The organism is Amycolatopsis sp. NPDC114478 (assembly GCF_055633805.1).
The window spans coordinates 57672-108208 of the sequence record NZ_JBVKDO010000028.1; the positions used below are offsets into that span (position 1 = coordinate 57672).

The 50537-nt window shown below is 73.1% G+C and carries 52 protein-coding genes and 2 pseudogenes; 33 read left to right on the forward strand and 21 right to left on the reverse strand.

The window, feature by feature from the left end:
* Positions 1-47: 47 nt before the first annotated feature.
* Both ACZ7OH_RS45035 and ACZ7OH_RS45040 read left to right on the forward strand, forming a co-directional pair.
* Positions 48-1556: a CehA/McbA family metallohydrolase gene (locus tag ACZ7OH_RS45035; protein WP_470286530.1), complete on the forward strand. Its 1509-nt coding sequence runs from the start codon at positions 48-50 to the stop codon at positions 1554-1556.
* Positions 1557-1750: 194 nt separating this feature from the next.
* A complete protein-coding gene (locus ACZ7OH_RS45040; protein WP_470286531.1) occupies positions 1751-2539 on the forward strand; it encodes a hypothetical protein in 789 nt (262 codons plus the stop codon).
* Positions 2540-2543: 4 nt separating this feature from the next.
* On the opposite strand, the gene ACZ7OH_RS45045 is transcribed toward ACZ7OH_RS45040, so the two are convergent.
* Genes ACZ7OH_RS45045 through ACZ7OH_RS45055 form a run of 3 tightly spaced genes read right to left on the reverse strand, consistent with a single transcriptional unit; the run spans position 2544 to position 5255 of the window.
* On the reverse strand, positions 2544-3569 hold the full coding sequence (locus tag ACZ7OH_RS45045; RefSeq protein WP_470286532.1) for an NAD(P)-dependent alcohol dehydrogenase: 1026 nt from the start codon (positions 3567-3569) through the stop codon (positions 2544-2546).
* On the reverse strand, positions 3566-4240 hold the full coding sequence (locus ACZ7OH_RS45050; protein ID WP_470286533.1) for an iron-sulfur cluster assembly protein: 675 nt from the start codon (positions 4238-4240) through the stop codon (positions 3566-3568). The genes ACZ7OH_RS45045 and ACZ7OH_RS45050 overlap by 4 nt, the downstream gene beginning before the upstream one ends.
* A 1-nt stretch (position 4241) precedes the next feature.
* Complete coding sequence (locus tag ACZ7OH_RS45055) at positions 4242-5255, reverse strand: amidohydrolase family protein (RefSeq protein WP_470286534.1); 1014 nt, start codon at positions 5253-5255, stop codon at positions 4242-4244.
* A 164-nt stretch (positions 5256-5419) separates the two neighbouring features.
* On the opposite strand from ACZ7OH_RS45055, the gene ACZ7OH_RS45060 reads away from it, so the two are divergent.
* Positions 5420-6868 carry an AAA-type ATPase lid domain-containing protein gene (locus ACZ7OH_RS45060; RefSeq protein WP_470286535.1) on the forward strand — a complete coding sequence of 483 codons (1449 nt, stop codon included), beginning with the start codon at positions 5420-5422 and terminating at the stop codon, positions 6866-6868.
* Between the two features lie 287 nt (positions 6869-7155).
* Here ACZ7OH_RS45060 and ACZ7OH_RS45065 read toward each other — a convergent pair whose 3' ends face one another.
* Positions 7156-8376, reverse strand: a complete 1221-nt coding sequence (locus tag ACZ7OH_RS45065) for an MFS transporter (protein ID WP_470286536.1) — start codon at positions 8374-8376, stop codon at positions 7156-7158.
* A gap of 80 nt (positions 8377-8456) precedes the next feature.
* Here ACZ7OH_RS45065 and pdxR point away from each other — a divergent pair, with 80 nt between their 5' ends.
* Both pdxR and ACZ7OH_RS45075 read left to right on the forward strand, forming a co-directional pair.
* Entirely contained in the window at positions 8457-9860 is a 1404-nt protein-coding gene (pdxR, locus tag ACZ7OH_RS45070) for a MocR-like pyridoxine biosynthesis transcription factor PdxR (RefSeq protein WP_470286537.1), read from the forward strand.
* A gap of 236 nt (positions 9861-10096) precedes the next feature.
* Entirely contained in the window at positions 10097-10513 is a 417-nt protein-coding gene (locus tag ACZ7OH_RS45075; protein ID WP_470286538.1) for a hypothetical protein, read from the forward strand.
* Here the strand turns inward: ACZ7OH_RS45075 and ACZ7OH_RS45080 are convergent.
* Positions 10510-11922, reverse strand: a complete 1413-nt coding sequence (locus ACZ7OH_RS45080; protein ID WP_470286539.1) for an MFS transporter — start codon at positions 11920-11922, stop codon at positions 10510-10512. The two genes, ACZ7OH_RS45075 and ACZ7OH_RS45080, sit on opposite strands and share 4 nt — an antisense overlap.
* Before the next feature lie 63 nt (positions 11923-11985).
* A complete protein-coding gene (locus ACZ7OH_RS45085; RefSeq protein WP_470286540.1) occupies positions 11986-12456 on the reverse strand; it encodes an SRPBCC family protein in 471 nt (156 codons plus the stop codon).
* 162 nt (positions 12457-12618) lie between these two features.
* Between ACZ7OH_RS45085 and ACZ7OH_RS45090 the strand changes: the two genes are divergently transcribed.
* From ACZ7OH_RS45090 to ACZ7OH_RS45135, 10 genes and pseudogenes are all read left to right on the forward strand, one after another.
* Positions 12619-13134, forward strand: a complete 516-nt coding sequence (locus tag ACZ7OH_RS45090) for a bifunctional nuclease family protein (RefSeq protein WP_470286541.1) — start codon at positions 12619-12621, stop codon at positions 13132-13134.
* A gap of 35 nt (positions 13135-13169) precedes the next feature.
* Positions 13170-14114 (forward strand): annotated as a pseudogene (locus ACZ7OH_RS45095) (sigma-70 family RNA polymerase sigma factor); the annotation flags it as partial.
* 101 nt (positions 14115-14215) lie between these two features.
* Complete coding sequence (locus tag ACZ7OH_RS45100) at positions 14216-14653, forward strand: MarR family winged helix-turn-helix transcriptional regulator (protein ID WP_470286542.1); 438 nt, start codon at positions 14216-14218, stop codon at positions 14651-14653.
* A complete protein-coding gene (locus ACZ7OH_RS45105) occupies positions 14650-16041 on the forward strand; it encodes an MFS transporter (protein ID WP_470286543.1) in 1392 nt (463 codons plus the stop codon). Before ACZ7OH_RS45100 ends, ACZ7OH_RS45105 begins: the two co-directional genes overlap by 4 nt.
* Positions 16034-16618: a cysteine hydrolase family protein gene (locus ACZ7OH_RS45110; protein ID WP_470286544.1), complete on the forward strand. Its 585-nt coding sequence runs from the start codon at positions 16034-16036 to the stop codon at positions 16616-16618. Before ACZ7OH_RS45105 ends, ACZ7OH_RS45110 begins: the two co-directional genes overlap by 8 nt.
* Before the next feature lie 9 nt (positions 16619-16627).
* Positions 16628-18268, forward strand: a complete 1641-nt coding sequence (locus tag ACZ7OH_RS45115) for a fatty acyl-AMP ligase (RefSeq protein WP_470286545.1) — start codon at positions 16628-16630, stop codon at positions 18266-18268.
* Positions 18261-18524, forward strand: a complete 264-nt coding sequence (locus ACZ7OH_RS45120; protein ID WP_208608116.1) for an acyl carrier protein — start codon at positions 18261-18263, stop codon at positions 18522-18524. The genes ACZ7OH_RS45115 and ACZ7OH_RS45120 overlap by 8 nt, the downstream gene beginning before the upstream one ends.
* The gene (locus tag ACZ7OH_RS45125; protein ID WP_470286546.1) at positions 18521-18838 is read left to right on the forward strand and encodes a hypothetical protein; all 318 of its coding nucleotides are present in this window, start codon (positions 18521-18523) and stop codon (positions 18836-18838) included. Before ACZ7OH_RS45120 ends, ACZ7OH_RS45125 begins: the two co-directional genes overlap by 4 nt.
* On the forward strand, positions 18838-22170 hold the full coding sequence (locus ACZ7OH_RS45130) for a WXG100 family type VII secretion target (RefSeq protein ID WP_470286547.1): 3333 nt from the start codon (positions 18838-18840) through the stop codon (positions 22168-22170). The genes ACZ7OH_RS45125 and ACZ7OH_RS45130 overlap by 1 nt, the downstream gene beginning before the upstream one ends.
* An 8-nt stretch (positions 22171-22178) precedes the next feature.
* Positions 22179-22571 (forward strand): hypothetical protein, encoded by a 393-nt coding sequence (locus tag ACZ7OH_RS45135; protein ID WP_470286548.1) that lies wholly within the window; start codon positions 22179-22181, stop codon positions 22569-22571.
* Between the two features lie 14 nt (positions 22572-22585).
* Here the strand turns inward: ACZ7OH_RS45135 and ACZ7OH_RS45140 are convergent, their stop codons facing one another.
* Entirely contained in the window at positions 22586-23386 is an 801-nt protein-coding gene (locus tag ACZ7OH_RS45140; RefSeq protein WP_470286549.1) for a class I SAM-dependent methyltransferase, read from the reverse strand.
* 26 nt (positions 23387-23412) lie between these two features.
* On the opposite strand from ACZ7OH_RS45140, the gene ACZ7OH_RS45145 reads away from it, so the two are divergent.
* The 5 genes from ACZ7OH_RS45145 to ligD (ACZ7OH_RS45165) all read left to right on the forward strand — a co-directional run bounded on the left by ACZ7OH_RS45145 (position 23413) and on the right by ligD (ACZ7OH_RS45165) (position 27787).
* Complete coding sequence (locus ACZ7OH_RS45145; RefSeq protein WP_470286550.1) at positions 23413-25011, forward strand: glycoside hydrolase family 13 protein; 1599 nt, start codon at positions 23413-23415, stop codon at positions 25009-25011.
* 184 nt (positions 25012-25195) lie between these two features.
* On the forward strand, positions 25196-25384 hold the full coding sequence (locus ACZ7OH_RS45150) for a hypothetical protein (protein ID WP_470286551.1): 189 nt from the start codon (positions 25196-25198) through the stop codon (positions 25382-25384).
* The gene (locus ACZ7OH_RS45155; protein ID WP_400892962.1) at positions 25384-25569 is read left to right on the forward strand and encodes a hypothetical protein; all 186 of its coding nucleotides are present in this window, start codon (positions 25384-25386) and stop codon (positions 25567-25569) included. Before ACZ7OH_RS45150 ends, ACZ7OH_RS45155 begins: the two co-directional genes overlap by 1 nt.
* Positions 25570-25620: 51 nt before the next feature.
* Positions 25621-26175 (forward strand): hemerythrin domain-containing protein, encoded by a 555-nt coding sequence (locus ACZ7OH_RS45160; RefSeq protein WP_470286552.1) that lies wholly within the window; start codon positions 25621-25623, stop codon positions 26173-26175.
* 34 nt (positions 26176-26209) lie between these two features.
* On the forward strand, positions 26210-27787 hold the full coding sequence (gene ligD, locus ACZ7OH_RS45165; protein WP_470286553.1) for a non-homologous end-joining DNA ligase: 1578 nt from the start codon (positions 26210-26212) through the stop codon (positions 27785-27787).
* 3 nt (positions 27788-27790) lie between these two features.
* Here ligD (ACZ7OH_RS45165) and ACZ7OH_RS45170 read toward each other — a convergent pair whose 3' ends face one another.
* Entirely contained in the window at positions 27791-28723 is a 933-nt protein-coding gene (locus tag ACZ7OH_RS45170) for a PfkB family carbohydrate kinase (protein ID WP_470286554.1), read from the reverse strand.
* 232 nt (positions 28724-28955) lie between these two features.
* Between ACZ7OH_RS45170 and ACZ7OH_RS45175 the strand changes: the two genes are divergently transcribed.
* Together ACZ7OH_RS45175 and ACZ7OH_RS45180 are read left to right on the forward strand one after the other, a co-directional pair.
* Positions 28956-29717, forward strand: a complete 762-nt coding sequence (locus tag ACZ7OH_RS45175; RefSeq protein WP_470286555.1) for an ANTAR domain-containing protein — start codon at positions 28956-28958, stop codon at positions 29715-29717.
* Between the two features lie 99 nt (positions 29718-29816).
* The gene (locus ACZ7OH_RS45180) at positions 29817-30206 is read left to right on the forward strand and encodes an STAS domain-containing protein (RefSeq protein WP_470286556.1); all 390 of its coding nucleotides are present in this window, start codon (positions 29817-29819) and stop codon (positions 30204-30206) included.
* A 9-nt stretch (positions 30207-30215) separates the two neighbouring features.
* On the opposite strand, the gene ACZ7OH_RS45185 is transcribed toward ACZ7OH_RS45180, so the two are convergent.
* Together ACZ7OH_RS45185 and ACZ7OH_RS45190 are read right to left on the reverse strand one after the other, a co-directional pair.
* The gene (locus ACZ7OH_RS45185; RefSeq protein WP_470286557.1) at positions 30216-31610 is read right to left on the reverse strand and encodes a SpoIIE family protein phosphatase; all 1395 of its coding nucleotides are present in this window, start codon (positions 31608-31610) and stop codon (positions 30216-30218) included.
* Positions 31611-31617: 7 nt separating this feature from the next.
* On the reverse strand, positions 31618-32346 hold the full coding sequence (locus ACZ7OH_RS45190; protein ID WP_470286558.1) for a GAF domain-containing protein: 729 nt from the start codon (positions 32344-32346) through the stop codon (positions 31618-31620).
* A 97-nt stretch (positions 32347-32443) separates the two neighbouring features.
* Between ACZ7OH_RS45190 and ACZ7OH_RS45195 the strand changes: the two genes are divergently transcribed.
* Positions 32444-33184: an ANTAR domain-containing protein gene (locus ACZ7OH_RS45195; RefSeq protein ID WP_470286559.1), complete on the forward strand. Its 741-nt coding sequence runs from the start codon at positions 32444-32446 to the stop codon at positions 33182-33184.
* Here ACZ7OH_RS45195 and ACZ7OH_RS45200 read toward each other — a convergent pair.
* The 6 genes and pseudogenes from ACZ7OH_RS45200 to ACZ7OH_RS45225 form a co-directional block, all read right to left on the reverse strand.
* On the reverse strand, positions 33181-33915 hold the full coding sequence (locus ACZ7OH_RS45200; protein ID WP_470286560.1) for a thaumatin family protein: 735 nt from the start codon (positions 33913-33915) through the stop codon (positions 33181-33183). The genes ACZ7OH_RS45195 and ACZ7OH_RS45200 overlap by 4 nt on opposite strands.
* A 20-nt stretch (positions 33916-33935) precedes the next feature.
* Entirely contained in the window at positions 33936-34349 is a 414-nt protein-coding gene (locus tag ACZ7OH_RS45205; RefSeq protein ID WP_470286561.1) for a cysteine/serine endopeptidase inhibitor, read from the reverse strand.
* A gap of 288 nt (positions 34350-34637) precedes the next feature.
* Positions 34638-35367, reverse strand: a pseudogene (locus tag ACZ7OH_RS45210) (GAF and ANTAR domain-containing protein).
* A 44-nt stretch (positions 35368-35411) separates the two neighbouring features.
* Entirely contained in the window at positions 35412-35588 is a 177-nt protein-coding gene (locus tag ACZ7OH_RS45215; RefSeq protein ID WP_470286562.1) for an ANTAR domain-containing protein, read from the reverse strand.
* Positions 35549-36133, reverse strand: coding sequence for a GAF domain-containing protein (locus tag ACZ7OH_RS45220; protein WP_470286563.1), 585 nt, complete (start codon positions 36131-36133; stop codon positions 35549-35551). Before ACZ7OH_RS45220 ends, ACZ7OH_RS45215 begins: the two co-directional genes overlap by 40 nt.
* A 113-nt stretch (positions 36134-36246) precedes the next feature.
* Positions 36247-37314: a fatty acid desaturase family protein gene (locus tag ACZ7OH_RS45225; protein WP_470286564.1), complete on the reverse strand. Its 1068-nt coding sequence runs from the start codon at positions 37312-37314 to the stop codon at positions 36247-36249.
* Between the two features lie 256 nt (positions 37315-37570).
* Between ACZ7OH_RS45225 and ACZ7OH_RS45230 the strand changes: the two genes are divergently transcribed.
* Positions 37571-37765: a hypothetical protein gene (locus ACZ7OH_RS45230; protein ID WP_470286565.1), complete on the forward strand. Its 195-nt coding sequence runs from the start codon at positions 37571-37573 to the stop codon at positions 37763-37765.
* A 22-nt stretch (positions 37766-37787) separates the two neighbouring features.
* Here the strand turns inward: ACZ7OH_RS45230 and ACZ7OH_RS45235 are convergent, their stop codons facing one another.
* The gene (locus ACZ7OH_RS45235; RefSeq protein ID WP_470286566.1) at positions 37788-38723 is read right to left on the reverse strand and encodes an NADP-dependent oxidoreductase; all 936 of its coding nucleotides are present in this window, start codon (positions 38721-38723) and stop codon (positions 37788-37790) included.
* A gap of 86 nt (positions 38724-38809) precedes the next feature.
* Between ACZ7OH_RS45235 and ACZ7OH_RS45240 the strand changes: the two genes are divergently transcribed.
* A complete protein-coding gene (locus ACZ7OH_RS45240) occupies positions 38810-39391 on the forward strand; it encodes a TetR/AcrR family transcriptional regulator (RefSeq protein ID WP_470286567.1) in 582 nt (193 codons plus the stop codon).
* A gap of 175 nt (positions 39392-39566) precedes the next feature.
* On the opposite strand, the gene ACZ7OH_RS45245 is transcribed toward ACZ7OH_RS45240, so the two are convergent.
* Positions 39567-40358, reverse strand: coding sequence for a maleylpyruvate isomerase family mycothiol-dependent enzyme (locus tag ACZ7OH_RS45245; RefSeq protein WP_470286568.1), 792 nt, complete (start codon positions 40356-40358; stop codon positions 39567-39569).
* Between the two features lie 206 nt (positions 40359-40564).
* Between ACZ7OH_RS45245 and ACZ7OH_RS45250 the strand changes: the two genes are divergently transcribed.
* Positions 40565-43582, forward strand: coding sequence for a DEAD/DEAH box helicase (locus ACZ7OH_RS45250; protein WP_470286569.1), 3018 nt, complete (start codon positions 40565-40567; stop codon positions 43580-43582).
* The gene (locus tag ACZ7OH_RS45255; protein WP_470286570.1) at positions 43575-44306 is read left to right on the forward strand and encodes an SWIM zinc finger family protein; all 732 of its coding nucleotides are present in this window, start codon (positions 43575-43577) and stop codon (positions 44304-44306) included. The genes ACZ7OH_RS45250 and ACZ7OH_RS45255 overlap by 8 nt, the downstream gene beginning before the upstream one ends.
* Here ACZ7OH_RS45255 and ACZ7OH_RS45260 read toward each other — a convergent pair.
* Positions 44303-44530 (reverse strand): hypothetical protein, encoded by a 228-nt coding sequence (locus tag ACZ7OH_RS45260; RefSeq protein WP_470286571.1) that lies wholly within the window; start codon positions 44528-44530, stop codon positions 44303-44305. The two genes, ACZ7OH_RS45255 and ACZ7OH_RS45260, sit on opposite strands and share 4 nt — an antisense overlap.
* Before the next feature lie 63 nt (positions 44531-44593).
* On the opposite strand from ACZ7OH_RS45260, the gene ligD (ACZ7OH_RS45265) reads away from it, so the two are divergent.
* The 6 genes from ligD (ACZ7OH_RS45265) (at position 44594) to ACZ7OH_RS45290 (ending at position 48569) form a co-directional block, all read left to right on the forward strand.
* Positions 44594-45514 carry a non-homologous end-joining DNA ligase gene (ligD, locus tag ACZ7OH_RS45265; RefSeq protein ID WP_470286579.1) on the forward strand — a complete coding sequence of 307 codons (921 nt, stop codon included), beginning with the start codon at positions 44594-44596 and terminating at the stop codon, positions 45512-45514.
* A 248-nt stretch (positions 45515-45762) separates the two neighbouring features.
* On the forward strand, positions 45763-46170 hold the full coding sequence (locus tag ACZ7OH_RS45270) for an STAS domain-containing protein (protein ID WP_470286572.1): 408 nt from the start codon (positions 45763-45765) through the stop codon (positions 46168-46170).
* A 57-nt stretch (positions 46171-46227) separates the two neighbouring features.
* Positions 46228-46647: a DUF6292 family protein gene (locus ACZ7OH_RS45275; protein ID WP_470286573.1), complete on the forward strand. Its 420-nt coding sequence runs from the start codon at positions 46228-46230 to the stop codon at positions 46645-46647.
* A gap of 32 nt (positions 46648-46679) precedes the next feature.
* Complete coding sequence (gene ligD / locus ACZ7OH_RS45280) at positions 46680-47672, forward strand: non-homologous end-joining DNA ligase (protein ID WP_470286574.1); 993 nt, start codon at positions 46680-46682, stop codon at positions 47670-47672.
* Positions 47669-48133 carry a GNAT family N-acetyltransferase gene (locus ACZ7OH_RS45285; protein ID WP_470286575.1) on the forward strand — a complete coding sequence of 155 codons (465 nt, stop codon included), beginning with the start codon at positions 47669-47671 and terminating at the stop codon, positions 48131-48133. Before ligD (ACZ7OH_RS45280) ends, ACZ7OH_RS45285 begins: the two co-directional genes overlap by 4 nt.
* A gap of 94 nt (positions 48134-48227) precedes the next feature.
* Positions 48228-48569: a DoxX family protein gene (locus tag ACZ7OH_RS45290; protein ID WP_470286576.1), complete on the forward strand. Its 342-nt coding sequence runs from the start codon at positions 48228-48230 to the stop codon at positions 48567-48569.
* On the opposite strand, the gene ACZ7OH_RS45295 is transcribed toward ACZ7OH_RS45290, so the two are convergent.
* Both ACZ7OH_RS45295 and ACZ7OH_RS45300 read right to left on the reverse strand, forming a co-directional pair.
* The gene (locus ACZ7OH_RS45295) at positions 48527-49384 is read right to left on the reverse strand and encodes an alpha/beta fold hydrolase (RefSeq protein ID WP_470286577.1); all 858 of its coding nucleotides are present in this window, start codon (positions 49382-49384) and stop codon (positions 48527-48529) included. The genes ACZ7OH_RS45290 and ACZ7OH_RS45295 overlap by 43 nt on opposite strands.
* Positions 49381-50403 carry an alpha/beta hydrolase gene (locus ACZ7OH_RS45300; RefSeq protein ID WP_470286578.1) on the reverse strand — a complete coding sequence of 341 codons (1023 nt, stop codon included), beginning with the start codon at positions 50401-50403 and terminating at the stop codon, positions 49381-49383. Before ACZ7OH_RS45300 ends, ACZ7OH_RS45295 begins: the two co-directional genes overlap by 4 nt.
* Between the last annotated feature and the right edge of the window lie 134 nt (positions 50404-50537).

Here is a 50537-nt window from a genome sequence, read left to right on the forward strand (position 1 = left end):
CGCGTCGCTCACCTAGCGTCGGGGCGTCTTTCGATGCGGAGGTACGCATGAGCTCTGGGAACTTCAGCCGACGCGCGCTGCTGGCGGGCGGGGTGGCGACGGCGGCGGCGGGGCTGCTCCCGGGCGTCGCGTTCGCCGACCAACCGGGCGGCACCGGCAGCCAGACCCGGACCGTCACCGGCACGCTGAAGCCGGACGTCCCGGACTGGTACTACCTGCCCGTCGACGTCCCGCGCGGGGTGCGGCAGATCGACGTCGTCTACTCCTACGACAAGCCGCCGGTGCCCGCCGGAACGCGCGGGAACGCCTGCGACATCGGGATGTTCGGCCCGGAAGGCCACGAACTGGGCAACGCCCGCGGCTTCCGCGGCTGGTCCGGCGGCTTCCGCGACCGGTTCTCGATCAGCGCGTCCGAAGCCACGCCGGGCTACCTCGCCGGGCCGATCGAGCCGGGCCGCTGGCACGTCATCCTCGGCCCGTACACGGTCGCGCCGCAGGGGCTGAACTACAAAGTGGACATCACGCTCACCTTCGGGCCGGACGCGGCGCCGTTCGTGCCGAAGCCGGCTCCGGAGTCCGCGCCCGCCCGGGAGCGCGGCCGCGCCTGGTACCGCGGCGACAGCCACCTGCACACCGTCTACTCCGACGGCCGCCGCACGCCGGACCAGCTGGTCGCCGACGCGCGCGCCGCGGGCCTGGACTTCATCGTCTCCACCGACCACAACACGTCCAGCTCGCAGCTCGTCTGGGGCAACTACGCCACCGACGACCTGCTGATCCTCAACGGCGAAGAGGTGACGACGCGGTCCGGGCACTGGCCCGCGATCGGCCTGCCCGCCGGGACCTGGATCGACTGGCGCTACCGCGCGGCCGACCCGCGGGACTTCCGCCGCTTCACCGACCAGGTGCACCGCGCGGGCGGCCTGGTCACGGCCGCGCACCCGTTCGCCAACTGCTTCGGCTGCACCTACGAGTTCGCGTACGAGATCGCCGACCTGGTCGAGGTCTGGAACGGGCCGTGGACCCAGGACGACGAGGCGAGCGTCATCCACTGGGACGGCCTCCTGCGCGGCGGCCGGTTCATCCCGGCGATCGGCGACTCCGACGCGCACAACCCCGACCAGCGCGTGGCGCTGCCGCACACTGTCGTCTTCGCCGACCGGTTGCGCCGCAAGGAACTCCTCGAGGGGCTGAAGGCGGGCCGGTCGTGGCTGGCGGAGTCGTCGGCGGTCCAGCTGGACTTCACGGCGTCCGGCGGCGGCCGCACCGCGGGCATCGGCGAGCGGCTGCCGCTGGGCACCGGGACGCCGGTGACGGTGCGCGCGGTCGTCGGCGGCGTGCCGGGCACGACGGTGACGTTCCTCGACCAGCTCGGCCCGGAGCACACCGAGACGATCGGCGACGGCGGTGCGGCGACGGTCACGTGGACGACCTACCCGCGCTACTCGCGGTGGGTGCGCGTCGAGGTGCGCCGCCCGTCCGGGGGCCCGAACACGACCCAGCCGAACGCGATGGTCGCGATGTCCAATCCGATCTTCCTCGGCGCCGAGGACTGAGGCTTGTTCTGGTCAGCCCGCCGCGCCCGGGCGCAGACCGCCGGCCGGGCGCGGGAGCCTTGCGGTGGGCGACGGCTGAACAAGCCTCACTGAACAAGCCTCACTGAACCTCCGCCCGGTGCGCCGCGTCCTGCCTTTGGCAGACTGGTGCGAACGGGTGAGAGCGGGGCAGGGTGCGCGGGTGTGGGCTGAAGGTGGCGATCTTCCTGGGAGCGGTCGTCGTGCTGACCGCGGGGATCGTCGTGGTGGCGGTGCTGACGCGCAGCCCGGTGCGGACGCCGGGCTGCACCGTGGCGCTGCCCGGCCAGGAGTCCTACACGTTCACGCCCGAGCAGATGGACAGCGCCGCGACGATCGCCGGCGTCGGGACGAAGCTCGGCCTCCCGCCGCACGCGGCCACGGTCGCGCTGGCCACGGCGTTGCAGGAGTCGAAGCTGCGCAACCTCGAGGGCGGTGACCGCGATTCGGTCGGGCTGTTCCAGCAGCGGCCCAGCCAGGGCTGGGGCACGGTCGCGCAGCTGCGCGACCCCGTCTACGCGGCGACGGCGTTCTACCAGAAGCTCGAGAAGCTGCCGGGCTGGGAGACCATGCCGATCACCGAGGCGGCCCAGGAGATCCAGCGCTCGGGCGTCCCGGACGCGTACGCGCAGTGGGAACCGCAGGCGCGCGCGATGGCGGCGGCGTTCGCCGGCCAGTTCCCGGGGGCGTTGACGTGCCGGAACCTGACGCTGGCGGCCCCCGGCAACTTGGCGGCGGCCGCCACGGCGGAGCTGGGCACGGCCCGGTTGAGCGGCGCGCACCCGGCCGCGCAGGGGTGGGCGTACGCGTCCTGGCTGGTCGGCCGGGCGGAGGCGCTCGGGGTGGACAAGGTGAGCTTCGCGGGACAGACGTGGACGGCGGAGTCCGGGGCCTGGGGCCAGGACTCCGCCGCCGGTCAGGACCTCGCGCTGCACCAGGCCCCGGCGGCCCCGCCCAGCCAGTGACCGCTCACGGCACCAGGATCGCGCGGCCGCGGATGCGCCCGGCGTCGAGGTCGTCGAGCGCCGACTGGAACTCCTCCAGCCGGTAGCGCGCCGTGTGCAGCTTCACCCGGCCCCGCGCCGCCAGCACCATCAGCTCGCCCAGGTCGTTGTACGAACCCACCAGGTTGCCGATCAGGTTGATCTCGGTCGAGATGATGTCGATCGTCGGGACGTCGATGTTCTCTCCGTAGCCGACGACGTGGTAGTCCCCGGCCCGGCGCAGCACCGCGATCCCGTCGCGGGTCGCCCCGCCTTCCCCGACGAAGTCGATCACCGCCTCGGCGCCGTGGCCGCCGGTCAGGTCGAGCACCTCCGTGACGTGCGAGCCGCCCGCCACCACGCCGTGGTCGGCGCCGATCGACACCGCCAGCTTCACCGCGTCCGGGTTGCGGTCGACGACGATCAGCTCCGCCGCCGAGATCGCCTTGAGCACCTGGATCCCGATGTGCCCGAGCCCGCCCGCGCCGATCACGACGCACTTGTCGCCCGGACGCAGCCGCCGCGCCGCCTTCGCCGCCGCGTGGTACGCCGTCAGCCCGGCGTCGGCCAGCGCCGCGACGTCCGCCGGCTCCAGGGAGTCGTCGAGCTTGACGACGCTGCGCGCCGACGTCTTGAGGTACTCCGCGTACCCGCCCGCGGTGTCGATGCCGGGGAACCGCGACTGCTCGCAGTGGACGTCGTCGCCGAAGCGGCACGCCCGGCACAGCCCGCACGTGATCAGCGGGTGCACGATCACCTTGTCGCCCTCGGCGACGTTGGTGACCGCGCTGCCGACCGCGTGCACCCAGCCCGCGTTCTCGTGCCCGATCGTGTAGGGCAGCGTGACGCCCGACTTCTCCTTCCACTGTCCTTCGAGGATGTGGAGGTCGGTGCGGCAGACGCCGGCGCCACCGATCCGCACGATGATGTCGTAGGGGCCGGTGACCTCCGGCTCGGGGACTTCGGTCATCTTCAACGGCGAGCCGTACCCGACGACCTGGACCGCTTTCATGCTGAAACCTCCACAGTGGACTCGGGGTAACGGGTGCGGAGCAAGCCGCGGCAGAAGTGCGAGTTGCCCTCGATGGAGATCCGAACCGACCGGGCGAACCGCAGCCGCAGTGGGATTTCCTCGCGGGGGAACGGGGTTCCGTCGTGGTCGACGAGCACGGGTGCCGCCGGGTCGTCCGGCAGCCCGAGAGCCGCGCGGCGCCGGCGCAACGCCTGGGAGGACGCGGCGTCCGGCAGGTCCGCGAGGGTGACGCCGTGCAGGTCGACGTGCTCGTCGGCTCGCAGCAGCACGGTGAGCGCGCGTTCCATCGCCGCCTGGTGGGCCTTGCGGCGGAACGTCGAACGCAGCTCCTCCAGGTCCTGATCGGCTTCGTGGCCGAACGTGCCCCGGTAGCCGGCGTCGGCGGCGAGACCCGTGTTGATGATGTCCGAGTCGTGGTGGTCGTCCAGCTCCACCACGACCTCGGTTGTCCACGGCAGCGCGGTCAGCACGTCTTTGGCGTCCGACGCCATGAGATAGGCGAAGTTCGGCGCGCAGAACGACGTCGGCAGTCGCAAGTGGACGGTCACCCGGCCGCCGTCCACGGTGAGCGACTTGACGAAGCCGAGGTCGGTGATGGGCTCGTCCAGCTCCGGGTCGAGAACCGCGTCCAGCGCGGTGTAGGCGTCCATGTCAGGCAACCGAGACCGCCTGCGGCTCGATCGGAGCCAGCCGGAGTTCCGCCGGCACCGGGATGTCGTACATCGCCGCCGCGTTGAGGCCGAGGATCTTCTTCTTCTGGTCGACCGTAAGGGGCGCGTACTCCGGCATGTCCTCGGGGATCTGGAAGTCGACGAACCGCTCGATCAGCCAGCGGGGCGTCCAGAGCGCGTAGTCGCTGGAGAACTGGATGCGGTCCTCGTCCAGCCAGTACAGCAGCTCGCCGATGATCTGCGCGAAGTACCGCGGCCGCGTGTGGATGAACGGGATGGCGACCGCGAGTCCCGCGTGGACGTTCGGCTCCTGCGTCGCGATCCAGCAGAAGTCCTCCAGCCGCGGCAGGCCGCAGTGCTCGACGACGAAGTTGAGGTCGGTGAAGTCGGTCGCCGCGTGGTCGACGTCGGCGACGTCGAAGGCGTCGCGGTCGAGGGGCCGGATCGTCGGTCCTTTGTGGACGTGGATGTTCTTGATCCCGAGTTCCTGGCAGGCCTCGAAGTACTTGTACGTCCACTTGTCGTTGAGCTTGTAGCCGCGCGAATCGCCCTGCCACTCGGCGGTGTAGAGCTTGACGCCCTTGAGCTTGAACCGTTCGGCGTCGCGCCGCAGCCGGTCGATCCCGGCCTGCTCGAACCGCGGGTCGAAGAAGTGGTTGTAGGTCAGCTTGCCTTCGTGCTTCTGCGTCAGTGCGAAGGCTTCCTCGGTCTGCCCGAAGCCGTTGTTGTAGAACGCGCCGAGGTACGCGGGCTGGAAGATCGCGTGGTCGACGTACCCGTTCTCGAACAGGTCGCGCACCAGCCGCTCGCCGCCCTGGTAGAGGTAGTCCTCGTACGGCCACACCTCGGACTCCGGGCTGAGGTTGCGGTGGTAGTCGTAGAAGCAGTCGATGAACTGCTTGCCGTGGATGTTGCGCTGGTTCTCCGGGCGCGCGTCCCAGAGCGCCACGTGCGCGTCCACGATGAAGTACGTCTCGCCGTCCTTGCTGTACATGCGGTCCTCCACTGTCGGCACGGTGCAGGCGACGCTAGGGACGTCGGGGCTGGTCAGGGACCCGTCCGGTGTCTCGATATGAGACAGCTCGGGGCCGCCGTCACCCGGGCGGCGGACGTAGGCTGGACGGAGTCCGACGCAGCGGCGCGTTCCGGGAGGCCCGAGTGGAGAACCCGCAGGTGTACGTCACGCGGTCGTTCGACGCGGCCCGGCTGCGGGCGTCCTGGCAGCGCAGCGAGCGCTACGGCGTCCCCGAAGACGAGGTTCTGCCGGTGTTCTCCGGCGCGGTCGACACCGGGTCGCTGCTGTACGAGTGCGGCACCGAGGTGCTGCGCGGCCTGCAGGCGACGCTGGCCAACGAGCCGATCAGCCTGATGATCACCGACAGCGAAGGCCTGGTGCTGAGCCGGCTGTGCACGGACGCGTCGATCAACCGCTCGCTCGACAAGGTGCACCTGGCGCCCGGGTTCTACTTCGCCGAGAGCAACGCGGGCACCAACGGGCTCGGCCTGGCGCTCGCCGACCGGGCGCCGTCGCTGGTCCGGGCGAGCGAGCACTACTGCACCGACCTGCGCGGCTACACCTGCGCGGCGGTGCCGGTGCTCGACCCGCTCACCGGGTCGCTGGCCGGCAGCGTCAACCTGACGACCTGGTCGGAGCAGTCGTCGGAGCTGCTGCTGGCGCTCGCGCAGGCCGCCGCCGGGAACACCGCGGCGCTGATGCTGGCCCGCGCGTCCGGGCGGATCGCCCGCCCGACCCCGCGCGGCGAGGTCTTCCGCGTCTACGCCGACCGCGTCGACCCCGGCGACCGGCCGCGGCTGTCAGCCGCCTGGACCACCGCGGTCGCCGAAGCGCAGACGGCGTTCGGCGCCGGTCGCGTCGTCGCGGTCGTCGGCGAGCCGGGGGTGGGGAAGACGGCGCTGGCGTCGCTGGCGCGACGGGAGCTGCGCCCGCGTGAGCGAGTCCTGAACGCGCGCCCGCCCGCTCCCGACGACGTCGACACGTGGCTGACGCTGTGGACGCCCGAGCTGGCCAAGGACGGCACGTGCGTGATCGTGTCCGGCGTCGAGGCCCTGCCGGCGTGGGCGGCGGAGGAGCTGGCGCGGCGGTTCGCCGAAGTCCGCGGCGCCGGGCCGTCGCCGTTCGTGCTCACGGCCGAGGACGCGGGCTCGCTGCCCTCGCCGCTGCGGCCGCTGGTCGACCTGGTGGTCGAGGTGCCGGCGCTGCGGTTCCGGCCGGACGACGTCCTCCCGCTGGCCCACCACTTCGCCCGCCGCGACCGCGGGCGGGACGTCACGTTCACTTCGGCGGCTTCGCGGGCTTTGACGGCTTACGACTGGCCGGAGAACGCGAAGCAGCTTCGGCGGGTTGTGCGCGAAGCGGCTTCGCGGTCGGACGTGGTCGATACGGCGCACCTGCCGGCCGAGGTGTTCAGCGGGGTGGGACACCGGTTGAGCCGGCTGCAGGCGATGGAGCGCGACGAGATCGTGCGGTGCCTGTCCGAGCCCGGGGCGACGGTCGTGCAGGCGGCCGCGAAGCTCGGCATGGGCCGGGCCACGCTGTATCGCAAGATGGCGCAGTACGGACTCAACGCGCGACAGCTGAAGTCCTAGGCGGCTCCGGGCAGGTGAGCGGCGGCCGGTGGTGCGCGGCGGACTAGGTCTCCAGCCGGAGTCGTGGGCGGCGCCGGTCAGGGCTGCGGCTGGTCTGGGCCGGCGGCGGTTGCAGCCATGGGTGGCGGGAGGGTCGGTGCCGGGTCGTCGGGGGCTGGAGCCATGGGTGGCGGGCGGGTCAGTGCTGCCGTCGGCCTGGGTCGCCGACGGCTGGAGCCATGAGTGGCGGGCGGGTCAGTGCCGCAGTCGGCCTGGGCCGGCGGCGGCTGCAGCCATGGTGGCGCGGGTCAGCGGACGGCAGCCGTGGCGGGAGCCGGGGTCCGGGTTGCCTGGGCCCAGCGGACCGCCGGCCCCATCGCGGCGCCCGCGGCCAGGAACAGCGCGCCCAGCAGCAGCCACCCCGGCAGGCCCCACCCGACCACCACCGTGCTCAGCAGCACCGGCCCGACCGCGCGCGCCACCGACACTCCCGTGCCGAAGAACCCCTGGTACTGCCCCTGCCGGTCCGCCGGTGCCAGCGCGAAGCCGATCTCCCACGTGCCCGCCGACTGCAGCATCTCGCCGAACACCTGCACCAGCGCGCCCACGACCAGCACCGCGAACGCCGTCCACGGCGACGTCCCGGCCGCCGCCAGCGCGAACGCCACGCAGGACGCCAGCAGCAGCACGCCGGACCGGCGGACCATCCGCGCCGCCGCGCCGATGCTCGCCAGCCGGCCCGCCACGCGGACCTGCAGCAGCACCACCACGACCGTGTTGAGCACGAACAGCGCGGACACCGTCCAGCCCGGCGCGGCGGTCCGCTCGACGATCCACAGCGGGATCGCGACGCTCAGCAGCGGCATCCGCAGCAGCAGGACCGCGTTCAGCAGCGTGACCAGCGCGTACGGCCGGTCGCGCAGCACGGCCAGCTTCGGCTCGCCGGTGCGCGGGACCGACGCCGCCACGGGCGGGAGCGCGAGCATGAGCCCCGCCGTCACGACGAAGGCCGCGGCGTCGAGCGCGAAGACCGTGAGGTACGCCGACGCCGTGTCGGCCGACAGCGCGAGCCCGCCCAGCCCGGCGCCGACGGCGAGCCCGGCGTTGCCCGCCGACTGCAGCTGGGCCCGGATGCGCGTCCGGCGTTCCGGGTCGGCCAGCGCGGCGAGCAGCGCCTGCCGGACGGCGGCCAAACCGGTCTGGCAGCTGCCGTAAAGGCACGCGGCGAGCGCGAACAGCAGGGGTGTGCGGACGAACGGGAACACGAGGATCGACGCGCTCGTCGCCAGCGCCAGCAGGATCGCGCAGCCGCGGGCGCCGTGGCGGTCGGCGAGGTGGCCGAGCGGCACGCCCGCGACCGAGCCCACCGCCCAGCCGAGGGTGAGGCCGAGCCCGACCTGCGCCGGCGTCAGCCCCGCGACCCGCGTGAAGAACAGGACCGAGCAGGTCAGGAAGGCGCCGTCGCCGAGCGAGCCGGCCAGCTGGGCGGCGGCGAGCAACCGGGCGGGGCGGTCCTGGGTGAGCGTCATGGACCTACCGTAGATCGGGACTTGGCCCGATCCCAGATCCAATTCCCTTAAATCGGATTGGGCCAATGTAGGCTCGCCGGATGGACTTCCACGTCAGCCTGGCCGGGCGCGGCGACCTGTCCGTCCGGATCTACCGGCAGCTGCGCGACGCCGTGCTGGACGGCCGGCTGCGGGCGGGGGAGCGGCTGCCGCCGACGCGGGAGCTGGCGCGGCGGCTGGCCGTCTCGCGCAACACCGTCGCGGTCGCCTACGACCGGCTGACCGCCGACGGCTTCCTCACCGGCCGCGTCGGCGCCGGGACGTACGTCAGCGGTTCGCTGCCCGCGCCGAAGCCGCGTAGAGCACCTTCGCCGCGGGGCCCGCAGCCGAAGGCGATCTGGCGCTCGCTGCCGTCGCCGGCCGCCCCGGTGGCGCGGACGCCGGAGTTCGACTTCCGCGTCGGCGTTCCCGACGCCGCGTTGTTCCCCCTCGAGACGTGGCGGCGGCTGCTCGGGCGCGAACTGCGGACCGGCTCCGCGCACTACGTCGACCCGAGCGGTCACGCGGGGCTGCGCGCCGCGATCGCCCTGCACGTCGGCGTCTCGCGTTCGGTGCGCGCCGACGCGGACGACGTGCTCGTCACCCAAGGCGCGCAGCAGGCCCTCGACCTGCTGTGCCGGGTGCTGCTGTCGCCGGGCGACCGCGTCGCCGTCGAAGAACCCGGCTACCGGCAGGCGCGGTTGTTGTTCGCCTCGCACGGCGCCGAAGTCGTCGGGGTGCCGGTGGACGGCGAAGGCCTCGACGTCGAGGCGCTGCCGTCGCGGACGAAGCTGGTGTACGTCACGCCGTCGCACCAGTTCCCGCTCGGCACGCCGATGTCGCTGGCCCGCCGCACGGCGCTGCTGGCGTGGGCCGCGCGGGCGGACGCGGTCGTCGTCGAGGACGACTACGACAGCGAGTTCCGGTTCTCCGACCGGCCCCTGGAGCCGTTGCAGAGCCTGGACCGCGGCGAGCGGGTGGCGTACGTCGGGTCGTTTTCGAAGACGCTGCTTCCCATGCTGCGCCTCGGTTTTCTGGTGGCTCCCGCGTCGTTGCACGAGGCCTTGCGCACCGCGCGCCAGCTGTCGGACTGGCACGGCGACGTGCCGGCCCAGGCGGCGCTGGCCCGGTTCGTCGACGAGGGGCTGTTCGCCCGCCACATCCGCCGCGCGACGAAGGTGTACGCGGAGCGCCACGAGCGCCTGGTGTCCACTGTGGACCACCGGTTCGCGGGCCGGCTGCGGGTGGTGCCGTCGGCGGCGGGGTTGCACGTGTGCGCGCTGGCCGACACCGACCTGGAGCCGATCGCCGTGCGGGCGTCGGGGACGGGGGTGGCGGTGCAGACGTTGTCCGACCTGTGCGGCGGGTCGCCGTCGCCGGGCCTGGTCCTGGGCTACGGCTCGATCCCGGTGGAGAGGATCGACGCCGGCCTCGCGGCGCTGGACGCGGCCTGGGGCCTGACGTAAAGCTACTCAAGTCGGGTTCGCTAACCGATTCGACGTGAAGGACCGGAGCGCCGTAACAGGATGCGGCGCAGACGCGACTTCGTGCGGCGAAGGAGCGATGATGAGAGCAAATGGCGTTCGTGTGAGAATCGCGTGTACTGCGCTGGTCGTGAGCTTGGAGACGATGAGCTGCGGCGTCAACTCGACAACATCGCTCCGGGATATGCGGCGCCCCACCCTACCTCCGCGTTTCACTCGTGAGCCCCACCGATCGAGGTGCGAAGCTTTTCACGGACTTCAACGCACATTTCCGCTTGGCCTACCGCAGAGCAGCGTTGAATGGCGCACTGGACGTCTATGGTGCTTCGTACGACCTTTCGACGTGCCAGGATGTTCCCCAGTTGCCGGACTTCTGCGTGTTCAACCTTCTGGCAGAGCCCGGTAGCAGGTCGGCGCGGCCGGCCCCCTACGACTCGACGTTGACCGACGCCTCCGGTGGCTATCTGCAGAATCCGTACGCGTGGATCAGTGTCGACAGCCCGGTCTACATCCGGACGACCGGAGACGTCATCATGCGCGACGCATACCAGTCTTCCGATTTCGCTCTGCTTTACCTGAATTACCGGCCGAACGAGGTGCCGACCGTGGACGACATGGTCGTCGTGCGGGACTAAACCTGCTGCTTCGCGCCTTCGGCGGCCGCGGCCTGGGGCTCGACGTAGTGGTCGACCCGGCGGCGCGCGGCGATGAGCAGCCCGCCCGCCGATGTCGCCACCGCCGTGGCCAGGACCAGCAGCCAGCCGTGGCGGAAGTCCGGCAAGTCCGGTGTTCCCGCGAAGATCGCCACCAGCACCGCCGTCCCCAGGACCGTGCCGATCTGGCGCGTCGTGTTGACCATCGACGAGCCGGCGCCCCAGCGGGGCGGGGGCAGGACCGTGCCGACCACGCCCGACAGGCTCGGCAGGATCAGTCCGACCCCGATGCCGGTCAGGAGCTGGCCGGGCAGCATCGAGGCGGCGTAGTCGGGCGTCGATCCCATGCGCAGCAACCAGATCAGCGCGCCCGCGCCGAACGAGACGCCGCCGAGGGCTACCACCGGGCCCGGGCCGAAGCGGTGCACGAACCGGCCGCCGAGGATCGACACCGGCACCACCATCAGCGGTCCCGGGGCCAGCGACAGCCCGGCGACCAGGATCGAGTCGTGCCAGACCGACGTCAGGAACAGGACGTTGCCGAACAGCATCGCGGCGAACCCGGCCGCGAACACGCCGGTCGTCACGCACGCCAGCCACAGCGTCGGGACGCGCAGGGCCGGCAGGTCCAGCACCGGCACGGCGTGCCGCGCCGAGCGCAGCGGCACCCAGGCCAGCGCGACGACGGCGATCGCGAAGGCGAGCAGGACGGGCCCCGCGGTCCAGCCGTGGTCGGGCGCTTCGACCAGCGCGTAGGCGAGCGCGCCGACGCCGGCGAGCAGGCCCGCCGCGCCGAGCAGGTCCGGGACGCCGGTGGTCGTGTCGCGCGACTCGCGCAGCACGCGCGGGCCGGCGAGCAGCGTCAGCGCGCAGATCGGCAGGTTCACCAGGAACACCCAGCGCCACGACGCCTCGACGAGCAGGCCCCCGACGGGCGGCCCGAGCGCGGCGGCCGCGGCGCCGACGGACGCCCACACCCCGACCGCCATCGGCCGCCGGTGGGCGGGGAACGCGGTCAGCAGCAGGGCCAGCGACGTCGGCATGACGAGCGCGGCGCCGACGGCCTGCACGGCCCGGAAGACGATGAGGAAGGGAATGGACGGCGCGGCGGCGCAGGCGGCCGAGGCGAGCGTGAAGACGGCGACGCCGAGCAGGAACAGGCGCTTCCGGCCGTACCGGTCGGCCAGCCGCCCGGCGGGCGCGAGGCAGGCGGCGAACAGGACGGTGTAGCCGTTGAGGACCCAGGAGAGCGTGGCGAGGCCGTCACCGGGGAAGGCGGCCCGGATGCCGGGGAACGCGATCGTGACGATGAACGTGTCGAGGCTGGCGAGGAACGCCGCCGTCGAGACGACCAGCAGCACGAGTCCGGGCTTCGGCGCGGTGGCGGTCATGGTTCTCCTAGGTTTGAAAAAGCAACCTACCCGGACCAGGTCGGTCTCAACAAGAGACTGACGTCACGCGGCCGCGGCCCGCTCCTCCGCTCTCGCCTTGATCGCCGCCAGGGTGTGTTCGATCGACCGCACGTTGTACCCCGGCCGGTCCGCCCGCCCCGTCACCCGCGGCCCCATGAACTTCCGGACCACCCAGCTGCCGATCCGGTACCAGTTCTCCGTCACCCGGCAGCCCGCCGCCGTCGGGGTCAGCACGTACTCCCACCTCGACACCCGCGAGCCGATCGGCGTCCGCACGTCGAACGCGAACCGGCGGTTCTCCTCGAACGCCACTACGCGAACCCGCGTCCACCACTGCAGGTCGCCGTTGCGGTTGCGGCCGCGGAAACGCGCGCCGAGACCCGGCTCGTCCAGCCAGCGACCGCCGATGTTCTCCGGGCTCAGCTCGCCCATCCGGGGCAGGTCGGTCACCCACGACCACACCGTGCCCGCGTCGGCCGGGACGTCGATGGCGCGCGAAATCGTCGGTTCCACGCCTCGACGGTGACAGCGCCGCCGCGCACCCGGCAAGGGGTTCCCGTGGAGTCCGCAGCGGAGGAGAGTCGGGGGTGAAAAAAGTCCCGCGCGGAACCGGGTTGCCGACCGCGGGTTCTGGGTATCCCGCGCGCGGAGGAGTGTCCCTACACGGAGGGTGCGGTGGTCAGCGTGATCCCGATCGAGGTGGTGGGAATGGCCGTCCCGGTGCCCGGGGAGGCGCCGCTGATGCTGCTGCGGGAGCCGGACGGGGCCCGCCGCTGGCTGGCGATCATGATCGGGTACGGCGAGGCCGAGGCCCTCGTGCGGGCGCGCGAGCAGATCGAGCAACCGCGCCCGGGGACCATCGAGCTGCTCGGCGACGTGCTCGCGGCGTTCGGCCAGGGGGTCGCCGCCGTGGAGCTGACCGAGGTGCGGGACGGCATCTTCTACGCCGATCTCGTGCTCGTCGACGGCACCCGCGTGTCGGCCCGTCCCAGCGACGCCGTCGCGCTCGGCCTTCGCCAGGGCGCCCCGATCAGCGTCGCCGAAGAGGTGCTCGACGTCGCGTCCGTGCAGCTGGAAGTCGAGCAGGAGGCCGAAGGGCCGGCCGCCGATCTGCTGGACACCGAAGCCGAGGTCGCCCGCTTCCGCGCCGAACTCGACGGGCTGCGGCCCGAGGACTTCGGCGACCTGTAGTAGAGAATCGTCTCCCGTACCGAACCGACGGGAGAGCGATGCCGGACTTCGCGACGAGCACCGAACCGCACCGGCGCGAGCTCCTGGTGCACTGCTACCGCATGCTGGGCTCGGTGCACGAGGCCGAAGACCTGGTGCAGGAGACGCTGGTTCGCGCCTGGAAGGCGTGGGACGGCTACGACCCGGCCCGCGCGTCGGTGCGCACCTGGCTCTACCGGATCGCGACCAACGCATGCCTGACGGCCCTCGAAGGCCGGGCCCGGCGGCCGCTGCCGTCGGGCCTCGGCCGCCCGAGCGACGACCCGGCCGCGCCGCTGACGCCGTCGTTCGAGATCCCGTGGCTGCACCCGTTCCCGGACGCGCGCCTCGACGACCCCGGCCTGCGCCTGGCCCGGCGCGGCACGCTGCGGCTGGCGCTGCTCGCGGCGATGCAGACGCTGCCGGCCAAGCAGCGCGCGGTCCTGATCCTGCGCGACGTCCTGGAGTTCAGCGCGGCGGAGGTGGCCGGTTTCCTGGAGACGACGGCGGCCGCGGTCAACAGCGCCCTGCAGCGCGCCCGCGCGGGCCTCGGCGGCCTGACGGCCGACGCGGTCCCGGAGCCGGACGACTCGGCGGTGGAGGCGGTCCTGGACCGCTACGTCCGCGCGTTCGAGTCCGCCGACGTCGCGGGCCTGGTCGAGCTGCTGACCGGGGACGTCGTGATGGAGATGCCGCCGGTGCCGCTGTGGTACCTCGGCCCGGACGGCTACGGCCGGTTCCTGGAGCGGCTGTTCGCGATGCGCGGCCGCGACTGGCGGATGACGCGCGCGGCCGCGAACGGGCAGCCCGCGCTCGTGGCCTACTGCCGCGACGACGCCGGGGTGTACCGGCTGCACACCCTGCAGGTGTTCACGGTGTCCGGCGGGCGGGTGGCGCACAACGTGGTGTTCGCCGACCCCGCCGTGCTGGCGCTGTTCGACCTCCCGGCCGTGCTGCCCTGAGTCCACTGTAGACACCGCTCGCCGGGTCGGCGCGCACCCGGATCCGGCACCGGTGTCGGCGAAAATTCGACAGGGTTACCTGTTCAGTCTATCCTGTCGATATGACCTCGAAGAAGGCCGAAGCCGGCGCGGCCGCGCAGACCCTGCGCGTGCTCGTCGGCCGGCTGCGGCGGCAGATGATGGACGCGACGGCGGTCGGCGGCCTGACCTCCGCGCAGGCCTCGGCGCTCGCCCGGCTCGCGAAGCTGGAGCCGGCGACGGCGAGCGTGCTGGCCGGCGCGGAACGGGTGCGCCCGCAGTCGATGGCCGCGACGGTGGCCGCGCTGGAGAAGCTCGGCCTGGTCCGCCGCGAGGACGACCCCGAGGACGGCCGCCGGCAGCTGATCTACTTCACCCCCGAGGGGCGCGCCTACGGCCAGGGTGCCCGCGCCTCGCGGCACGAGTGGCTGGCCCGGACCCTCGCCGAGCGGCTCACCGACGACGAGCTCGCCGTGGTCACCGAGGCACTCGCCCTGCTCGGCCGCGTGGTCGAGCCATGACCACGCGCGCGGCGACGCGGGACGGGTTCGACCGGAAGCTGCTGGCTCCGCTCATCTCGGGCGCGGTGCTGAACCCGGTCAACTCGACCATCATCGCGGTCGCGCTGGTGCCGATCGGCGTCGCGTTCGGCGCGCCGGCGTCGGCGACCGCGTGGCTGATCTCCGCGCTGTACCTCGCCACCGCCGTCGGGCAGCCGGTGGCCGGGCGGCTCATCGACGCCTACGGGCCGCGTCCGGTGTTCCTCCCGGCGACCGCGCTGGTCGGCCTGGCCGGGGTGCTCGGCACCCTCGCCCCGAACCTGGGGTGGCTGATCGCCGCCCGGGTCCTCCTCGGCTTCGGCACGTGCGCCGGCTACCCGGCGGCGATGCGGCTCATCCGCGACGAGAGCGACCGCACCGGCCGTGACAGCCCCGCGTCCGTGCTCACCGTGCTGGCCATCTCCACCCAGACGATCTCGGTGATCGGGCCCGCGCTGGGCGGCCTGCTGATCGGCGTCGGCGGCTGGCGCGCGCCCTTCGCGCTCAACGTCCCCATCGCGCTGGCCGCGTTCGTCCTCGGCGCCCGCCGGTTCCCCAAGACGCCCAAACCGGTGGCGAAGGGCTCGTTCGACCTCGACCTCCCGGGCATGGCGCTGTTCGCGGGCTCGCTCGTCGCGTTGCTGCTGTTCCTGATGCACCCGGGCGCGGGGGACTGGTACCTGGCGGTCATCGCCGCCGCGGGCGCGGCGGGCTTCGCGGTGCGCGAGCTGACCTGCGCCCGCCCGTTCATCGACCTGCGGCTGCTCGGCCGCAACGGCCCGCTGCTGCGGACCTACGGCCGGGCGCTGCTCGCCTACGTCATCGCGTACAGCTTCCTCTACGCCTACACGCAATGGCTCGAGCACGGGCGCGGCCTGTCGGCGGCCGAAGCCGGGCTCGCCACGCTGCCGCTGTTCGCGACCGGGATCCTCGTGGCGCTCGTCAGCGGACGCCGCGAGCAGGTGCGCGGCAAGCTCGTCGCCGCCGCGCTCGGGCAGCTCGCCGGCTGCGCGCTGCTGCTGACGCTGGACTCCTCGGCCGCCGTCTGGCTGCTCGTCGTGGTCGCGCTCGTGGCCGGGATCCCGCAGGGGCTCAACAGCCTCGCGCTGCAGAACTCCGTGTACCGCCAGGCGAATCCCGCCGACATCGGCGCGTCCGCCGGGCTGCTGCGCACCTTCGGCTACCTCGGCGCGATCGTGTCCTCCGCGCTGCAAGGCGCTTTCTACGGACCCGCCGCCGAAACCGGCGGCCTGCACGACCTCGCGCTGCTCCTGCTCGGCATCGGCGTGGTCTTCCTCGCCGTCACCGTCTTCGACCGAGCCCTGTCGAAGACCACCACCCCACCCGGAAAGGACGAAACCCGTGCTTGACCCGAACCGCACCGCCCTGCTCGTGATGGACTACCAAGAGGGGATCGTCGGGCAGCTGCCCGACACCGGCCCGCTGCTCGACCGCGTCGCCGGTGTCATCGAGGACGTCCGCGGCCGCGGCGCGCACGTCGGCTGGGTGCGCGTCGCCCTCGAAGACACCGAGTTCGACGAGATCCCCGAGACGAGCATGTTCGCCCCGATCGCCGCTTCCGCCGACCTCCGCGCGGCGATGCACGCGGACGCCCCGAGCACGCGGATCCACTCGAAGCTCGCTCCACACGACGACGACATCCAGGTGCGCAAGATCCGCGTCGGCGCGTTCTCCACCACGGACCTCGGGTCGCAGCTGGAGAAGCGCGGGATCACGACGCTCGTCCTCGCCGGGCTCAGCACCAGCGGCGTCGTGCTGAGCACCGTCCGTGAGGCGATGGACCGCGACTACCGGATCGTCGTCCTGAGCGACGCCTGCGGCGACCGCGACCAGGCGACGCACGACTTCCTGACCGGCACGGTGTTTCCGCGCACCGCCACCGTCGTCGACGTGGCCGGGCTCGGCGACCTGTGGGGCGTCCAGTAGGTTCGCTGCGTGCCCCGTCCCGCGACCGTGCCCGAGGCGGTGCTGCGCGTCTCGATCGTGGAGCGGCTGTTCGCCCGCGCGGACGACGAGCGCCCGCTGTTCACCCACCAGGACCACTCCCACGACGCCGAGCACACGGTGACGTGGGCCGAGTTCGCTGCGCGGGTCCGCGTGGTCGCGGGCGAGCTGCGCCGGGTCGCGGAGCCGGGGGAGCGGGTCGCCGTCCTCGCCGGGCAGGAACTGGCCTACCCGCTCGCGTTCTTCGGCGCGCTCGCCGCGGGCCTGATCGCCGTCCCGCTGATGCCGCCGGGTAACCGCGCGCAGGCCGAGCGGCTCGGCGGGGTGCTCGCCGACTCCGGCGCGCGGGTGTGGCTGACGTCGTCGGCCGCGGCCGAGCGGGTCCGCGAGTTCGGCGACCCCGGCGGCCTCCTGGTGGTCGACGAGCTGACCGGGCCGGGCGCCGACCCGGTGCCGGTCGCCCCGGAAAGCCCCGCGTACCTGCAGTACACCTCCGGCTCGACGCGGGAGCCGGCCGGCGCGGTGATCCCGCACCGGGCGATCGTCGCGGCCTGCTGGCAGGGGAGCCGGGCCTACGCCGTCGACGAGGGCACGACCTGCGCGGGCTGGATCCCGTTCTTCCACGACATGGGCCTGATCCAGCTGCTGTGCCTGCCGGTCTTCGCCGGCGGCCGGGCGGTGTTCATGGCCCCGGCCGAGTTCGTGCACCGGCCCCGGCGCTGGCTGCGGCAGCTGGCGGACTACCCCGCCGTGTTCACCGCGGCCCCGAACTTCGCCTACGACCTCGCGGCCGAGGCCGGCGCCGAAGCCGGCCTCGACCTGTCGGACGTGCGGGTCGCGCTCAACGGCGCCGAACCCGTCCGCCCGCGCACGGTCGAACGCTTCCTCGAGGTCTTCGGCCCGCACGGCTTCCGGCGCGAGGCGTACCGGCCGTCGTACGGGCTCGCCGAAGCCACCGTGTACGTCGCGAGCGCGGGGCCGGAAGGGCCGCGCGGCGCGGTGTTCGACCGCGAGACGCTCGCGCAGGGCCGGGCCGTCGAAACCGTCGACGGCCAGGAGCTGGTGTCCGTCGGCCGGCCGGTCGGGCAGGACGTGCGGATCGTCCACGAAGGACACGAACAGCCCGAGGGGCTCGTCGGGGAGATCTGGCTGCGCGGCCCGAACGTCGCCACCGGCTACTGGGGCCGCGGCGACGCCGCCGCGTTCGATGCCACCCTGGACGGCACCGGCGGCTGGCTGCGCACCGGCGACCTCGGCGTCGTGCACCGCGGCGACCTCTACGTCACCGGGCGGCTCAAGGACCTCATCGTCGTCGACGGCCGCAACTTCCACCCGCAGGACATCGAGGCGGCGGCGGGCGAGGCCCACCCGGCGGTCCGCCGCGACCGCGTCGCCGCGTTCGGCGTCGCCGACGAGCACGGCGAAGGCGCGGTCGTGGTGGCCGAGTGGGCCCGCGACGCCGACGCCGACCTCAAAGAGGTGACCCGGGCGGTGCTGCGCGCCGTGTCGCGCGAGCACGATCTCACGCTCCGTGCGGTACATCTGGTCCCTTCCGGCGGACTTCCGCGCACATCGAGTGGCAAGGTCGCCCGGTCGGCGGCGAAGGCACGTTATGGTGGCGGCCGTGGGTGATCACCGCGCCGAGGTCACGAAGGTCGTCAGCGAGACCTTCCGGCTCGACCCGGCCCTCGTCGAGCCCGACGCGCCGCTGGAGGAGCTGGGCATCGACTCGAAGGGCCGGATCAAGCTCCTCGCGGCGCTGGAGGTCTACTACGGCGTGACGATCGACCTGGACCAGCTCGATCGGTTCACCGACGTGGGTTCGGTGGCCGCCGTGCTCGCGGAAGCCCTGGGAACTGGCGGACCTACAGGAGAGGCTCGGAAATGAGCGGCGGGGGGTACACCGCGACGACGGAAGCGTTGTCGACGGCGTCCAAGACCATCGGGGACCTGGCGCAGCACCTGCTGGACGACAACCCGGACCTCCAGACCCCGCAGGTGACCGCGGAGGGGTTCGGCAAGGCGCACAACGCCCACGCGGCGAAGTACACCGCGGGCGCGCAGGCGCTGTGGGCCGCCGTCTCCGGCTACAGCAGCACGCTCGGCTCGTTCGGCACCAACCTCGGCACCGCCGGGTCCAGCTACAACGCCAACGAGGACAACCAGGCCGGCGCGATCACGAACGCCGGGGGCTCGCTCTGATGGCCGACGACAACAAGAAGAAGTGGTCCGACGTCAAGGCGGTGCTGGACGACCCCAGCGTCCCCGCCGGGCAGAAGAGCGCGCTGATCAGCAGCTGGCTGCGGGAGAACCCGCCGCCCCCGCCGTTCCTGGCCGACCAGGAACCGGACGACATCAAGCAGAAGCGGCAGGAAGCCGAGAAGTACGCGAACGCGTACAACGCCAACCCGCTCTTCGCCGGGCAGTCGGTCGACGAGGCCTACGACAAGGCCAAGTCGAGCGGTGACCAGAACTCCTACAACGAAAACCAGGAAAAGAAGGCCGTCGACGACGGCAAGTCCAAGCTCGACGGCACCCAGCCGCCCGCGGCCGCCGACGGCGGCACCACCACCGGGACGAAGACGTCCGACGAGATCTTCGACGCCGCCGCGCCCGCGCTGAAGCTGTTCGAGACCTTCGGCTCGCTGCTGGCGAAGCTCCCGGACGACTGCCGCGGCAACACCCGCGCGCTCGACCTCGACAAGGACATCCGCGCGCCGTTCGACGAGCAGCGCGGGATCAGCTTCGAGCACTTCGTCCAGGACGCCGCGCACTTCAAGACCGGCTCCGAGACGGTGGACCGGACGGTCCAGGACACCGGCTCACAGCTGAGCACGCTCTACCAGACGTGGAGCGGGGCCGGCGCGAACGCGGCGTCCGACACCTACAACGACAAGATCCAGCCGAAGGCGGCCAAGCTCGCCCAGACGCTGGGCAACGTCAGCGAAGCGACGCTGACCACCGCGACCACGGTGTTCCAGCTGTGCAAGGGCAAGGCCGACGCCGTCATCGGCATGTACACCGACCTGGTGGGCAAGGCCGACTACACGATGGCGCAGAAGGTCGTCGCGGTCGCCAGCGGCGAGCACGGCAACGAGCAGGACCTGGCCCAGATCGCGGGCTGGATGGACCTCAACTTCGGCACCAACCTGGTCAAGACCCTCAACGACCAGGGCTGCTGCGACGGCGACGAGATCAAGAAGCACGGCCAGGACCTGGCCAAGCAGTGGATCCAGAACCAGTTCAACCCCGACATGTGGGACCGGCTGTACAAGGGCTTCGAGAAGACCTGCAAGGACACGAAGGACCTCGTCGACCAGGCCTACGACGCGCTCGACAAGGTCATGGGCGCGGTGAAGAACGAGTTCGAGGGCGTGTCGATGCCCGGTGGGTCCGGTACCGGCGGGTCCGGCGGTGCCGGAGCCGGTGGTGCCGGTGGTGCCGGGGCGGGTGGCGCCGGCGGCGGTTCCGGGACGGGCGGCGGTTCCGGGGGCGGCAGCGGTTCGGGTTCCGGCGTTCCGGGCGGTGGCTCCGGGACCGGTGGCTCCGGGACCGGCGCTTCAGGCATCCCGGGCGGTGGCTCGGGGTCCGGCGGTGGCTCGGGTTCCGGCATTCCCGGCGGTGGTTCCGGCTCGGGTTCGGGCTCCGGGTCGGGTTCCGGTGGCTCGGGTGCCGGGGGTGGCGGCTCCGTGCCGCCGATCCCGGACACGGACACGACGTCGGGTGCCGGTGCTCCCGGCGGTGGCTCGGGCTCGTCCGGGGGTGGCTCCGGTTCGTCCGGGGGTGGCTCCGGTTCGTCAGGCGGCGACCAGGAGGCCGCCGCGGAGGCGGCGAAGAAGCAGGCCGCGGAGGCCGCGGAAGCGGCCAAGAAGCAGGCCTCGGCAGCGTTGGGCTCGTTCGACGGCGGTGGGAGCGGGGGCTCCGGCCTCGGCGGCGGCGCAGGGCTGGGCGGCGGCTCGGGGTCCGGCTCCGGCGCTGGTTCGGGCTCCGGTTCCGGCTCGGATCACACTTCGCCGTCGTCGGTGCCGCCGCCGTCGTCCAGTGGTCAGGACGCCGCGGCCGCGGCCGCCGAAGAGGCCAAGAAGAAGGCCGCCGACGCGCTGAAGGAGTTCAGCGGCCCGGGGATCCAGACCGAGTCCGGCGCCGGCGCCGGTTCTGGCGCCGGGGGCAGCGGCCTCGGCGGTGGCGAAGGCTTGGGCGGCGGCTCGGGTTCGGGCGGCTCGGGTTCCGGCTCGGGCGGTGGGTCCGGTGCGGGCTCCGGCGACGACGGCAAGGCCGCGGCCGAGCACGCCGCGGAAGCGGCGAAGCAGAAGGCGGCCGACGCGCTGAAGGAGTTCAGCGGCGAAGGGATCAAGACGGACCCGGGCACCGGAGCCGGCCTCGGCGACACGGGCTCCGGCCACGAACCCGGCGCCGACAAGAACGGTGACGGCAAGCCGGACAACCCGCTGGGCGCCGACAAGAACGGCGACGGCAAGCCCGACGGCCTGCTCGGCGAACACGGCAAGGACGCCGACGGCAAGGGCGGCGACGACACCCCCGACACCCTGAAGGTCAAGCAGGGCGACAAGACCTTCGAGATGACCGAACCCGGCCACGACGGGAAGATGGACATCAAGGTCGGCGCGGGGACCGAGGCCGTCAAGGACTTCAAGCTCGACTGGTCCAAGGACGCCGCCGGGCACAGTCCACAAGGGACGGGCGACACGTACTGCCCCGGCCCCGACGGCAAGATCCACATCGAGGACGGCGGCCTCAAGATCACCGCCGAGCGGCCGGACGGCGCGAATGGCCCGACCGTCGTGACCGTCGACGACGGCAGCGGCAAGCCGACGACCTACACCCTCGGCGAGGACGACAAGCCCTCGGACGTCCTCGGCGACACCCCCGGCAAGAAGCTCCACGACGACCTGCCCACCCACCGCGGCACGCTCGACGACCCCGGTTCCGCACACCACGACGGCGGCGGCGCGGGCGCGCACCACGATGGCGGCGCGGGTGGGCACGATGGCGGCGGTTCGGGCGCGCACCACGGCGGTGGCGCGGGTGGGCATGACGGTGGCGGTTCGGGCGCGCACCACGGCGGTGGCGCGGGTGGGCATGACGGTGGCGGTTCGGGCGCGCACCACGGCGGTGGCGTCGGGGCGGGGATCGGCGGCGGCTCGCACGGCGGCGCCGGGCTGTCGTCGGCCGGGCTCGACCACGGCGGCGCGGGTGCCGGGCTCGGCGAGACGCCGATGTCCGGGGGCGCGCACACCGGCGCGGGTGCCGGGATCGGCCAGCCGCAGCCTGCGGCCGCGTTCGCCCCGGCCGGGGCGTCGGCGGGGCCCGGCGGCCAGTCGATGTCCGGGATGCCCGGCATGGGCGCGATGGGCGGCGGCGCCCACGGCGGTGGCGGGGGCGACACCGAGCGGCGGTCGCCCGCGTACCGGATCGAAGGCGCGGTGTTCGACAACCTCGGCGAGCCGGGCCGCCGGATCATCGGCTCCCTGAACGACGACGAAGACCCGCCGTCCGCTCGCCGGACCTGGTAGGAGGACCCATGACCGACATCGCCGCGATGAAGGCCGAGCTGGCCGGCCTGGTGCGCGAACAGTCCGAGCGGCGCGCGCTGCGCGAGCAGCGGGGCGAGGAGATCAAGGCCCGGTCGCAGGAGTACATGACCAAGCAGGTCCAGGCGGCCGAGCGGTACGTCCAGCACGTGCGCGAAGTGGCGCAGCGCAAGACGAAGTCGGGCTGGAGCACGGACCGGCAGGGCGCGGAACCGCCCTCGGCGTTCGACACGGACGCGTTCGGCGGCGAACCTGGCGGGACATCGCCGTTCGCGCCGTCGGCCGCCGCGCCGCCGTCGGCCCGGGACGAGGCCCCGCGCCGCGCACGCCGGTCGCGGGCAGCGGAAACCGAGGACGACGAGTTCACCAACAACCCCTGGTGAGCCGATGAGGGCGGTCACGGCTCCCAGACGTCGACCGCGATCTCCCGCAGCCGCTCGGTGAACACCCCGGCCGGGCTCGCCCGCTCCAGCAGCGCGCGCAGCCCGGCCTCGAACTCCGCGCGGCGAGCACCGAACAGGTGCGGCGCCGCGCTGGACAGCGAGAACACCCCGGCAACCACCTCGTCCACCGTGCGCGTCACCACCCGCCCTGGCACCGTGAACCGCCGCGGCCCGCGGAACCCCGCGCCGCGGTAGATCTCCGTCTCGCCGCCCGCCGTCCCCGCGGGCAACGTCCCCTGACCGGCCCGCCGCACCGAACCGAGGTACGCCCGCACCAGCTCGGCGATCTCCCGGCGTGGCACCGATCCCTCGACACCCTCGTGCGTCGTCGCGTGCACGTGGGCGCAGACTCCGCCCGGCGCCAGCATCCCGCGCACCGCCGCGGCGACCTTCGCCCGGTCGAACCAGTGGAACGACTGGGCGAACGTCACCAGCCGGAACCGCCCCAGCCCGGCCGGCAGCTCCTCCGCGCGCCGGTGCACCCACCGGCAGTTCCCGCCACGGGCGAGCCGCCGCGCTTCGGCCAGCATGTCCTCGTCGGCGTCGAGCCCGACCGCTTCCTCGAACGACCCGGCCAGCAGCAGCGTCAGCGACCCCGGCCCGCAGCCGACGTCGAGCAGGCGCCCGGTCCCGTCCAGTCCCAGCTCCGCCACGAACGCCTCGGCGAGCTCCGGGGGATACGCGGCACGGCCCCGCGCGTAGTACCCGGCACTGCCCGAATAGAGGGACGGATCCCACTTCCACGCGTCGGCCACGCCCCCAGCGTAGATACTCGGGTGTCATGGACTCCGCGAACTGGTGGCGCGACGCCGTCGTCTACGAGGTCTACGTACGCAGCTTCGCCGACGCGAGCGGGGACGGCACCGGGGATCTCGCGGGCCTGCGCTCGCGCCTCGGTTTCCTCGCCGATCTCGGCGTCGACGCGGTGTGGACCACCCCGTGGTACCGCTCGCCGATGGTCGACGGCGGCTACGACGTCGAGGACCACCGGACCCCCGACCCGCTCCTGGGCACCGACTCCGATGTCCTGGCGCTGATCGCCGAGGCGCACCGGGCCGGCCTGCGGCTGCTGATCGACGTCGTCCCGAACCACACCTCCGACCGCCACCCCTGGTTCCGGGCGGCCCTCGCCGCCGGAGCCGGCGGGCCCGAACGCGCCCGCTACCACTTCCGGCCCGGCCGCGGCGCCGACGGCGAACTGCCGCCCACCGACTGGCGCAGCGTCTTCGGCGGCCCGGCCTGGACCCGGGCGGCCGACGGCGAGTGGTACCTGCACCTGTTCGCCCCGGAGCAACCCGACCTCAACTGGGACAACCCGGAGGTCCGCGCCGAGTTCGAGGACCTGCTGCGGTTCTGGTTCGCCCGCGGCGTCGACGGCGTCCGCATCGACGTCGCCCACGGCCTGCTGAAGGACCCGGCCTTCCCCGACCTCGGCGCCGACGACGAGGAGATCGCGCGGCCGCCGGACCGCGCCGCGCACCCGCACTGGGACCTCGACGGCGTCCACGACATCTACCGCACCTGGCGGAAGATCGCCGGCGAGTTCGGCCCGGACCGCGTGTTCGTCGCCGAGGCGTGGGTCGACCGGCCGGACCGCCTCGCCCGGTACGTGCGCCCGGACGAGCTGCACACCGCGTTCAACTTCGACTACCTGCGCTGCGCCTGGGACGCGGTCGCGCTGCGCGAGGTCATCGACCGGGCCCTGGAAGCGCTGCACGCGGTCGGCGCGCCCGCGACGTGGGTGCTGTCCAACCACGACGTCGTCCGGCACGTGACGCGGTTCGCGCCCGACGGCGACCTCGCGCGCGGCCGGCGGCGGGCCCGGGCGGCCCTGCTGCTGATGCTCGCCCTGCCCGGCGGCGCGTACCTGTACCAGGGCGAGGAGCTGGGCCTCGAGGAGGTCGAAGACCTCCCGGACGAGGTGCTCGCCGACCCGACGTGGGAACGCTCCGGGCACACCCGCCGCGGCCGGGACGGCTGCCGGGTCCCGCTGCCGTGGGCGGGCACCGAGCCGCCGTTCGGCTTCGCGCCCGACGGGGTGCGGACGTGGCTGCCGCAGCCGGCCCACTGGCGCACCGCGACGGCGGAAGCCCAGGCGGCCGACCCGGGATCCATGCTCGGCCTCTACCGCGCGGCTTTGGCCGAGCGGCGGGCGAACCCGGCGCTGGGGGACGGGACGCTGACGTGGCTGCCGTCGTCTCCGGGCGTGCTGTCCTTCGCGCGGGAGCCGGGGTTCGGGTGCGTGGTGAACCTGTCGGCGGAGCCGGTCGGGCTGCCCGCCGGCCGGGTGCTGCTGTCGAGCGTGCCGCTCGAGGACGGCGAGCTTCCGCCGGACGCCGCGGTGTGGCTCGCCGGGGATTGCCAACCCGGCCAGAAGTAGGCCGGCCCTCCGGTGGCACGCAACGGTCGCCACGAAAGCCATCCGGCCGTGGCTGTGGCCGGGTGGTCACGATCGGCGCGGTGAGCGGATCTCACTCGGACGGGTCGAATCGGCCGTGTGAAACCGCGATCGGCGGGGTATCCGGTCGCGTTCGTTTGCCGCCGTCCGAGCCGGAGGTCGTCCCGTGCCCGTCCGAACCGCCACCCCGCCCGCCACCGACGTCGTCGGCTTGGCGCTGGAAGTCCTTGCGGCGCAAGGCATGTCTCGCCCGGCCGCGCAGACGGCCCTCAAGGCGATGGCCCAGGAGCGGGGCCTGACGGTGCCGCGCTGCGCGGCGCTCGTCGTGGCCGCCGTCGACGGGAGGATGGGCTGATGGCCGTCGCCGGCGGGTTTTCGCGCGCGGGCGGGGACGACACCGCCTCCGTCGGCGGGGGCGTGCTGCTCGCCGTCGGGCTCGTCGTCGCGTTCTTCACGTGGTGGTCGTGGTGGACGCTCGCGGGGATCGCGCTGACCGCCGCCGGCGTGCTGTGGCTCACGGTGGGCACTCGGCACGAGTAACCCGCGCGGCACGGGGAAAGCCCCTCCCACCCATCGACGAGGAGGCTTTCCGTGCCCGACCACGACGAAGACGTCATCGACCTGCTACAGCGGCAGCACCGCGAGATCCGGGACCTGTTCGCCACGCTGGAAACCGCCGAGGGCGACCGCCGCCGGGAGGTGTTCGCCGGCCTCGTGCGGCTGCTGGCCGTGCACGAAACGGCGGAAGAACTGGTGGTGCACCCGGAGATCCGGGACCTCGAGCCCGCCGCCGGACCGGTCGTCGACGCGCGGCTCGGCGAGGAGCACCGCGCCAAGGAACTGCTGACCACCCTGCAGAAGATGGGGCCCGAGGCCGAGGGGTTCGACACGCTGCTCGTCCAGCTGCGCGACGACGTCCTCGCGCACGCCGAGCACGAAGAGCGCGAGGAGTTCCCGCTGCTGCGGGCGCACCGGCCGCCGGAGCGGCTGCGCGCCATGGCCGCGACCGCCAAGCTGGCCGAAGCCGTCGGACCGACCCGGCCGCACCCCGGCGTCGAGAGCGCGACGGCGAACCTGCTGCTGGGCCCGCCGGCGGCGATCATGGACCGGGCGCGCGACCTCATCCGCGGCGCGCTGGGGCGGTGACGTTCGAACCGGGCTGAGTGGGTACCCCGTCGGCATGGCAGCCGGCTCGGCCCGCAAACTGCGGCGCTACCAGGAGATGCGTGACTTCGGCCGGACCGCCGAGCCGGCCGGTGGGGCCGCGGGCGGGCCGGCCGGGCACCGGTTCGTGGTGCAGCGGCACCGCGCCCGCCGCCTGCACTACGACTTCCGGCTGGAGCTCGACGGCGTCCTGGTCAGCTGGGCGGTGCCGAAGGGCCCGACGCTGGACCCGAAGGCCCGCCGGCTGGCCGTGCACGTCGAAGATCACCCGATCGAGTACGCCGACTTCGAAGGCGTGATCCCGCGCGGCGAATACGGCGGCGGGGACGTGATCGTCTGGGACCGCGGCGTGTGGCAGCCGGTCGACGAAGACCCGGCGAAGGCGATCGAAGACGGCACGCTGCACTTCGACCTCGATGGCGAGAAGCTGGCCGGGCGGTTCGTGCTCGTCCGCACGAACCGCGGCGAGAAGGACCAGTGGTTCCTCCTGCACAAGGAGGACGAGCACGCCGAAGCGGGCTGGGACGCCGAGGACCACCCACGCTCGGTGAAGAGCGGCCGCACGAACGACGAGGTCGCGGCCGCGCCCGGCGCGTTGTGGCACGGCGACCGGCCCGCGGCGCAGGCCGAGGAAGCCGTCGGGTTCACCGCCGCGACCGATGACGAACTGGCGGCCCTCGACGACCTCGGCGCCAAGGGCAAGTGGTCGGTCGCGGGCCGCGAGCTGTCCCTGACCAACCTGGACAAGGTCCTCTTCCCGGCCGCCGGCGACGGCGAACCGGTGACCAAGCGGGACCTGATCCGCTACTACGTCACCGCCGGGCCGGCCATGCTGCCGTACCTGGCCGGGCGGCCGCTCAACACGCACCGCTTCCCGCAGGGCGTCACCGAAACCGGCTTCTGGCAGAAGGAAGTCCCGAAGCACGCGCCCGAGTGGTTGACGACCTGGCGCAACGAGCGCGCCGAGGCGGGGGAGAGCCAGCGGTACGTCGTCGCGGACAGCGTCGCGACGCTGGCGTGGCTCGCGAACTACGGCGCCCTGGAGCTGCACGCCTGGACCTCGCGCGCCGCCGACGTCGACCACCCGACGTGGGTGCTGTTCGACATCGACCCGGGCCCGGAGACGTCGTTCGCCGAGGTCCTGGAGCTGGCGCGGCTGCACCGCACGGCGCTGGAGCACCTCGGCCTGACCGGGCGGCCGAAGGTGACCGGGCAGCGCGGGATCCAGGTTTGGGTTCCGATCGCGCCGCACTGCACGTTCGAGCAGACGCGCGAGTGGGCGGAAACCGTGTCGAAGACGATCGGGCGGGTGCTGCCGGACCTGGTGAGCTGGGCGTGGTCGAAGGACAAGCGCCGGGGCCGCGCCCGGCTCGACTACACGCAGAACGTGCTGAACAAGACGCTGGTCGCGCCGTACAGCGTGCGCCCGCGGCCGGGCGCGCCGGTGTCGGTGCCGCTGCAGTGGGCCGAGCTGGACGACGACGGGCTCACCCCGGACCGCTGGACGGTCCGGGACGTCCCGAAGCGGCTGGCCGAGCACGGCGACCCCTTCGCGGCGCTGCTCGGCGTCGAGCAGAAGCTGCCGGGCCTGTAACCCTCAGGCGTGCACGGTCTCCAAACCGCGCGGCCGCAGCCGGTCGAGGACGGCGTGGGACAGGTGCGGCCGCCCGCCCACGTGCTCGGTCGTCGCCGCGGCCGCCGCTACCGCCAGGCACGCCGCCGTCTCCAGCGGGCGGCGGCGGGTGAGCGCCGCCGTCAGCGTCGCGACCAGCGCGTCACCCGCGCCGGCCGGGTCGACGAGCTCCGTCTCCACGTGCGGCACGAACCACGACTCCGCCGGGCCCGCGAACAGGTTCCCCTGCCCGGCCACCTCCAGCACGACCAGCGACGGCCCGCGGTCCCGCAGGTCCGCCGCCGCGCGGACCGCGCCCGCGACGTCGTCCACCGGCTGCCCGGTGAGCAGCTCGGCTTCGTGGCCGTCGGCGCGCACGACGTCGGCCAGGGCGAGCAGCTCGTCGGTCAGGTCCTGGGGTGCGCCGTCCAGCACGACGCGCGTGCCCGCGGTGTGCGCGAGCCGCGCCGCCAGCAACGCCGCCGGAGCCGGCTGCCGCAGCTGGACGATCAGCGAACCCGCGGCCGAGATCGGCGCGCACGCGGCCAAGACGTCGGTCTCGGTCAGCAGCGTCCCGTCCGGGACGTGCTCGAGGCAGCGGCGCCGCCCCTGCTCGTCGACGACGTCGATGAGCAGGGCCGTCTCGGTGTCCGGGCGGCGGACCACGTGCGACGTGCCGATCCGGTCGGCGCGGGCCTGCGCGCACAGGGCGTCGCCGCTGCGGTCGCGGCCGACGACGCCGACCAGCGACACGGTCACGCCGAGCTGGCTCAGCGCCACGGCCTGGTTGGCGCCTTTACCGCCGAGCATCTCCTTCCGGTGCCCGACCGGCGCCGGGGAGCCGGCGTCGGGGGCGACCGGGACTTCGACCACCAGGTCGCGGGCGATCTGCCCGGCGACCACGACTTCGCTGAACATCACCGGTACCGCCGGTCGGTCATGAGGCCTCCTCGGTTGGCGAAGATCGGCTACCCCGGCGCGGGAGGCCGATAAACCGCACGTTCGTGTCGTCCGGGCGGCTGCTCGCCGTCACCAGGTGATCCGCCGTTCGCCCGGACGGCGGTACCGGTTCGTCCGCGGTCCGGATGTGGATCACCGCGTATTCGGGTAAATCAAGGTCGACGAGGACACGGGCGAGAGCGGGGTTCGGGTGACCGACACGTTGGTGAACGCGGCCGACCGGTGGAGACCGCTGACCGAGCTGCTGGGCGCGCTGCTCGAGCGGATCACCGGCGAGCTGCCGGGGTGCCTGGGCGCGGGGCTCACGGTCGGCCGCGGCGGCCGGCCGCCGCGCGTGCTGGCGGTCGCGGGCGTCGCCGCCGCTCTGCTGCCCGTTTCGCTGGCGCACGGCGGGCCGGTCGCCGTCGCGTCCGCCACGGGGGAGCCGGTGACCACCGATGACCTCTTCGCCGACGAACGTTGGCCGGGGCTCGGCCGGGCCGCCGCTTGCCTGGAGTTCACCGAGGTCCGCGGCGCGGCCGCCCTGCCCGGCCTCTGGGAGGACACCGGCGCGTTCGTGCTGTCGGCGGTGTTCGACCGGCCGCCCGGCGCCGGCGTGCTGAGCGTCCTGCGGCGGTACGAGAAGCTCACCGAGATGACCCTGGTGGTCGCGGAGACCGCCATCGCGGGCGACCCGGACCAGACGCTGGACCTGTTGGCCTCGCGCGCCGCGATCGAGCAGGCGAAGGGCGTGGTCATGGCGGTCCGGCGGTGCTCCCCGGAGGAGGCCTGGCAGACGCTGCGCCGGGCCAGCCAGGAGTTCAACGTGAAGGTCCGCGAGCTGGCGGTCGCGCTGGTCGAGCACGTCGGCGGCGCGCACGCGCCCCGGCTCGACGGCGTCCCGGAGATCCGGCCCGGCGAACCGGCCCGGCACGCGGCCGAGCGGCTCTGGTCGGCGTTCACCGCGGAATAGGGCGTTTCCGTTCCGGCGGTTTGGGTATCAAGACCCCGACCTTGATCACCCCCTGTGCGACGCCGGCCCGGACGCCGGCGCGGAAGGCCTGCCGAACCCGTGTCCCCCACGTCCCCGGTCCCGACCCGGTCCGCGCCGCTCACGGCGCGCCGGACGGAGTACCGCCCCGGTCTGCTGGTGCTGACCTTCGCCGGCGAGATCGACGCCCTGACCCTGCCGATCCTGGAGCGCGAGCTGGCGGCGTCCCCACCGGGGACGACGGTGGTGGACCTCACGCAGGTGGCGTTCCTCGGCCTGGCGGGCGCCCGGGCCCTGGCGGCGGCCGCCCAGCTGGCGGGCACCGAGGGCGGCCGGTTCGGGGTGGTGGCCAACAGCCGCACGCTGGCCCGGCTGTTCCGCATGACGGGGCTGGCGGAGGTGGTCCCGATGTTCGCCTCGCTGTCGGACGCGCTGCGCGAACTGCTGGCGGTGGGCCACACCGTCGGCTGAGCGGCTCGCTCAGCGCGGGATCCAGCGGGCCACCACGACCCCCGCGTCGGACCGCAGCTCCCCGTCGGCGTGCGTGACGACCGCCTGGGTCAGCAAGCGCGCGGCCTCCGGTGGGAGCGTCCCCCCGGTCAGGAACCCGGCCGTCCGCTCCCGCCCGAACGACGTCCCCTCGCGATCCTGCGCCCCGGCCAAGCCGTGGGAATACAACGCGACCACGTCGCCGGGCCGGAGCCGCACCTCCGTGGCCCGCGGCGGGCGGCCGAACCCGGTCGCCGCGGCCTCCGTTTCCGGCAGCACGGCGTCGCCGCGGACGATCAGCGGGGGCGGGTGCCCGGCGCCGAGCCAGCGCAGCTCGCCGGTCACCAGGTCCAGCTCCGCGAGCACCCCCGTGACGACCGCGCCGGAGCCCGCGAGCTCCCGCCCGACCGCCGCGTACTGCTCGGCCAGCGAAGCCCCGTCGCGCCGGGCCGCGCGGTAGGCCGCCAGCGCGTTCACCACCCCGTAGCTCGCCTCGCCCGTGCGCGGGCCCGCGTCGAACATCGCCAGCCGGGCCCGCCGCTCCGAGAGCGCGTAGTCGAACACGACCCCGCCCAGGTCGTACGCCGGCTGGACGCTCGCGCCGACGACCACGCTCTCGGTCGCGCCGGTGAGCGGCGGCAGGCTCTGCCACAGCAGCTCGGCGGGGGACCCGCGGTGCCGCCGCCGGCGGCGCGCGTCGAGACCGTCGCCGTACTGGGTCGTGACCGTCACCAGGTGCCCGAGCAGCGTGCTCAGCCACCGGCACTGCTCCCGCAGCACAGGGTCGTCGGGGTCGGCGCCGTCGGTGGGGACGATCTCCAGCACGCCGAGCCGCTCGACGCCGTCGAGCAGCACCGTCCACAACGTGGGGCCGGGCGCGTCCCGGGTCACCGCGGTCCCCGCGCGGCGGAAGACGTCGCCGGCGACGGTGTCCTCGATGTCCAGTTCCGCGGCGGTGTCCGCGCGCACGAGCGTCCGCTGGTCGTAGTCGGCGAGGTAGACGCCGATCCGCAGGTCGAGCGCGCGGCCCGCCGCCGCGACGACCGCGGGCAGCCGCTCGGGCGGTGCGCGGTGGGCGCCTTCGAGGAGGTCGACGAGCGCCTTCAACGGCCCGTGCAGCGGCTTGCCGTCGCGGACCGAATGGCTGTAGGGCGCGCGCGGCGGCCCGCCCAGCTCGTCGAGCCGCTCGTTGACGGCGTGGGCGAGCATGTCGCGGTCGACGCGGGGGAGCGTGGTCAAGCCGTTGACGTAGGCGTCCAGCTCCAGCAGGCTCTGGCTGCCGCCGAGCGCGAAGTAGCGCATCCACAGCTGTTCCTGGGTCAGGGCACTGCGGGCGAAGCAGGCGGCGAGGAGGCGTTGCTGTTCCTCCTCGGGCAGGAAACGCATCGGCGGCTCACCGTCCCCGCGGCGCGGGCGGGAGCAGCGCGGTGGCGGCCTCGGCCGGGCTGAGACCGTCCGCGCGGGCCAGTGACAGCAGGCGGTCGAACGCGGTGTCCTCGTCGAGGCCGTCGCGGCCCATGAGGAATCCCTTCGCCATGGTGATCAGGTCGCGGTCGTGGAGGGTGTCCTTGAACCGCTCGCTGAACCGGTTCGCGCGCTCGTAGGCGCGGGCGTTGGCGAGCAGGGGCGCGGCGCTGGCGGCGAACGACGCCAGCGTCAGCTCTTCGGCGTGGCCAAACGCGCCCGCGGTCGTCGAGTAGATCTTGATGGCGCCCTGGCAGCCGTCCTCGGTGCGGAGCGGGGTGGTGAGCACCGAGCGCAGCCCGGTGCCGGTGATCGCGGCGCACCACCGCGGCCAGCGCCGTTCGGTGGCCACGTCGTCGATCCGCATCGGCGCGCACTCCGCGAGCGCGGTCAGGCAGGGGCCTTCGCCGAGCCGGTACTGCAGGGTGTCGGCGTCGCGCACGAGCGGGCTCGACGCGCTCGTGGTCGCGGGGCCGTCGTCGTCGATGAGCGTCACCCCGGCGCCGGCCGCGGTGGAGATCGTCTTCCCGGCGAGCGTGACGACCAGTTCCAGCACCGAATCGACGGTCTCCCGCGACAGCAGCAGCCCCGACATCCGCGCGGCGACCGCCGCCAGCTCGCCGTCGAGCGGCAGCTCGCCCGCTTTCTCCGTCGCCATGGCCGCTGAATACCAAAGGGAGGCCGCGGTCAAACCTGCACATGGCCGGGCGTGAAGTGGGTACCCGGGCGGTTCGGCACCAGCGGGAGGAGAGGACATGGAACGGCCGGAGCCCACCGCGACGGTTTCGCCCCTGCTCGACGACGTCACCGGGTCTCTCGAGGCCCTCACCGCGGTCCTGCGGCAGGAGGACGACTTCCGGATCCTGCTGCGGCACGTGTGCCTGCAGGTGCGCCACGCCGTGCCGGGCGTCGCCGAAGCGTCGGTCACGCTGGTGCGCGCGGACGAGCCGCACACGGCGTGCGCGACCTCCGCCGTCGTGAGCGAGCTGGACGCGGACCAGTACCGCCTCGGCGACGGCCCGTGCCTGGAGGCCGTCCGCAGCGGGAAGATCGTCCGCACCTCGATCGCCGACGCGGTGGAGCGCTGGCCGGCGTTCGCGAGCGGGGCCGCGGACGCCGGCTTCGGCAGCTTCCTCGCGGCGCCGCTGGTGGCCGACGACGAGTACACGGGCGCGGTGAACTGCTACGGCCGGCAGGACGACGGCTTCGAGGAGATCGAAGCGCAGCTGCTCGAGCTGTACACGACCGCGGTGGAAGCGGTCCTCCGCGTCTACCACCGGTACGTGCGCGCCCGCGAGACGGCCGAGCACCTGCGGACGGCCCTGACCTCGCGCGCGGTCATCGACCAGGCCAAGGGCATGCTGATGGCGATCCGCCGGATCGACGCCGAGGACGCGTTCGCGCTCCTCGTCGAGCAGTCGCAGCGGGAGAACGTGAAACTGCGCGAAATCGCCGAGCGGTTCGTCGAGCGGGTCGTTTCCAGCGGTGTCGTCTAACGGTGGAAGGTGATGGTGAAACCGGTGCAGGAGGCGCACTGGTACATCGTCTGGTTGCCCGGTTCGGTGTCCTGTTTGGACCACGCGTACGCCTTCGGGCAGTGCGACTTGATCGCGTCGCTGTAGCTCGTGGGCGCGTCGCGGTTCGGGTTGACGCAGTTGATCAGCGTGCCGCCGGGGGAGTACTGGCGGTCTTCGGCCGCGCAGTAGGACAGCAGGTCCTCCGGGCAGCCGGCCGTGCCGCAGGACGCTGAACCTGGCGGCACCACCGGGTCGACCGGCTCGATCGTGATCGGGACGGAGAACGCGTTGACGTAGCTGACGTCGTACCACGGGGCGAGGCCGTCGGCGGTGTCGAAGTTGAACTCGGCCAGGCTGGCCGGCTGTTCCCCGGTCGCGCAGTGGTCGGCGTAGGTGCCGCAGTCGCCGACCAGGCAGTGGAAGTCCCGGCCGGACGTGCCGGTGCAGCCTTGGCGTCCGAAGAACTTGCCCCGCCAGTGGCCGGGTGCCGACGTTTCGGGGATCGTCACGGTCGCCGACTGCCCGTCCGCCAGGGTCGGCAGATTCGCGAAGTTGACCGACTGGTCGGCGTTGACCGTGCTGCCCAGCCAGAGGGTCTGGCCGGAGTGGTTCACGAACGTCACGGTGTGGTTGGTCGCCGCGGCGGCCGGGGAGCTCACGCTCATCGCCGTCACGAGCACGGCGACGATGGCGAAGAACCGCCTGGACATCTTGGCACCGGTAGTTGACGTCATGAGCGCACGAACGTCCAGGTCACCGGGATGTTGCCCAGACCCGGATCGGCCAGCTGCGCGAAGGCCGGTGCGCTGAGGTCGATGTGCGCGCTGTCGCAGCTCGGGCACTTGTCGACCACCGGCACGGTGATGGTCCGGCCGTTGTAGGAAACCCGGATGGAAACACCCTGGCACAGCGGATCGTTGTTCGGGTTGGCGGTGGTCCAGTACGCGGCGGGCGCGGCGACGAGCATCTGGTTCGCCGCGTCGATCTGCGTGCCGCAGGCGCCGAAGCCGGCGTCGTTGTAGTAGGTGGCGCGCCCGTTGACCGGCTGGTCGAAGGGAATGTCGGCCCACGCCGTCCCGGTCGTAGTCAGGGGAAGCGCGGCAGCGGCGGCCAGCACGGCGAGCGACTTGATGGTGGTGCGCATTCCGTTTCCTTTCCGTCGGCGCGGCAGATGTTACTGACTCGCGCAATGCCGCGCTATGACACGGAAATGTCCGGACGACATTCTTTGTCAACGTTGACAAAGTTCGCGTGAGTCATTCCGCGATGGAATCGTTTGCGGTAGATCACGGCGATTCACGGAATCGTCGGAGAATCGACGTCGTGCCGCGGAAACGATCAACGACGACTCATGTCAGCCTGGCTTGTCGCAACCCGATCCGAGAAGAGCTTCGACCCGAGGCCGTACCTCACCACCCGGCGATGACCCCGGTCAGGTCCGGCGATCCTGCCGGGACAGCACAAGCGCGGGATCGAGCTTCCGTTCCCCGAGCCCGCGGGCGACCTCGCCGAGCAGCAGGTTGTGGCTGCGGGCGTAGCCGCGCAACGCGGTGAAGGCGTCGTCCATGCTGAGCCGGCCGGTCACGGCGAGGACGCCCTTCGCCTGCTCGATGGTCACCCGGCTGTTCAGGGCGGTCTGCAGCTGCTCGGACAACGTCTCCCCGCGCCGGATCGCCCGCTCCTGGAGAATGCCGATCGTCGCCGTGTCGGCCAGCCCCTGCGCCAGGTCGACATCGTCCGCCCCGAGCTCACCAGGCCGGGCGCCGAACAGGTTCAGCGCGCCCACGACCTGCTTGCGCAACCGCATCGGCAGCGCGTGCACCGACGCGAACCCCTGCCGGGACGCCTCCGCCGCGAACCGCGGCCACCGCGGCGACGTCGGCGACCAGGACCGGGGCCCGGGTCTCGAAGCACTCCACGCACGGACCCTCGTCGATGCCGAGCTGGAAGAGCTCCAGCAGACGGGCCTGCTCAGTGGAGGACGCGAGCACCTGCACGCTCCCGCGCTCGTCCACCAGCGTCAGGCCGGCCGCGGCGACGTCGAGCAGCTCCACACAACGCCGCACCAGCGTGTGCAGCAGGTCGGCGACGTCGAAGTCGTCGACGAGGGTGTCGGCCAACGCGACGAACGTCCGGGTCACCTGTCGTTCACGGTCGGCCATGCCCACCACCTCCTGGTGCTCGTCGGATGTCTTCATGGTCGTCCTCACCAGGGCTCCCGGTCCACTTCGAGCCGGCCGGCGACGATGTCGGCGGCGACGTCGCGCAGCGCGCGACTGTGCCCGAACGCATACGCGCGCATCCGGGCCAGTGCCTCCGCGGCCGACAGGTCCAGGTGCGCGATCAGCATCCCGGTGGCCTGGTGCACCTCCCGGTGCCGCATCCCGGCCCCTCCATCCACCGCCCGTCCCCGTCGAGCCAGCGGTCCCCGCCGAGCAGCCCGGACAGGGCCAGCGCGGCGAGGTCCGCGACCTGCAGGGCGGTCGCGAGCTCCTCGCCGGCCAGGGAACCCGGGGTCGCCCGGTAGGTGTCCAGGGTCGCCACCCGCACGACCCCGATCTGCAGCGGGAAGGTGAACAGCGCCGCCACCGGGTACTCGGCGGCCTGCGCGGCGAACACCGGCCAGGCGGTGGGCAGCCCGGCGCCGAGATCGGCGACCAGGACCGGGCCGCCGTGGGTGTAGGCCTCGAAACACGGCCCTTCCCCGAGGGCGAACTGCAGTTCGGCCAACGCCGCACTCACCGCGTCGCTGGTGTAAACGACCTCGCGATGTCCGGCGTCGGCCATCACCGACACCGCGGCGCCGTCCACGGGGAGCAACCGGACGCACGCGCGGCACACCCGGCCGACCATGTCGACCCCGCTGCCGGGCCGGCCGCCGGCGAGCGCGGCCAGCACGCTCGCCCGCAGGACGTCGATTTCAGCCACGGGCGACCCGCCGCCGCATTCGATCTCCTCCGAGCCGGTGTCTGCACACCACACCGACTCGGAAAAGACAGGGTCCGGATCAGCTCCGCCACCGCGGGTGCGTTTCCCGCACCCTACCGCGCGAGGTCACCGCGTGCCCGGGGCAAAGCCAGCCGGAAGATCTTCCGGAAAACCGAGCCGAGCTGGTGGGACAGGCTCCCCGTGTTGTACGGCAGGTGGTGCCGTTCGCAGATTTCGCGCACTTCCGCGGCGATCTGCGGGTAGCGGCGCGAAGGCAGATCCGGGAACAGGTGGTGCTCGATCTGGTGGCTGAGATTTCCCGACAGCAGGTGGAACAACGGGCTGCCGGTGATGTTCGCCGAACCGAGCATCTGCCGCAGGTACCACTTCCCGCGGCTTTCGTCTTCGCTTTCCCGCTCGGTGAACACTTCGGTGCCGTCGGGGAAGTGACCGCAGAAGATGACCGCGAACGCCCAGAGGTTGCGGATCAGGTTGGCGCCGGCGTTCGCGGTCAGGGTCAGCGGCGCCAGCGGGCCGGTGAGCACCGGGAAGACGACGTAGTCCTTGCCCGCCTGCCGGGCGGTCTTGCGCAGCATCGGGGCCACCAGCGGCCGGACGTCGGACCAGGTCCGCCGGCCCTGCACGATCCGGTCCACCTCCAGGTCGTGCAGCATGATGCCGTACTCGAAGAACACCGCCTGCGCCGCGGCGTACAGCGGGTTGCCGAGGTAGTACGGGTGCCACCGCTGGTCCTCGCTGATCCGCAGGATGCCGTAGCCGACGTCGCGGTCCTTGTCGAGGATGTTGGTGTAGGTGTGGTGCATGAAGTTGTGCGAGCGGCGCCATTGGTCGCCCGGGCACACCATGTCCCATTCGAAGGTCCGCGAATTGAGCGCGGGGTCCTTCATCCAGTCGTACTGGCCGTGCATGACGTTGTGGCCGATCTCCATGTTGTCGAGGATCTTCGACACCGCGAGCGCGGCGACCCCGCCGAGCCAGGCGGGCGGGAACCAGCCGGCGAACAGCAGCACCCGGCCCGAAACCTCGCAGAACCGTTGTGCCGCAACGACTTTCCGGATGTACTCGGCGTCGGCCACGCCGAGGTCGGCGACCACGCGCCGGCGGAGGGCGTCCAGTTCCTCGCCGATGCGGTCGATCTCTTCGGGTGCCAGCTCGGTCATCGGGCGCATCTCCTCGGTTCGGCGCGGTGGTTCGCGCTCCACGGCAGACGTTCGCCCGGCGGCGTTGCCGGGTACCACGGCCCTGGCCGGGTCCGGGGCGGGAATTGCCCAGCGTAGGTCCGCCGGCTGCCGAAGTAGTCGTCCAGGCGGGTGGTCCCGGCGTGAAAAACCCGCGCCGCCCCGTTCGGGCATACACTGCGGAGTCCGGCCGCGACCGGGGAGGACCGATGGCCACTGCGACGTCCCGGAGGCACCGATGAGGCGCGCCCCGGCACGACCCGAGGAGCCCGGCTCAAATCCCGTCGAGCTCACCCGCGACCAGCGCTACCACGGCGCCCGGCTGGTGGCCTCGGCGGCGAAGGACGCCGACGACTGCGCGCTGCTGCTCGCCGCTCTCGGGCTCGCAGCCGCCGACGGCGTCGCCGATCCACCGCCGTCAGCGAGAACCTGAGCATTGTCGTGACGGCGTTGCGCTAGAGGTCGATGACGACCTTGCCGTGGACGTGCCGGCCCGCTTGCAGCTCGGCCGCGCGGCGGATCTGCTCGATCGGGAAGTTCGCCGCGATGGGCACGCGGAGCCGGCCGGCCGCGACCAGGCGGGCGATCTCCGCCAGGGAACCGGAAGGCGCGTTCGCGCCGTTGGCCCCGGGCACTCCGTCGACTTGCGCGGCGATCGTGCAGATGCGGTCGTCCGGGACGCCGAGTTCCCTGGCCGCGCCTACCGTCTGCGTGCCGAACAGGTCGATGGCGGCGGTGACGCCGCCGGGTGCGAGGGCTCGGACCCGCTCGGCCAGGCCGTCGCCGTAGCCGACCGGTTCGGCGCCGAGATCGCGCAGGAAACCGGCCGAGCTCGCCGAGCCCGTCCCGATCACGCGTGCTCCCGCGATCCGGGCCAGCTGGACGGCGAACACCCCGACCCCGCCCGCCCCGCCGCCGATCAGCACCGTGTCGTCCGGGCCGGGGGCGACCACGGCGAGGGCGGCGGACGCCGTGCGGCCGGCGATCGCGAGGGTGGCGGCGGTGCGGTCGTCGACGCCGCCGGGGGTGTGGTGGACCTCGTTCGCCGCGACCTCGGCGCCCGCGTCGACCACCACGAAGTCGGCGACCGCGCGGGACAGGGCGGCCCCGAACACCCGGTCGCCGGGGGCGAAGCCGGTCACCCCGGCACCGGCCTGGTCGACGACTCCCGCGAAGTCGGTCCCGAACCCCGCCGGTAGGCTCAAGCCGAACCGGGCGGCCGTGTCCGCGTCGGCGGTCATGATCCAGTCCATCGGGTTCAGGCCGGCCGCGGTGACCCGCACCCGGACCTGTCCCGGGCCGGCTTGCGGCGCGGGGACCTCCTGGACGTCCAGGACCTCGGGACCGCCGAACGAGTCGAGCCGGACCGCCCTGCTCTGGTTTTCCTGCATGAACGCCTGTCTCCTCCGGAACGCATCGAAACGGACTATGCTCCGTTTACCTGACCGACCCTAACACAACCGGAGCGTGATCCGTTTTGACTGAGTCGGAGACGAGGGCGCCGCGGGCGGACGCGGCCCGCAACCGCGACCAGCTGCTCGCGGTGGCGACCCGCGTGTTCGTGGCGGCCGACGGCGAGCCGTCGATGCGGGCGATCGCCCGCGAGGCCGGGGTCGGCATCGCCACGCTCTACCGGCACTTCCCGACCCGCGAGTCGCTGGTCGACGCGGTCTACCGCGACCAGGTCGGACGGCTGACGACCGGCGCCCGCGAGCTGCTCGACCACCTGGCCCCGGCCGCGGCGATGCGGCGCTGGATGGACTTGTTCGGCGACTGGATCGCGACCAAGAACGGCATGCTCGACACGCTGCTCGCGATGATCGAGTCGGGCGAGATCGCCCATGCCGACACCCGCGGCGAGCTGCTGGCGGCCATCACCACGATTCTCGACGCCGGCCGCGCGGCGGGCGACCTGCGCTCCGACGTCAGCGCCGAAGACATCGCCGCGTCCCTCATCGGCATCTTCACCGTGGCCCCCCGGCCCGGGCAGGAAGCCAAGGCCGGCCGGCTGCTGGACCTCCTGATGGACGGCCTTCGGCCCGGCGCCCGACCGGCTTGAGTGGCGCCCGCCTGGCCGGCTGCCCGGTCGGCTTGAGTGGCGCCCGGTCGGCTTGAGCGGCGCGCGGCTGGCTTGAGTGGCGCGGGGCCGGCTTGAGTGGCGCCCGCCTGGCCGGCTGTCCGGCCTGCTTGAGCGGCGCGGCTGGCTTGAGCGGCGCCCGGCCGGCTTGAGCCGGTCAGCCGGCGGCGTGCGCGGTGTTGTCCAGCCAGTGCTGGGCGACGCCGGTGTCGCCGTCGACGCTGATGCCGGCTTCGCGGTCGGCCAAGGGGAGCCGGCGGGTCAAGACCAGCAGCAGCGATCGCGCCGGGCCGGTCACCGTCACGTCGGCCGGCCCGGTTCCCGGCTGCCACGTGGCCCCGTCCGGCCGCCGCTCGACGAGCCAGGCGTCCGCGGTGTCGGTCGCCTGCCACAGCAGCGTCTGCCCGGTGCCCCGGAGGGCGTGGGCGGACTCGGGCCGCCGCGCCTCCCACGTGGGGGAGGTGAGCATCGTGAGGTGGTTGCCGATGAGCGCGGACGCGACGCCGGCGTCGATGTCGGCCGGGCGGCCCGCGGCGCCGGCCGCGTCGGAGCCGTGGACGACCGCCTCGTTGAGCATGCTGGACATCCAGAACCGCGTCCCGGACCGCTCGTCGCCCGCGGCGTTGAACACGGGCGCGTCGAGCGCGGAATCGGAGCACGCGCTCGCGACCCGCTGCGCGGACTCCGCCAGCCACGCCGGCCACTCGCGGGCATCGGAGGGGAGTACGGCCAGCTCCGTCGGCAGCTGCGCGGGGTCGGTGATGCGGCGCTCGATGATCTCCGCGACCCAGTGCTGGGTCTGGCCCACGTGCCGGACCAGGTCGGTGACGGTCCACCCCGGGGTGGCCGGCACGGCGGCGCCGGGTCCGGCCTCGGCGGCTGCTTCCGCCAGCCGCCGCGTGTGATCGACGATCGCCTGCCGGGCGTGGCCGGTGTTCAGTTCGGTCATGGAACGTCCTCGGTGTCCGGTGGTCGTGCCCCCTGCGGGCCCCTTCGGCTACGCGTCGAACGAAGCCGGCCGGGATCGACAACCCGTTCAGCCGGAACCCGCATTCGGCCAAGACCGTACCCAACGGGATCGACCCGCCGTGGCCGAACCGCGCCATCGTGCGACGATCTGCGGGGAACCCGGACCGGACGAAGGAGCCCCAGACCTTGCCCTCGGTGCACGCCTTGTGGTCGCAGGGCCGGGGGCTGCTGCTCTGGGCGGAGCACGACCGACGCCCGGCCGGCACGTCGAGCCGTTCGGCGCACATCGCGCTTCCGCATCCGTTCGCCGTCTCCAGCGCGCAGCTGACCGCGCTGCATCCCGGCAAGCCCACATCGGTGACCTTGCTGCTGCCGTCGCGGGCGAACCGGCCGCTCGCCTCCTCGGAACCGACGTCGGGCGCCAACCGGCGTGCGCCCTCGCTGCGGCCGTGGTCGGTGCCGGCGTTGATCGTGGACGCGACCGAGCTGGACGACCTCGACGACTCGGCCACCTACGGCTCCTCGGTCACCTACCTGCGGGCGGTGGCCCACCTGGCCGCGGATCTGGTGCGGCGCGGGCGGGTGCTGCCGACGCTGGTCCGCCGGGGCGACGCCGCGGAGGCCCGGTGGCGGCCGGTGCTCCAAGGCGTGGACTTCGCCGCCTTCGACGCACTCGTCGCGGCCATGCCGCCGGTCGGGCGGGCCGAGCAGATCGCGCCGCTCACCGGGGCCTCGCCGCGCGCGCTCGTCACCGACGCCCTGCACGCCCTGGTCGACGCGGCGGTCCGCGACCGGCTGGCCCGCGCGGACCCACCCGTCGACCTGCGCGGAGGCCGGGGCGCGGCGGGGGCGTGGCTGGCCGCGCTGCAGGGCGGCCTTCCCCGCGTCGAACTGCCGCTGGACGAGCTCCGCGTCCTGGCCGACGCCGTCGCGAAGTGGGACGAGGTCGCCGACACCGACGTCGTCGACGGCCGGGCGTGCTTCCGGCTCGCCGAAGTGCGCACCCTCCGTCCAGCGGACGCGGAGGATCCCGACGACCAGACCGGCGATGGCACCAAGTGGCAGCTGCAGTTCCTCCTGCGCGCGACGGCCGATCCGAGCCTGCTGCTGTCGGCCGGGCAGATCTGGTCGGGCGAGGCGAACGGGCTGGTCCGCGACCCGCGGGGGCTGTTCACCGCCGAACTGGGCCGGGCCGCGCTGGTGGAACCGATGCTCGCGCCGGCGTTGCGCCGGACCCAGCCGTCCGAATACGACCTGACCGTCGAGGAAGCCGAACACTTCCTCACCTCGGGCGCCACCCGGCTGATCGAGGCCGGGTTCGAAGCGCAGCTTCCGGCCACCTGGGACGGCCGGCGTCGGCTCGGGCTGCGCCTGTCCGTCCGCAGCGCGCCCTCCGAACAGGTCGTCGCCCGCAGCCGGGTGGGCCGCGACGAGCTGGGCGGGTTCCGCTGGGCGATCGCGGTGGGCGACGACGAGATCGGCGAAGAAGAGCTCGCCAAGCTCGTCGCGGCGAAGACACCGCTGGTCCGGCTGCGGGGCAGGTGGGTCAGCGTCGACGCCGACGGGCTCCGCGCCGGTCTTGAGTTCCTGCGCCGCGACCCGCACCGGCAGGCTGAGCGCCCCACCGCGGCCGAGCTGCTGGAGCTCGTCCACCTCACGCGGGAGACCCCGCTCCCGGTCACCGGCGTCCGCGCCGACGGCTGGGTCGGGGACGTCCTGGCCGAGCGGGTCCATCGGACGCTGCGGCCGGTCGAGCTGCCGCCGTCGTTCCGCGCCACGCTGCGCCCGTACCAGCAGCGGGGGGTCGCCTGGCTGGCGTTCATGGCGGCACTGGGGCTCGGCGCGTGCCTGGCCGACGACATGGGGCTCGGCAAGACCGTCCAGACGCTGGCGCTCGAGGCCGTCGAGCGGGCGGACGGCGATCACGGGCCGACGTTGGTGCTGTGTCCGATGTCGCTGGTCGGCATGTGGCAGCGGGAGGCGGCGACCTTCGCGCCCGGCCTGCGGGTCCACGCCCACCACGGCAGCACCCGCGCGCACGGCGACGCGCTCGCCGAGCAGGTCGCGGCGGCCGACCTCGTCGTCACGACCTACGCCACCGCCGCCCGGGACGCCGACGAGCTCGAGACGTTCGCCTGGCGACGCCTGGTGCTCGACGAAGCGCACGCCATCAAGAACGCCGACACCGCGACGGCCAAGGCGGTGCGGCGGTTCGGAGCCGGGCACCGGCTCGCGCTGACCGGCACCCCGGTGGAGAACCGGCTGGCGGACCTGTGGTCGGTGCTGGACCTGCTCAACCCCGGGCTGCTCGGCACCAGGTTCGAGTTCCGGCAACGGTTCGCGGCCCCGATCGAGCGCAGCGGCGACACCGCCGCGGCCGCCGAGCTGCGCCGGCTCACGCAGCCGTACCTGCTGCGCCGGGTGAAGACGGACCCCGCGATCGCCCCCGAACTGCCGGAAAAGCTCGAAATCCGGCAGGAATACCGGCTCACCCGCGAACAGGGCACGTTGTACAGCGCGATCGTCGACGAGATGATGAAGAAGATCGAGAACAGCCAAGGCATCAAGCGCCGCGGCAACGTCCTCGCCGCGATCACGAAGCTCAAGCAGGTCTGCAACCACCCCGCGCACCTGCTGCACGACGGCTCCCCGATCGGGCAGCGCTCCGGCAAGGTCAGCCGGCTCGAAGAGATCCTGGCGGAAATCCTGGCGTCGGGCGACCGGGTGCTGTGCTTCACGCAGTACACCGAGTTCGGCCACATGCTCGTGCCGCACCTGGCGGACCGGCTCGGCACCGAAGTCGCGTTTTTGCACGGTGGCCTGGCAAAGGGGGCGCGGGACGCCATCGTGGACCGCTTCCAGGCCGGCGACGGGCCGCGGATCCTGTTGCTCTCGCTCAAAGCCGGCGGCTCCGGGCTCACGCTGACGGCCGCCGGCCAGGTCCTGCACCTGGACCGCTGGTGGAACCCGGCCGTGGAGAACCAGGCCACCGACCGGGCGTTCCGGATCGGGCAACGGCGGAACGTCCAGGTCCGGAAGTTCGTCTGCCCGGGCACCATCGAGGAACGCATCGACACCCTGATCACCAGGAAACGCGCGCTCGCGGGAATGGTCGTCGGCGAAGGGGAAAGCTGGCTCACCGAACTGTCCACGGACGCGCTGCGCGGCGTGCTGACCCTGGGGGAGGAGGCGGTCGATGACTGACCCGCTCCCGTGGTGGTCGACCCGCTTCCTCCGGGCATTGACGGCGATGGGCATCCTCCTGCCCGCACCCGGCCAGGGGCGGGTCGTGTCCTTGGCAGTCGGCCCGGGACGCGTCGACGCCGAGGTGCAGGACGGCCGCTCCCAGCAGGTGCGGATCGGGCTGACGGCGTTCGGGAAAACCGACTGGGCGGCGATCACCCACGCCCTCGCCGCCAAGGCGTCGGCGACGGTCCTGCTGCTCCGCGGCGAGGTGCCCCGCGACGTCGAAGAGATCTTCAAAGCGGTCCGGCTGCCGTTGTTCCCGTCGTCGGCGCGGGAAGTGTCGCTGGACTGCACCTGCCCCGCCGCCGAGGTGCCGTGCGGCCACCTGAACGCGGTGTTCTCCGCGCTCGTGGCGCGGGTCGCCGAGGATCCGTTCACGATCCTCGCGTTGCGCGGCCGGGACCGCGAGACGCTGCTCGAGGAGCTGAAGAACCGGCTCATCTCCGCCGAGCCGCGCGATCCCGACGACCGGTCGCCGGCCTTGACCGACGTCATGGACACCTTCTTCGACAGCGGCGAGGCCCCGGGCCTGGGTGGCGCGGCGCCGCTGCACGGGCCCCGGACGTCGGCCGACGCGCTGGTGGACCAGGCCCCGCCGTTCGCGCTCACGGCGGGCGGCGAAGACGTCGCCGAGCTGCTCCGGCCGGTGTACCGGGCCCTCACCGGAGAGCCCGGCGCCTAGCTCTGCTTCCGCCGTCCCAGCGCCTTGGCCCGGTCGTGCGCCCAGCCGGCCAGCACGACCCCCGCCGCCGTCACCACCAGGTAGCCGGTCAGCGTCCCGGCGAAGCCCGCACCCAGCCAGCTCAGCAGGCCGGTGTTCCCGTGGTCCACCAGCAGCCGGATCGCGCCCTGGGCACCCAGGACCGTCAAGACCGCCCCCACGATCTGCAGCACGTCGAACTTCACGATGTCCCCCTCCGGTTTTGCTGATACGAGTGCATCATAACCATGGGTGATATCGTCGGCGGCGTGGTGGGGAGCCGGATCACGGTGCGGGTGGGCGAGCGGCAGCTGACGCTCTCGAACCTCGGGAAGGTCCTCTACCCGCGCCACGGCTTCACCAAGGGCGAGGTGCTCGACTACTACACGCGCGTCGCGCCGGTGCTGCTGCCGCACATCCGCGACCGGGCCATGACCTTCGTGCGGTTCCCCGACGGCGTCGCCGGCGGCTCGTTCTTCGAGAAGGACGTCTCGCGCCACGCGCCCGACTGGGTCCGCACCGCGCGCCTCGCCGTCGGCGGCCGCGGGAAGGACTCCGAGGTCGTCGCCTACCCGCTGATCAACGACCTGCCCGAGCTGGTCTGGGCGGCCAACCTCGCCGCGCTCGAACTGCACGTCCACCAGTGGACGGTCGACGCCGCCGACGAGCGGAGCACGCCCGACCGGCTCGTGTTCGACCTCGACCCCGGGCCGGGCGCGACCGTCGTCGACTGCTGCCGCGTTGCCGAACGGCTGCACGACGTGCTCACCGCCGACGGGCTCACCCCCGTCGCGAAGACCAGTGGCTCCAAGGGGATGCAGCTCTACGCCGGGGTCGTGACGACGGACCCCGGCGAGACGTCGCAGTACGCGAAGGCGCTCGCGGACCGGCTCGCCGCCGAGACGCCGGACCTCGTCGTGGCGCGGATGACCAAGACGCTGCGGCCGGGCAAGGTCTTCATCGACTGGAGCCAGAACAACCCGTTCAAGACGACGGTCGCGCCGTATTCGCTGCGGGGGCGCGACGAGCCGACCGTCTCGACGCCGGTCACGTGGGACGAGGTGCGCGCCTGCCGGCACGTCTCGCACCTGCGCTTCACCGCCGGCGAGGTGCTCGACCGCGTCGACGACCTCGGCGACCTGTTCGCGGATCTGGAGCGGACGCGCGCCGCGATTCCCGCATTCGGTTGAATTTCGGGAATCGTTTTTCTCCGATGTGGACACTCCGGTTCCGGGGGTGCCGCTCGGCCGATTCGTCGGAATTGTGGAACCGCGCGTCCGACCAGGCGATTTCGATCGTCCCTTGTGGACGGATGCACGTGCAGACGGCCGTGTCGCTGCACAGCCCGGCGGCCGGGAAGATCTTGTTGTGCGCCAAGGTGGACGAGGTGGGTACGGTCTACCCGTAAACGTTCATCTTGAGCCGCCCGGAGCCGGTCATGAAGATCCAGAAACCGCCGCGGCTTTCGCGAGCTTTCGGCCGTTCGTCACCGGGAGCGTTGTGCGAGCCGTTCTCGGTCACGACGACGTTCCCCGGCGATCGGTGCACGCTTCTCGTGGTGGTGGGCGACATCGATTTGGCGACCGTCTCCACTTTTGTCGAATGCGCGGAAATCGCGCTCGAACGCGGCGGCGCACTCGTCGTGGACCTCGGCGGGGTGACGTTCTGCTCCGGCGCCGGCCTCCGGGCGCTGCTGCGGGTGCAGCACCGCGCGGACGAAACGGCCGTGCCGGTCGCGTGGGTGGTGCGCACGCCGGCGTTGCGGCGGCAGCTGCCGCGGGGGACCGGCGCCGCCGGCTTCTCCTGCTACCGGGATCGGGCCGACGCGCTGGCGGCGGCCGGCTGATCCGCTTCGCCCCGCCGGGCAGGGTGCCCGGTGAGGATCCGGGAAGAAAGGAAACGGGTGTCCGTCCTGATCGACACCGATCTCGAGTTCTGGTTCCAGCGCGGGCTGCGCGCGTACCTCGGCGAGGTGGCGGGCGCGCTCGGCTTCGGCCTCGAGTCCTGCACCGTGGACATCGACGTCCCGGTATCGGCGTACGTCGCGGTGGACTGGCGGCTGCGCCGCTACCCCGACCGCGACGTGGCGCTGCTGTGGGACGAGGTGCACGGCTGGGCCGTCGCGGTCGAGGCGGCGTGCGGGGAGGAGATGATCGTGCTCGCCTACCTCGGCGGGGCCGACATCCTGCCGCCGCCGCGGGTGATCGTGCGGTTCCTCGCCGCGCTGCGCGCCGGGGACCTGGCACCGGACGGGCCGGGCTCACCCGTGCTGCGCCGCGCGGGCAGCCACCAGGAGTTGCTGCCGCTGCTGCCGGCCGGGTGACGCGAGGCGGGGCGATCCTCCACACTGGAGCGATGGGGACGGTGCCGGACGCGGTGGCGCCGATGCTGGCCGTCGACGGGCCCCTCCCGGACGACGGCCGGCACGGCTACGAGTGGAAGTGGGACGGCTTTCGCGGCTGCGCCCGGGTCGCGGGCACCGGCGAGGCGCGGATCACCAGCCGCAGCGGCAGCGACCACACCCACCGCTACCCCGAGCTGCAGGACGTCTTCGCGCCCGCGCTCGGCGGCCACGCGGCGGTGCTCGACGGCGAGGTCGTCGCGCTGAACGCGGCCGGCCGCCCGGAGTTCGAGCTGATGCAGCGCCGCGCCATGCACGAGCCGACGGCGAAGCTGCGCGCCGAGGTCCCGGTCGTCTACTTCGCCTTCGACCTGCTGCGGATCGGGACCGAGTCGCTGCTGGAGCGGCCGTACGAGCAGCGCCGCGAACTGCTGGCCGAGCTGGTCCGGCCCGCCGACGGCCGGCTCGTCGTGCCGCCCTGGTACACCCGCGCCGACCTCTCGCCCGACCAGCTGCTGGCGACAGCGGCCCAGCACGGCATCGAGGGCGTCGTCGCGAAGCGGCTCGACGCGCCCTACCTGCCCGGCACCCGTTCGCCGCTGTGGACCAAGCGCGCGCTGACCCAGACGCGCGAGGTGGTCGTCGGCGGCTGGCGGACCGGCGCCGGCCGCCGCGCGGGCACGCTGGGCGCGCTGCTGCTGGGCGGCTACGACGACGACGGCACGCTGGTCTACATCGGCGACGTCGGCACCGGGTTCACCGACGACGCGCTCGACCGCCTCCGCGACGTCCTGGCGCCGCTGGCCCGCGCGCAGTGCCCGTTCGGCACCGACGTGCCGCGCGACCGCGCCCGGGGCGCCCACTGGGTCGAGCCCGACCTGGTCGGCGAGGTCGTCTACCGCCGCGTCACGCCGGATCTGCGCCTGCGCCACACGTCGTGGCGCGGCCTGCGCCCGGACCGGACGCCCGGCGAGGTGCGCGTGCCCCGGCCGACAGGAGCGGCATGACCACCTCGGTGCGCCTGGTCGAGATCACCGACGACAACCGCTACGCGGTGTGCGCCCTGCGCGTGCGGCCCGGTCAGGAGCGGTTCGTCGCGTCGGTGGCGAAGTCACTGCAGGACGCCGCGACGACGCCCGAAGGCGAGCCCTGGTACCGGGCCGTGTACTCGGGCGGCGAGCCGGTCGTGTTCGTGATGCTGAGCTGGAACGTGCCGCCCGGCCGGCCCGGCGTCCTCGGGCCGTACTTCCTGTGGCGGCTGCTCGTGGACGGGCGGCACCAGGGCCGCGGGATCGGCCGCGCGGTGCTGGACGAGGTCGTCTCGCTGGTGCGTGCCGACGACGGGACCGAGCTGCTCACGAGCCACCAGCCCGGCGACGACGGACCGGGCGTGTTCTACCGGAAGTACGGGTTCACGCCGACCGGCGAGGTCGACCACGGGGAGGTCGTGCTGCGGCTCGGGTTGTGATCGCCGTCACGGCCGGTCACATCGCCGCGGCGGGCGGAGTCGAGGCGGTGACGGACACCGAACCCCGGCGTCCGCGCTCCCCGAAGGAGTCCCGATGTCCACCGCCTACGTGATCGTCACCCTGTTCGCCGCCGCCTTCGTCGGCTTCTCGGCCGTCTCGGTCTTCGCCCGCGCGAAGTGGGTCGTCGAGCCGATCACCTCCTACGGCGTGCCGCCGGCGTGGTGGAACTGGCTCGGCGCGGCGAAGGCCGCCGGCGCGGCCGGCCTGGTTGCCGGCCTGTTCTGGACGCCGATCGGCGTCGCCGCCGCGATCGGGCTGGTGCTGTACTTCCTCGGCGCCGTGATCACCGTGGCCCGTGCGCGGTCGTACGGCCACCTGGCGTTCCCGGTGCTCTACCTGGCCCCGGTCGTCGCGTCGCTGGCGCTGCTGTCCTGACCGGCGAGCCAGGTGAGTGCGTCGGCGGCGTGGCTCAGGACGGAGATGTGCCCGTCGCCGGGCGAGAGCCGGAGCTCGGCGCCGGGGATCCGCTCGGCCAGCCACTTGCTGTGCGTGGCGGGGATCATCCGGTCGTCCTCGCCGTGCAGCAGCAGGACCGGCGCGGTGATGGCGGCGGGATCGCCACCCCACGGCGTGACGTACGCGAGGTCGTCGTCGATCAGGCCGACGGCCCCGAGCGCGGGCCGCACGACCTCGTCGAGCCAGGACCAGGAGCCGGTGAGGGCGGCGAAGTCGGCTTTGGTGAAGACCTCGGGATCGAACTCAGCGGCGGCTTCGTGCTTTTCCTTGGCCGCCCGGCCCTCGGTGGCGGCCCGCAGGGAAGCGGCGCCGGCGGCGGCCATGCCGTCGAACCAGCCGTCGGCCCGGAAGGGCGCGACGGCGGCGAGGCTCGCGACGGCCACGACTCGGCCGGGCAGCAGGGCGGCGGTGGCGAGGGCGTGCGAGCTGCCGCCGGAGTGGCCCATGACGGCGAAGCGCTCGACGCCGAGCGCGTCGGCGACGGCGGTGGCGCACTCCGCGGCCTGCCCGACGGTCCGGTCGGGCACGGCGGTGGACGAGCCGTAGCCGGGCCGGTCGTAGGAGATCCACCGGACGCCGAGCGTCTCGGAGAGCGGCAGGAGCGGCCCGGGCGGGGCGCCGAGGTTGGGTGTGCCGTGGTGCCAGAGGACGGTGAGGCGGGCGGGGCCGCCGGTGTCGTAGGCGTGCAGGGTGCGCCCGCCGGGCAGCGCGAGATCGGTTTCGGTGACGTTCACCGGGCCAGCTTTCCGGCCAGCCAGGCCAAGGACAACGGGTACCGGTAGTCGATCGCCGCGTGACCGGCCTCGAACAGCTCGAAGTGGATCCGCTCCTCGGCCAACCCCGCCTTGACGATCTCCGCCCGGAACGCCTCCGCGCCCACGTCGAGGAAGTACTCGTCGCTCGTGCCCGCGTCGATCCACACCGCTCGCCACGAACTCACCGCCGACGCCCGCGCGGGCACCATGCGGACCGGGTCCCAGTCCAGCCAGCGCTGCCACACCTCCGGGCGCAGCACCCCCGTCGCCGGTTCGAACGGCAGCTCCGGGGTGCCGTCCGGGCGGGCCGAGAAGCACGCCGAGACCCCGAGCAGCTGCAGCAGCGTCGGGTCGTCGGGGGAGGTGAACGCCGGGCGGGACCGGAAGTCGGCCCACCAGGCCTGGATGTCGCCGTCGTAACCCCGCAACGCGCGGACGGCCCTGCCGAAGTCCGGGACGTAGCACAGCTCGTACAGCGAGTCGCCCGCGTGCGTCGCCAGCGCGCCGAACAGGTCCGGGCGCAGCATCGGCGTGATCATCGCGCCGAACCCGCCCGACGACTTGCCCGCGATCGCGCGGGACTCGCGGTCCGGGATCGTCCGGTAGTGCTCGTCGACCCACGGGACGATCTCGTCGCACAGGTACGAGTGGTACCGGCCGGTGCCCGGCGAGTCGACGAACTGCGAGCCGCCGTACGCCGTCCACGCGTCGACGTACACCACGACGCAGCCCGGCGCGCCGTTCGCGAACACCGCGTCCGCCGTCTCGACGAACGGCTGCCGGAACGGCGTCCGGTTGGCCCACATCGACAGGTGCCCGGTGTAGCCCTGGATGACGTACACCGCCGGGTACCGCTCGGCACCGTCGTCGTAGCCCGGCGGGACGTACACCCACAGCGGCCGCTCGTGCGGGTCGCCGAGCGGGTTGCCGCGCAGCAATGCGGAAGTCACGGTGTGCCGGTCGAGCCGGCCGGCGAGGTCGCCGTCCCAGGGCAGCATGCCGCCAGTCAACCACGGCCCAACCGGTTGCGGGGGCTAAGAGCGTGTCTCACTTGGATGTTGGTTGAGGTGCGGGCATGATCTTGGCCTGTGATGGACGAGTTGTCGCAGCGGCTGGTGCCGGACGAGTTGTG

Coding starts and splice junctions, on each gene's coding strand:
- ACZ7OH_RS45035 (WP_470286530.1), top strand. CDS start 48: ATGAGCTCTGGGAACTTCAGCCGACGCGCGCTGCTGGCGGGCGGGGTG.
- ACZ7OH_RS45045 (WP_470286532.1), bottom strand. CDS start 3,569: ATGAAAGCGGTCCAGGTCGTCGGGTACGGCTCGCCGTTGAAGATGACC.
- ACZ7OH_RS45050 (WP_470286533.1), bottom strand. CDS start 4,240: ATGGACGCCTACACCGCGCTGGACGCGGTTCTCGACCCGGAGCTGGAC.
- ACZ7OH_RS45055 (WP_470286534.1), bottom strand. CDS start 5,255: ATGTACAGCAAGGACGGCGAGACGTACTTCATCGTGGACGCGCACGTG.
- ACZ7OH_RS45065 (WP_470286536.1), bottom strand. CDS start 8,376: ATGACGCTCACCCAGGACCGCCCCGCCCGGTTGCTCGCCGCCGCCCAG.
- pdxR (WP_470286537.1), top strand. CDS start 8,457: ATGGACTTCCACGTCAGCCTGGCCGGGCGCGGCGACCTGTCCGTCCGG.
- ACZ7OH_RS45080 (WP_470286539.1), bottom strand. CDS start 11,922: ATGACCGCCACCGCGCCGAAGCCCGGACTCGTGCTGCTGGTCGTCTCG.
- ACZ7OH_RS45100 (WP_470286542.1), top strand. CDS start 14,216: ATGACCTCGAAGAAGGCCGAAGCCGGCGCGGCCGCGCAGACCCTGCGC.
- ACZ7OH_RS45105 (WP_470286543.1), top strand. CDS start 14,650: ATGACCACGCGCGCGGCGACGCGGGACGGGTTCGACCGGAAGCTGCTG.
- ACZ7OH_RS45125 (WP_470286546.1), top strand. CDS start 18,521: ATGAGCGGCGGGGGGTACACCGCGACGACGGAAGCGTTGTCGACGGCG.
- ACZ7OH_RS45130 (WP_470286547.1), top strand. CDS start 18,838: ATGGCCGACGACAACAAGAAGAAGTGGTCCGACGTCAAGGCGGTGCTG.
- ACZ7OH_RS45135 (WP_470286548.1), top strand. CDS start 22,179: ATGACCGACATCGCCGCGATGAAGGCCGAGCTGGCCGGCCTGGTGCGC.
- ACZ7OH_RS45145 (WP_470286550.1), top strand. CDS start 23,413: ATGGACTCCGCGAACTGGTGGCGCGACGCCGTCGTCTACGAGGTCTAC.
- ACZ7OH_RS45155 (WP_400892962.1), top strand. CDS start 25,384: ATGGCCGTCGCCGGCGGGTTTTCGCGCGCGGGCGGGGACGACACCGCC.
- ligD (WP_470286553.1), top strand. CDS start 26,210: ATGGCAGCCGGCTCGGCCCGCAAACTGCGGCGCTACCAGGAGATGCGT.
- ACZ7OH_RS45170 (WP_470286554.1), bottom strand. CDS start 28,723: ATGTTCAGCGAAGTCGTGGTCGCCGGGCAGATCGCCCGCGACCTGGTG.
- ACZ7OH_RS45185 (WP_470286557.1), bottom strand. CDS start 31,610: ATGCGTTTCCTGCCCGAGGAGGAACAGCAACGCCTCCTCGCCGCCTGC.
- ACZ7OH_RS45190 (WP_470286558.1), bottom strand. CDS start 32,346: ATGGCGACGGAGAAAGCGGGCGAGCTGCCGCTCGACGGCGAGCTGGCG.
- ACZ7OH_RS45195 (WP_470286559.1), top strand. CDS start 32,444: ATGGAACGGCCGGAGCCCACCGCGACGGTTTCGCCCCTGCTCGACGAC.
- ACZ7OH_RS45200 (WP_470286560.1), bottom strand. CDS start 33,915: ATGTCCAGGCGGTTCTTCGCCATCGTCGCCGTGCTCGTGACGGCGATG.
- ACZ7OH_RS45205 (WP_470286561.1), bottom strand. CDS start 34,349: ATGCGCACCACCATCAAGTCGCTCGCCGTGCTGGCCGCCGCTGCCGCG.
- ACZ7OH_RS45215 (WP_470286562.1), bottom strand. CDS start 35,588: ATGCGGCACCGGGAGGTGCACCAGGCCACCGGGATGCTGATCGCGCAC.
- ACZ7OH_RS45225 (WP_470286564.1), bottom strand. CDS start 37,314: ATGACCGAGCTGGCACCCGAAGAGATCGACCGCATCGGCGAGGAACTG.
- ACZ7OH_RS45230 (WP_470286565.1), top strand. CDS start 37,571: ATGAGGCGCGCCCCGGCACGACCCGAGGAGCCCGGCTCAAATCCCGTC.
- ACZ7OH_RS45235 (WP_470286566.1), bottom strand. CDS start 38,723: ATGCAGGAAAACCAGAGCAGGGCGGTCCGGCTCGACTCGTTCGGCGGT.
- ACZ7OH_RS45245 (WP_470286568.1), bottom strand. CDS start 40,358: ATGACCGAACTGAACACCGGCCACGCCCGGCAGGCGATCGTCGATCAC.
- ACZ7OH_RS45255 (WP_470286570.1), top strand. CDS start 43,575: ATGACTGACCCGCTCCCGTGGTGGTCGACCCGCTTCCTCCGGGCATTG.
- ACZ7OH_RS45270 (WP_470286572.1), top strand. CDS start 45,763: ATGAAGATCCAGAAACCGCCGCGGCTTTCGCGAGCTTTCGGCCGTTCG.
- ligD (WP_470286574.1), top strand. CDS start 46,680: ATGGGGACGGTGCCGGACGCGGTGGCGCCGATGCTGGCCGTCGACGGG.
- ACZ7OH_RS45285 (WP_470286575.1), top strand. CDS start 47,669: ATGACCACCTCGGTGCGCCTGGTCGAGATCACCGACGACAACCGCTAC.
- ACZ7OH_RS45290 (WP_470286576.1), top strand. CDS start 48,228: ATGTCCACCGCCTACGTGATCGTCACCCTGTTCGCCGCCGCCTTCGTC.
- ACZ7OH_RS45300 (WP_470286578.1), bottom strand. CDS start 50,403: ATGCTGCCCTGGGACGGCGACCTCGCCGGCCGGCTCGACCGGCACACC.